At 36.6% G+C, this 57,671-nt stretch carries 60 protein-coding genes, 2 tRNA genes and 2 other annotated features (2 of these 64 cut by a window edge); of the genes, 12 read left to right on the forward strand and 50 right to left on the reverse strand.

What is annotated here, in order from left to right:
- On the reverse strand, window positions 1-463 hold the 5' portion of the coding sequence (locus AC6UD8_RS03655) for a TrmH family RNA methyltransferase (RefSeq protein WP_500696742.1). 305 nt of this gene lie to the left of the window's left edge; only the first 463 of its 768 coding nucleotides appear in the window; it begins with the start codon at window positions 461-463; its stop codon lies off the left edge, out of view.
- A gap of 86 nt (window positions 464-549) precedes the next feature.
- Between AC6UD8_RS03655 and AC6UD8_RS03660 the strand changes: the two genes are divergently transcribed.
- Entirely contained in the window at window positions 550-834 is a 285-nt protein-coding gene (locus tag AC6UD8_RS03660; RefSeq protein WP_500693673.1) for an acylphosphatase, read from the forward strand.
- Between the two features lie 70 nt (window positions 835-904).
- The gene (gene yidC / locus AC6UD8_RS03665) at window positions 905-1,876 is read left to right on the forward strand and encodes a membrane protein insertase YidC (RefSeq protein ID WP_500695709.1); all 972 of its coding nucleotides are present in this window, start codon (window positions 905-907) and stop codon (window positions 1,874-1,876) included.
- Window positions 1,877-1,963: 87 nt separating this feature from the next.
- Here yidC and rpmF read toward each other — a convergent pair whose 3' ends face one another.
- The 25 genes from rpmF to AC6UD8_RS03790 all read right to left on the reverse strand — a co-directional run bounded on the left by rpmF (window position 1,964) and on the right by AC6UD8_RS03790 (window position 24,313).
- On the reverse strand, window positions 1,964-2,143 hold the full coding sequence (gene rpmF, locus AC6UD8_RS03670; RefSeq protein WP_010021570.1) for a 50S ribosomal protein L32: 180 nt from the start codon (window positions 2,141-2,143) through the stop codon (window positions 1,964-1,966).
- A gap of 42 nt (window positions 2,144-2,185) precedes the next feature.
- Complete coding sequence (locus tag AC6UD8_RS03675; RefSeq protein WP_500696743.1) at window positions 2,186-2,740, reverse strand: YceD family protein; 555 nt, start codon at window positions 2,738-2,740, stop codon at window positions 2,186-2,188.
- An 82-nt stretch (window positions 2,741-2,822) separates the two neighbouring features.
- Window positions 2,823-3,941 carry a nucleotidyltransferase gene (locus AC6UD8_RS03680; RefSeq protein WP_500696744.1) on the reverse strand — a complete coding sequence of 373 codons (1,119 nt, stop codon included), beginning with the start codon at window positions 3,939-3,941 and terminating at the stop codon, window positions 2,823-2,825.
- Between the two features lie 5 nt (window positions 3,942-3,946).
- Window positions 3,947-4,684 carry a class I SAM-dependent DNA methyltransferase gene (locus tag AC6UD8_RS03685; RefSeq protein WP_500693959.1) on the reverse strand — a complete coding sequence of 246 codons (738 nt, stop codon included), beginning with the start codon at window positions 4,682-4,684 and terminating at the stop codon, window positions 3,947-3,949.
- A gap of 1 nt (window position 4,685) precedes the next feature.
- Window positions 4,686-5,045: a ribosome silencing factor gene (rsfS, locus tag AC6UD8_RS03690; protein ID WP_500693669.1), complete on the reverse strand. Its 360-nt coding sequence runs from the start codon at window positions 5,043-5,045 to the stop codon at window positions 4,686-4,688.
- An 8-nt stretch (window positions 5,046-5,053) separates the two neighbouring features.
- Window positions 5,054-5,656, reverse strand: a complete 603-nt coding sequence (gene yqeK / locus AC6UD8_RS03695) for a bis(5'-nucleosyl)-tetraphosphatase (symmetrical) YqeK (RefSeq protein ID WP_500699520.1) — start codon at window positions 5,654-5,656, stop codon at window positions 5,054-5,056.
- Window positions 5,649-6,218 (reverse strand): nicotinate-nucleotide adenylyltransferase, encoded by a 570-nt coding sequence (locus tag AC6UD8_RS03700; RefSeq protein ID WP_500695712.1) that lies wholly within the window; start codon window positions 6,216-6,218, stop codon window positions 5,649-5,651. The genes yqeK and AC6UD8_RS03700 overlap by 8 nt, the downstream gene beginning before the upstream one ends.
- A gap of 11 nt (window positions 6,219-6,229) precedes the next feature.
- The gene (yhbY, locus tag AC6UD8_RS03705) at window positions 6,230-6,541 is read right to left on the reverse strand and encodes a ribosome assembly RNA-binding protein YhbY (RefSeq protein WP_500695713.1); all 312 of its coding nucleotides are present in this window, start codon (window positions 6,539-6,541) and stop codon (window positions 6,230-6,232) included.
- 12 nt (window positions 6,542-6,553) lie between these two features.
- Window positions 6,554-7,672 (reverse strand): ribosome biogenesis GTPase YqeH, encoded by a 1,119-nt coding sequence (yqeH, locus tag AC6UD8_RS03710; protein ID WP_500699521.1) that lies wholly within the window; start codon window positions 7,670-7,672, stop codon window positions 6,554-6,556.
- Window positions 7,672-8,217, reverse strand: a complete 546-nt coding sequence (locus AC6UD8_RS03715; RefSeq protein WP_500695754.1) for a YqeG family HAD IIIA-type phosphatase — start codon at window positions 8,215-8,217, stop codon at window positions 7,672-7,674. The genes yqeH and AC6UD8_RS03715 overlap by 1 nt, the downstream gene beginning before the upstream one ends.
- A 103-nt stretch (window positions 8,218-8,320) precedes the next feature.
- A complete protein-coding gene (gene rplT / locus AC6UD8_RS03720; RefSeq protein WP_010021582.1) occupies window positions 8,321-8,677 on the reverse strand; it encodes a 50S ribosomal protein L20 in 357 nt (118 codons plus the stop codon).
- Window positions 8,678-8,711: 34 nt separating this feature from the next.
- On the reverse strand, window positions 8,712-8,906 hold the full coding sequence (rpmI, locus tag AC6UD8_RS03725; RefSeq protein WP_010021583.1) for a 50S ribosomal protein L35: 195 nt from the start codon (window positions 8,904-8,906) through the stop codon (window positions 8,712-8,714).
- Window positions 8,907-8,947: 41 nt separating this feature from the next.
- Window positions 8,948-9,454, reverse strand: coding sequence for a translation initiation factor IF-3 (infC, locus tag AC6UD8_RS03730; RefSeq protein WP_500693664.1), 507 nt, complete (start codon window positions 9,452-9,454; stop codon window positions 8,948-8,950).
- Between the two features lie 38 nt (window positions 9,455-9,492).
- Window positions 9,493-9,617 (reverse strand) — a sequence feature (ribosomal protein L20 leader region).
- 17 nt (window positions 9,618-9,634) lie between these two features.
- Window positions 9,635-11,608, reverse strand: a complete 1,974-nt coding sequence (gene thrS, locus AC6UD8_RS03735) for a threonine--tRNA ligase (protein WP_500699522.1) — start codon at window positions 11,606-11,608, stop codon at window positions 9,635-9,637.
- Window positions 11,609-11,869: 261 nt separating this feature from the next.
- Window positions 11,870-12,796, reverse strand: a complete 927-nt coding sequence (dnaI, locus tag AC6UD8_RS03740; protein WP_500699523.1) for a primosomal protein DnaI — start codon at window positions 12,794-12,796, stop codon at window positions 11,870-11,872.
- A gap of 2 nt (window positions 12,797-12,798) precedes the next feature.
- Window positions 12,799-14,142, reverse strand: a complete 1,344-nt coding sequence (locus tag AC6UD8_RS03745) for a DnaD domain protein (RefSeq protein WP_500699524.1) — start codon at window positions 14,140-14,142, stop codon at window positions 12,799-12,801.
- The gene (nrdR, locus tag AC6UD8_RS03750; RefSeq protein ID WP_500693661.1) at window positions 14,139-14,630 is read right to left on the reverse strand and encodes a transcriptional regulator NrdR; all 492 of its coding nucleotides are present in this window, start codon (window positions 14,628-14,630) and stop codon (window positions 14,139-14,141) included. Before nrdR ends, AC6UD8_RS03745 begins: the two co-directional genes overlap by 4 nt.
- A 17-nt stretch (window positions 14,631-14,647) precedes the next feature.
- On the reverse strand, window positions 14,648-15,241 hold the full coding sequence (gene coaE / locus AC6UD8_RS03755) for a dephospho-CoA kinase (RefSeq protein ID WP_500699525.1): 594 nt from the start codon (window positions 15,239-15,241) through the stop codon (window positions 14,648-14,650).
- Window positions 15,234-16,076 (reverse strand): DNA-formamidopyrimidine glycosylase, encoded by an 843-nt coding sequence (mutM, locus tag AC6UD8_RS03760; protein ID WP_500695718.1) that lies wholly within the window; start codon window positions 16,074-16,076, stop codon window positions 15,234-15,236. The genes coaE and mutM overlap by 8 nt, the downstream gene beginning before the upstream one ends.
- Window positions 16,077-16,088: 12 nt before the next feature.
- The gene (polA, locus tag AC6UD8_RS03765; protein WP_500699526.1) at window positions 16,089-18,752 is read right to left on the reverse strand and encodes a DNA polymerase I; all 2,664 of its coding nucleotides are present in this window, start codon (window positions 18,750-18,752) and stop codon (window positions 16,089-16,091) included.
- 93 nt (window positions 18,753-18,845) lie between these two features.
- Window positions 18,846-19,547 (reverse strand): Bax inhibitor-1/YccA family protein, encoded by a 702-nt coding sequence (locus tag AC6UD8_RS03770; RefSeq protein WP_500693657.1) that lies wholly within the window; start codon window positions 19,545-19,547, stop codon window positions 18,846-18,848.
- Between the two features lie 12 nt (window positions 19,548-19,559).
- A complete protein-coding gene (murC, locus tag AC6UD8_RS03775) occupies window positions 19,560-20,891 on the reverse strand; it encodes a UDP-N-acetylmuramate--L-alanine ligase (protein WP_500693956.1) in 1,332 nt (443 codons plus the stop codon).
- A 77-nt stretch (window positions 20,892-20,968) separates the two neighbouring features.
- Complete coding sequence (locus AC6UD8_RS03780; protein WP_500699527.1) at window positions 20,969-23,287, reverse strand: DNA translocase FtsK; 2,319 nt, start codon at window positions 23,285-23,287, stop codon at window positions 20,969-20,971.
- Window positions 23,288-23,331: 44 nt separating this feature from the next.
- The gene (gene ytpR, locus AC6UD8_RS03785; protein WP_500699528.1) at window positions 23,332-23,970 is read right to left on the reverse strand and encodes a YtpR family tRNA-binding protein; all 639 of its coding nucleotides are present in this window, start codon (window positions 23,968-23,970) and stop codon (window positions 23,332-23,334) included.
- A 19-nt stretch (window positions 23,971-23,989) separates the two neighbouring features.
- Window positions 23,990-24,313 (reverse strand): thioredoxin family protein, encoded by a 324-nt coding sequence (locus AC6UD8_RS03790; RefSeq protein WP_500699529.1) that lies wholly within the window; start codon window positions 24,311-24,313, stop codon window positions 23,990-23,992.
- An 82-nt stretch (window positions 24,314-24,395) separates the two neighbouring features.
- On the opposite strand from AC6UD8_RS03790, the gene AC6UD8_RS03795 reads away from it, so the two are divergent.
- Complete coding sequence (locus AC6UD8_RS03795; protein ID WP_500693653.1) at window positions 24,396-24,728, forward strand: hypothetical protein; 333 nt, start codon at window positions 24,396-24,398, stop codon at window positions 24,726-24,728.
- Here the strand turns inward: AC6UD8_RS03795 and trmB are convergent.
- From trmB to AC6UD8_RS03810, 3 genes are read right to left on the reverse strand one after another with little or no spacing between them, the layout of a single operon-like run.
- Window positions 24,725-25,366 carry a tRNA (guanosine(46)-N7)-methyltransferase TrmB gene (gene trmB, locus AC6UD8_RS03800; protein ID WP_500699530.1) on the reverse strand — a complete coding sequence of 214 codons (642 nt, stop codon included), beginning with the start codon at window positions 25,364-25,366 and terminating at the stop codon, window positions 24,725-24,727. The genes AC6UD8_RS03795 and trmB overlap by 4 nt on opposite strands.
- A 9-nt stretch (window positions 25,367-25,375) precedes the next feature.
- Window positions 25,376-26,590, reverse strand: coding sequence for an ABC transporter permease (locus AC6UD8_RS03805; protein ID WP_500699531.1), 1,215 nt, complete (start codon window positions 26,588-26,590; stop codon window positions 25,376-25,378).
- Window positions 26,583-27,320, reverse strand: coding sequence for an ABC transporter ATP-binding protein (locus tag AC6UD8_RS03810; RefSeq protein ID WP_500695725.1), 738 nt, complete (start codon window positions 27,318-27,320; stop codon window positions 26,583-26,585). The genes AC6UD8_RS03805 and AC6UD8_RS03810 overlap by 8 nt, the downstream gene beginning before the upstream one ends.
- A gap of 115 nt (window positions 27,321-27,435) precedes the next feature.
- Here AC6UD8_RS03810 and AC6UD8_RS03815 point away from each other — a divergent pair, with 115 nt between their 5' ends.
- The 3 genes from AC6UD8_RS03815 to AC6UD8_RS03825 all read left to right on the forward strand — a co-directional run bounded on the left by AC6UD8_RS03815 (window position 27,436) and on the right by AC6UD8_RS03825 (window position 29,172).
- Window positions 27,436-27,876 (forward strand): HIT family protein, encoded by a 441-nt coding sequence (locus AC6UD8_RS03815; RefSeq protein ID WP_500699532.1) that lies wholly within the window; start codon window positions 27,436-27,438, stop codon window positions 27,874-27,876.
- A 3-nt stretch (window positions 27,877-27,879) separates the two neighbouring features.
- Window positions 27,880-28,170, forward strand: a complete 291-nt coding sequence (locus AC6UD8_RS03820; protein ID WP_500699533.1) for a hypothetical protein — start codon at window positions 27,880-27,882, stop codon at window positions 28,168-28,170.
- Between the two features lie 120 nt (window positions 28,171-28,290).
- Window positions 28,291-29,172 carry a peptidylprolyl isomerase gene (locus tag AC6UD8_RS03825; protein WP_500699534.1) on the forward strand — a complete coding sequence of 294 codons (882 nt, stop codon included), beginning with the start codon at window positions 28,291-28,293 and terminating at the stop codon, window positions 29,170-29,172.
- A 36-nt stretch (window positions 29,173-29,208) separates the two neighbouring features.
- On the opposite strand, the gene AC6UD8_RS03830 is transcribed toward AC6UD8_RS03825, so the two are convergent.
- The 7 genes from AC6UD8_RS03830 to AC6UD8_RS03860 all read right to left on the reverse strand — a co-directional run bounded on the left by AC6UD8_RS03830 (window position 29,209) and on the right by AC6UD8_RS03860 (window position 38,604).
- Entirely contained in the window at window positions 29,209-30,168 is a 960-nt protein-coding gene (locus tag AC6UD8_RS03830; RefSeq protein WP_500695728.1) for a 3'-5' exoribonuclease YhaM family protein, read from the reverse strand.
- 15 nt (window positions 30,169-30,183) lie between these two features.
- A complete protein-coding gene (locus tag AC6UD8_RS03835; protein ID WP_500699535.1) occupies window positions 30,184-32,745 on the reverse strand; it encodes an AAA family ATPase in 2,562 nt (853 codons plus the stop codon).
- The gene (locus AC6UD8_RS03840) at window positions 32,735-33,946 is read right to left on the reverse strand and encodes a metallophosphoesterase family protein (protein WP_500699536.1); all 1,212 of its coding nucleotides are present in this window, start codon (window positions 33,944-33,946) and stop codon (window positions 32,735-32,737) included. The genes AC6UD8_RS03835 and AC6UD8_RS03840 overlap by 11 nt, the downstream gene beginning before the upstream one ends.
- Window positions 33,947-34,005: 59 nt before the next feature.
- On the reverse strand, window positions 34,006-34,353 hold the full coding sequence (locus AC6UD8_RS03845) for a YlbF family regulator (RefSeq protein ID WP_500693643.1): 348 nt from the start codon (window positions 34,351-34,353) through the stop codon (window positions 34,006-34,008).
- Between the two features lie 53 nt (window positions 34,354-34,406).
- A complete protein-coding gene (locus AC6UD8_RS03850) occupies window positions 34,407-36,521 on the reverse strand; it encodes a transglycosylase domain-containing protein (protein ID WP_500693642.1) in 2,115 nt (704 codons plus the stop codon).
- Between the two features lie 100 nt (window positions 36,522-36,621).
- Window positions 36,622-38,313, reverse strand: a complete 1,692-nt coding sequence (gene argS / locus AC6UD8_RS03855; RefSeq protein WP_500693641.1) for an arginine--tRNA ligase — start codon at window positions 38,311-38,313, stop codon at window positions 36,622-36,624.
- 220 nt (window positions 38,314-38,533) lie between these two features.
- Window positions 38,534-38,604: transfer RNA gene (locus AC6UD8_RS03860), tRNA-Gly, on the reverse strand.
- 91 nt (window positions 38,605-38,695) lie between these two features.
- Between AC6UD8_RS03860 and AC6UD8_RS03865 the strand changes: the two genes are divergently transcribed.
- Window positions 38,696-39,031, forward strand: coding sequence for a DUF1516 family protein (locus AC6UD8_RS03865; RefSeq protein ID WP_500693640.1), 336 nt, complete (start codon window positions 38,696-38,698; stop codon window positions 39,029-39,031).
- Window positions 39,032-39,053: 22 nt separating this feature from the next.
- Here AC6UD8_RS03865 and AC6UD8_RS03870 read toward each other — a convergent pair whose 3' ends face one another.
- The 4 genes from AC6UD8_RS03870 to AC6UD8_RS03885 form a co-directional block, all read right to left on the reverse strand.
- Entirely contained in the window at window positions 39,054-39,779 is a 726-nt protein-coding gene (locus AC6UD8_RS03870; RefSeq protein WP_500699537.1) for an aspartate/glutamate racemase family protein, read from the reverse strand.
- A gap of 4 nt (window positions 39,780-39,783) precedes the next feature.
- Window positions 39,784-41,040, reverse strand: coding sequence for a carboxylate--amine ligase (locus AC6UD8_RS03875; protein WP_500723567.1), 1,257 nt, complete (start codon window positions 41,038-41,040; stop codon window positions 39,784-39,786).
- A complete protein-coding gene (locus tag AC6UD8_RS03880) occupies window positions 41,030-42,577 on the reverse strand; it encodes a UDP-N-acetylmuramoyl-L-alanyl-D-glutamate--2,6-diaminopimelate ligase (protein WP_500699539.1) in 1,548 nt (515 codons plus the stop codon). Before AC6UD8_RS03880 ends, AC6UD8_RS03875 begins: the two co-directional genes overlap by 11 nt.
- Before the next feature lie 210 nt (window positions 42,578-42,787).
- On the reverse strand, window positions 42,788-43,246 hold the full coding sequence (locus AC6UD8_RS03885) for a MarR family winged helix-turn-helix transcriptional regulator (RefSeq protein WP_500693637.1): 459 nt from the start codon (window positions 43,244-43,246) through the stop codon (window positions 42,788-42,790).
- 131 nt (window positions 43,247-43,377) lie between these two features.
- Here AC6UD8_RS03885 and AC6UD8_RS03890 point away from each other — a divergent pair.
- Window positions 43,378-43,461 (forward strand) — tRNA-Leu (locus tag AC6UD8_RS03890).
- 111 nt (window positions 43,462-43,572) lie between these two features.
- On the opposite strand, the gene AC6UD8_RS03895 is transcribed toward AC6UD8_RS03890, so the two are convergent.
- From AC6UD8_RS03895 to AC6UD8_RS03905, 3 genes are all read right to left on the reverse strand, one after another.
- Window positions 43,573-44,418, reverse strand: a complete 846-nt coding sequence (locus tag AC6UD8_RS03895; protein WP_500699540.1) for a glycosyltransferase family 8 protein — start codon at window positions 44,416-44,418, stop codon at window positions 43,573-43,575.
- Between the two features lie 104 nt (window positions 44,419-44,522).
- The gene (locus tag AC6UD8_RS03900; protein WP_500699541.1) at window positions 44,523-45,794 is read right to left on the reverse strand and encodes a BspA family leucine-rich repeat surface protein; all 1,272 of its coding nucleotides are present in this window, start codon (window positions 45,792-45,794) and stop codon (window positions 44,523-44,525) included.
- A 297-nt stretch (window positions 45,795-46,091) separates the two neighbouring features.
- A complete protein-coding gene (locus tag AC6UD8_RS03905) occupies window positions 46,092-46,328 on the reverse strand; it encodes a hypothetical protein (protein WP_500699542.1) in 237 nt (78 codons plus the stop codon).
- A gap of 588 nt (window positions 46,329-46,916) precedes the next feature.
- Between AC6UD8_RS03905 and AC6UD8_RS03910 the strand changes: the two genes are divergently transcribed.
- Window positions 46,917-47,144, forward strand: coding sequence for an SH3 domain-containing protein (locus AC6UD8_RS03910; protein WP_500693633.1), 228 nt, complete (start codon window positions 46,917-46,919; stop codon window positions 47,142-47,144).
- A gap of 31 nt (window positions 47,145-47,175) precedes the next feature.
- On the opposite strand, the gene AC6UD8_RS03915 is transcribed toward AC6UD8_RS03910, so the two are convergent.
- The 3 genes from AC6UD8_RS03915 to AC6UD8_RS03925 are packed head-to-tail and all read right to left on the reverse strand — an operon-like array spanning window position 47,176 to window position 49,007.
- Window positions 47,176-47,676, reverse strand: a complete 501-nt coding sequence (locus AC6UD8_RS03915; RefSeq protein ID WP_500693632.1) for a phosphatidylglycerophosphatase A family protein — start codon at window positions 47,674-47,676, stop codon at window positions 47,176-47,178.
- 3 nt (window positions 47,677-47,679) lie between these two features.
- On the reverse strand, window positions 47,680-48,306 hold the full coding sequence (locus AC6UD8_RS03920; protein ID WP_500695736.1) for a hypothetical protein: 627 nt from the start codon (window positions 48,304-48,306) through the stop codon (window positions 47,680-47,682).
- Between the two features lie 14 nt (window positions 48,307-48,320).
- Window positions 48,321-49,007: a CPBP family glutamic-type intramembrane protease gene (locus AC6UD8_RS03925; protein WP_500699543.1), complete on the reverse strand. Its 687-nt coding sequence runs from the start codon at window positions 49,005-49,007 to the stop codon at window positions 48,321-48,323.
- A gap of 157 nt (window positions 49,008-49,164) precedes the next feature.
- On the opposite strand from AC6UD8_RS03925, the gene AC6UD8_RS03930 reads away from it, so the two are divergent.
- Entirely contained in the window at window positions 49,165-49,797 is a 633-nt protein-coding gene (locus tag AC6UD8_RS03930; protein ID WP_500699544.1) for a deoxynucleoside kinase, read from the forward strand.
- A 37-nt stretch (window positions 49,798-49,834) separates the two neighbouring features.
- Here the strand turns inward: AC6UD8_RS03930 and pepV are convergent, their stop codons facing one another.
- Window positions 49,835-51,238 (reverse strand): dipeptidase PepV, encoded by a 1,404-nt coding sequence (gene pepV / locus AC6UD8_RS03935; protein WP_500696766.1) that lies wholly within the window; start codon window positions 51,236-51,238, stop codon window positions 49,835-49,837.
- A 110-nt stretch (window positions 51,239-51,348) separates the two neighbouring features.
- Between pepV and AC6UD8_RS03940 the strand changes: the two genes are divergently transcribed.
- Window positions 51,349-52,173, forward strand: a complete 825-nt coding sequence (locus AC6UD8_RS03940) for an NAD(P)H-hydrate dehydratase (protein WP_500699545.1) — start codon at window positions 51,349-51,351, stop codon at window positions 52,171-52,173.
- A gap of 43 nt (window positions 52,174-52,216) precedes the next feature.
- On the opposite strand, the gene AC6UD8_RS03945 is transcribed toward AC6UD8_RS03940, so the two are convergent.
- Both AC6UD8_RS03945 and leuS read right to left on the reverse strand, forming a co-directional pair.
- Complete coding sequence (locus AC6UD8_RS03945) at window positions 52,217-53,899, reverse strand: putative polysaccharide biosynthesis protein (RefSeq protein ID WP_500693626.1); 1,683 nt, start codon at window positions 53,897-53,899, stop codon at window positions 52,217-52,219.
- A 73-nt stretch (window positions 53,900-53,972) separates the two neighbouring features.
- Window positions 53,973-56,390 (reverse strand): leucine--tRNA ligase, encoded by a 2,418-nt coding sequence (leuS, locus tag AC6UD8_RS03950; RefSeq protein WP_500699546.1) that lies wholly within the window; start codon window positions 56,388-56,390, stop codon window positions 53,973-53,975.
- Between the two features lie 62 nt (window positions 56,391-56,452).
- Window positions 56,453-56,646: a binding site (T-box leader), on the reverse strand.
- A gap of 87 nt (window positions 56,647-56,733) precedes the next feature.
- Between leuS and mnmM the strand changes: the two genes are divergently transcribed.
- On the forward strand, window positions 56,734-57,303 hold the full coding sequence (gene mnmM, locus AC6UD8_RS03955; protein ID WP_500699547.1) for a tRNA 5-(aminomethyl)-2-thiouridylate-methyltransferase MnmM: 570 nt from the start codon (window positions 56,734-56,736) through the stop codon (window positions 57,301-57,303).
- 2 nt (window positions 57,304-57,305) lie between these two features.
- Here the strand turns inward: mnmM and AC6UD8_RS03960 are convergent, their stop codons facing one another.
- Window positions 57,306-57,671, reverse strand: the final stretch of a protein-coding gene (locus tag AC6UD8_RS03960; RefSeq protein WP_500699548.1) for an MDR family MFS transporter. The gene runs 1,104 nt beyond the window's last position; the window shows 366 of its 1,470 coding nt (coding positions 1,105-1,470); the start codon falls outside the window, past its right edge; the stop codon is at window positions 57,306-57,308.

Here is a 57,671-nt window from a genome sequence, read left to right on the forward strand (position 1 = left end):
GTAAAACCTTCCCGTTATATTCACTAGAAGTTCCGTCACCAAAGATCACTCCAGAAAAACCTGCGGCATCCGCTGTCCTTACCATCGTTCCGATATTACCGGGATCTTGAACGTTATCAAGCAGAAGCCAAGCTCCGCTAACTTTAGCAACATCAATCTTTGGTTCTTCAATCTTACACACGGCAAAAATTCCTTGAGTTGTCGAAGTATCACTTAATTCAGTAGCAACTTCATCTGATATAACAATGATATTTTCACCAGAAAGGTCATCTCCATGAGCCAAATATTGATCTTCGGTTGCTAAGATGGTTACCAACTGATCTGCTTTAAGATAATTCATTGCCTCGGATACCAGATGCCAACTTTCAATTAAATATTCTCCACTCTTTTTTCTTCCTTTACTGGTATGTAACTTTTTAATATCTTTAATGGTTTGGTTTTGTTTAGAATTAATTCTTTCCATTTATATTCCCCTTAAAATGAATTAGAATTGATATTGTTGTTCTTATAATATCACAGTTACGGTAAACGCTTTTAAGGAGAATCATTTTGTCAAACAATCAGTCAGTCAAAATAATCGTTTCAGGACTTGTCCAAGGCGTTGGATTTCGATATAGTACTAAAAAAATCGCAGATCAATATTCGATTACTGGAAGTGTCCAAAACATGCCCAACGGAACCGTTTTAATCATCGCAAATGGGACTAAGTCGGAGTTAGACGATTTTATTCATTCAATTAAAACTGCACCCAATAGTTTTGCTAAGATCCAAAACATTAAAACACAGTCAATTAAACTTCCAAAAGTTCCAAATTCATTTTCAATTAAAATCTAACTTGAAATTGCTGAAATATTCTTATTAGGTTAGTATGTAACATGTTACTTAAAAGTTAGGAGTTAACTAAATGAAAAAAATTAAGAAACTAGGTTTATTCGGTTTTATTGCCATGGTTGGCATTTTTTTAACTGGATGTGTAAGAACCGATTCAAAGGGACGTCCCTTTGGATTCGTTTATCATTATTTAGCCGTTCCCGGGCAACACGTTATGGATTGGCTAGCACAATACGTTGGTGGCTATGGATGGGCCCTGATCGCAATTACCGTAATTGTTAGAACTTTGCTTTTACCAATGATGATTAGTCAGATGAAAAAATCTACTATTCAACAGGAAAAAATGAATTTGGTTAAACCACAAATGACCAAGATTCAACAACTCCTAAAAAAAGCAACGACCAAAGAACAGCAGGTTGCCTTAAATCAGCAGATGATGCAACTCTATAAAGACAACGGAATCAGTATGACAGGTGGAATTGGATGCTTGCCATTATTGATCCAGTTGCCAGTGTTTGCTGCTCTGTATGCAGCTATTCGTTACTCACCTGAAGTTTCTCATACCGTCTTTATGGGCATTAAACTAGGCCAATCCAGCATCTTATTAGCCGTCTTGTCGTTTCTGGCTTATGCACTTCAGGGATACCTTTCAACCGTTGGGATCCCTAAAGAACAGAAAAAGCAAATGGCGATTATGATGTTAATTAGTCCGATCATGATTCTATTTGTTACTCTTTCATCCCCAGCTGGATTAGGAATTTACTTCTTTATTGGCGGATTATTTGCCTGCGTTCAGACCTTTATCATCAATTTGTCCCGTCCACGAATTAGAAAACAAATTAATGAAAAAGCCCAAAAGAATCCTCCCAAAGTTGTCATTCCAAAGGAATTAGAAGAAGAGATTGAGACAGGGGCCGAACCAAGTTCAACAACCAGCTCCAAAAATACAGTTTCTAAATCTGGAGAATCCGAAACTGAGATTGAACACGAAAACAACCGAAAACGTAATGCGGGAAAACAACAGCATCATAATCATAACGAGTAAATAAAACCGACAATTAAATTGTCGGTTTTTTATTACAAAAAAAGAACTTCAAAAACCCATGGTGTTTTTGAAGTTCTTTATTTTAAATTAACCCTTTTTGGCAACTACTTCTTTACCGTCATAGTAACCACAGTTAGGACATACAAAATGTGACTTACGTAGTTCGCCACAGTTAGGACATGGACTCATGCCAGGAACTGATAAACTGTCATGCGAACGACGCATGTTTCTTCTTGCTTTAGAAGTTTTTCTCTTTGGTACAGCCATTATTCACAACCTCCTCTTAATTTGATTTCCACTAGTGAATTTTTAAGTCTTGTCATCGTCTGAAGGTTTGAAATCCTTTAATTTTGCAAGACGTGGATCAACATTTTTATCTTCTTCCACCTGTCGATTAAAATCATCTTCAGAAATAACTTCCCAGTCATTTCCTTCAGGCATTGCTTTGCCTTTTTGCTCTTCTGGTGAAAGAACTTGCATCGGAATGTTGACAATTATGTTATCAGCAACTGCTTTATCAAAATCAATCATCAAGTCATCACCAACAACTAACACTACTTCTTCATTATCATATCGATTTAGCGCAGTTTCAGTTAACACATAAATCTCACTAATGTTAAAATCCATGGGTAACTTAACTGGGGTTAACGATCGTGAAGAAGGAACTGTTACACTACCCTTGACGTGAGCATCTATAATCACATCTCCCTTGTCAGGAGTAGCAGATACATCAACGTCAAAGGAAGTGGCATCAAGAATACTTTTCGGATATCGATTCATTAAATCGTCTTTTAAATCCACTGTCTCATGGGTTGTAAACGGCTCTTTCTTATATCCTAGTAGTTTTTCAAATGACCACTTCATAATTTAACCTCCAATGCAACACGACTAATTATACATACCATAAAATTCATTGTCAAGGTCCTATCCTTGATAGCACGGTCTTCTATATAACAATGGGATAAGTAAATTTATCTTGCATTCGACCATTGATCATTCCATAAAGAATTCCAGAACGGCATTCTAGTTCCAACGTATTATTAAATTCTTCTTTTCCAATTCGATCAACGATCGGATATGGGATTGCTTTTTTAACTTGATTCAGATAACTTTTCCCGGTATCGTTCATTCCCAAAACTCGGACAACTGGATTATAACTAATCATTTGTGTTTTCTTTATTTTAAATAAAGTATAGACCAGCAGTCTTTGAATCCTAGTATAGGTATACCGTTTTGTCTTAACATCTTTAATAAATGCTTGATAGGTTGTGTCTTTGACCGCCATTTGCTTTAGACGATTCTCTAACCCCTCAGTCATCTGATAAATTTGATTTAAATCAGCTATCGAACTCTGAGTCAATTCATAACGTAAAAAAGGCCAAAAATCTGACCAGAAAACTGGTTTTTCGTTGTCTAGGACGACAGAAGAATTGGGAATAAACTTTTGGTAACGATGATCATGTGATTTAATTGAAGCGCGAATAGCTTTGCCACTCGCAATTTTTCCACTCAACTCTCCACTATTATGCTCACTACTGTACCGTTTAACCGGAACTAGCTTTAAAGGGGAACCCAACTTCTGATTGGCCTTTGCATACCAATACGCAAGTGTATCATTTGGCTTAATTAAATCAATTCCACTCTGTTCTTTAATTGTTCGTTGAAATAATTTTGGATAGGAAAAATTATAATTATGAAAATTATCAGACGGATGAACGTCAATAGATGCCAACTTCGTAAAATTCCAGTCACTGTGCTCACTACCAAACGATAAGTATGAACAGCCCAAAGCTTCTACAAGTTTCATCGACCGCTCTGCAAAAATACTGGCAGGTTGAACCGCATCCGATATTGGAAGTTCAATTACTAAATCAACTCCGTTATCTAAAGCCATCTGAGTGCGGATCCATTTATCATAGATAGCTGGCTCGCCTCTCTGAGTCCAATTACCACTCATAAATATTACCGTTACATCCGCTTCAGTTCGTCTTTTAGCTTCCTGTAATTGATAAAGATGACCATTATGGAAAGGATCATATTCGGTTATTATTCCAACAGCTTTCATTTGGATTATTCCTCACTACATACAAAGAACCAACGGGTAGTATCATCTTTAACCTTATCTTTTCCAAAGTTACTCGTCACCTTAACGTTATTAAATCCGACTTCATTCAGTGCCTGAGTGTATTTTACCAAGGGATAGGTTCGTTCTTTATGGGTTTCATTATATTCATCAAAACCGTTAATATTCCGATTGTAATCAAAAAAAGATAGATCATGTTCCACTGAATGAGGAAAATCACCAACAAAGGTATTCCACATAAAAGCATGGTCACCATCGTTGGTGTTAAACATATAGCCTGGATAAACAACATCGGTCTGATAAGGGGTGATCACATCAAATAAGAATTTACCATTCTTAACAAGATGTCCTTTAACCTGAGCAAACATTGTTTTAACTTGCTCAATATTTTCTAAATAACAAATCGAATCGTCAAAACACGTAATGGCACCATAATTGGGTACACCATCCAAGTCTAGCATATTGGCATTAATTAACGCCACGTCAAACACATGGCTTTCATTTAAATGATCATTTGCGATGGCCAGCATATCATCCGATAAATCAGCTCCAGATACGACATAACCTGCTTTTTTTAAAGTAACCAAAAGACGACCAGTCCCACAGGCTAAATCTAAAATATGTTTTTCTTTAGGGACGTTATCAGCTACAAACTCATACCACTTTCGATATAGATGATTGTCAAATAATTTATCATAAAATGACGCAAACTCAGAATAAATCATATCAGTCTTCACTGACCCAATCAGTTATATCAAGATCAGGAGCGTCAGACCAAAGCTTCTCTAAGTTGTAAAAGGACCGTTGTTCACTCTTAAAGACGTGAATAATAATATCACCGAGGTCAATTAATACCCAAGATCCTGTATTTAGCCCTTCGACCCGTAAAACTTCAACGTGCTCCTCACTCAATCGATCAATAATATCATTTGCAATTGCCTTCACCTGACGAACACTAGGAGCATCCATAATGACAAAATAACGACCGACCAACGACAATTCTTCAATGTCTAAAACCACAATATCGTGGGCGCGTTTACTATCAGCAGTTTCAACAATATTTTGTAAAATTTTATTATTATCCATATAATCCCCTACTTTTTACCAGCAACAATTACATTAAAAGCTGTAATCGCACCGGGATAAATTGCCTTTCCATTGCTTGCCAAATATGAAATGGTACTTTTAGTTTGATATTTAACACCATCCCATAAATTTTGATTGGTAATCTTACGAGCCTTTTCAACCCCATCAAAATCACGGGCCGGCTCAATGTAGTCAGCCATATAAGTAATCTGTGCAACCTTGTCCATGTCAGGCGATGCGATCGTATGATATTTAATCGCGTTTAGAATTCGATTATCATGAATCCCAAGTTCTGATTCCACAATCAGATAACCTACGTAGCCATGCCAAATAGCATTTCCATAATTAAGTAGTTCTGGATTCAAATGATGGGACTTAATAATGTCAATAAATTCCGAATCCGGCCGTTGTTTGGCATAATCATGAACCAGACCACTAAGTCCAGCTAAAGTTTCGTCCACATTAAACTCTCGTGCTAAGGTAATGGCGGTCTCTTCAACTCGCAAGCAATGTTGAAACCTTTTCTCTTTTAACGTCGCTTTTAGTTTGGCAACAATTTGATCACGATCATACTTAGAATATTTTTGATAATTAATTTTCTCTTTATCCATATAAATCATGCTCCTTAATGTACCGTAACACCGCATCTGGCAACAAATATCTGACACTTTCACCCTTTTCAAGATGTGATCTAATTAAAGACGATGAAATAGCTATCTCAGGTGAGTCAACAAAACTTACTGGGTACTTAGAAGACTCAGAATTACCCGGACGATTAACGCCAACAAATTTAACCATTTTAATAAGATCATCAATTCGATACCATTTTGGCAGATATTCGACCATATCGCCACCAATGATAAAGTAATAATCAACATCGGGATGAATTTTAGTTAATTCCTTAATCGTATCATAGCTATAACTTTTCCCCTTGCGATTTACTTCAATCATTTCAATTTTAAAATTAGCGTTATCCCTAATGGCTAAATTAATCATGTTAACCCGATCAGAAGCATCAATTGCGGACTTATGATCAACATGTGGTGGCAAATAATCGGGCATAAATAGAACTAAATCGAGGTTTAATTGGGTTAAAGCTTGTTCAGCCATAATTAAATGACCATAGTGAATGGGGTTAAAAGTTCCACCTAAAATTCCAACCTTTTTGCGCATCAATCAATCTCCTACAAATTTGCCACTTCAATCGATAATTTACGATAATTGTCCTTACTCGATTCCTTAAACAATAAAAGTGTCTTACCAATCGTTTGGACAACTTGGATGTCCGAGTTATTCTCAATAAATTGTTTAACGTCACTCACATCCACATCGGCAGACTGTTGAAGATTAATTTTAATTAATTCACGGTGATCAACAGCATTTTTAACTTCATTCATCCAAGTCTCATCTAACCCATTCTTTCCAACTGAGAAAATGGGCCGCATATGATTCGCTTTTGCTCTTAAAAATCGTTTTTGTTTTCCCTTTAAATTCATTATTAAATACTCCTAAAACATTGCTTTTCTAACTAACACTGACACACCTTTAGGAGCATATCCAGCAACCGTGGAGCCTTTCGGGACGGTAATCCATCCCAGTCCTTCAATCACTAAATCACTTCTGTCAGTAATTTTAAATTCATGTCGTTTTAACCCAACGACGTTGTCCTTACCAGTTGGTGGGGTCAATAATTCACCGGCATGCTTCTCAAAAAATTCATCAGCATTTGTTAATTTGGTTCGATGAATCATCAGATTATTGTCAGCATAAACGGTAAAGCCATGACGTTCCCCCGAGATAAAATCAAACCGGCCAATCGCACCTAAGAATAACGTCTGCCCTGGATCCAACTGATAAGTCCTGGGTTTAATCCGTTTTTGCGGTGAAACATACTTCAAGTCTTTAGAACTTAAATAGTGAGCCATCTGATCTTCATGAACGACACCAGGTGTATCGATCAATTCTTTTCCATCTTCCAACGGTATTTTGATCAAATCGAGGGTAGTACCAGGAAACTTAGAGGTCGTAATAACCTGCTTCTCACCAGTGCTTTGTTGGATAATTTGATTAATTAAGGTAGATTTGCCAACGTTAGTTACTCCAACCACATAGACATCTCGGCCCTTCTGATTTTTTGAAATGGCTTTTAACAGATCGTCGACTGATTGATTCGTCTTGGCAGATACTAATTCAATATCAATGGGTCTAATTCCATTCTTATTTGCCATTTGACGTAACCAATCTTTAACTTTGTTCTGGTTGAACGACGATGGCAACAAGTCTAATTTGTTACCAACTAAAATAATCGGATTGTTACCAACAAAGCGCTGAATCCCAGGAATCATACTTCCATCTACATCAAATACATCCACGACGTATACTACTAACGAATCAGTGTCGCTAATTTCACTCAATAACTTTACAAACTCGTCATTTGAGATGTTAATTGGTTCAATTTGATTATAATGACGAAGCTTAAAACAACGCTGACAGTATAATTTTCCAGAATCAATTCCCTTCTTGATTGCTGATTTAGGCGTGTAACCAGCCTGTTTCGGATCGGTATCTTGAATTTGTGCCCCACACCCAATGCAATATAAGGGCTCATTATTTTCATCATTATCCATTAATCAATATCATCCTTCCACTTTAAATCACTGTACTTTCGCATCAATTGTGCATATACAAACGTTTCAAAGAAACGATTAATCCGTGTGTTCCACGCATCTGAAGTAACCAATGGCTTTACCAAAATACTTCTAATTCGAGTATTGTTAGCGGCCCATATATCCGTTAAAATTTGATCTCCCACCATTACCACTTGGCTTCGTTTTAAACGATACGTTTTAAGAGCCCTTAAAATCCCAAAAGTAAGTGGTTTTAAAGCCCGGGCAATAAATGGTAACTCAAGACTAGTAAGAGCTTTCTCTAGTCTTTCCCGATTATTATTTGAAACCACAATCACCCTGATTCCATGATCTCGAACTCTTTTGAGCCAATCGCGCAGTTCTACGGTTCCCTCAGGATTATTCCACGGAATTAGGGTATTATCTAAATCGGTCAGAATTACATTAATCCCGTAACTTTCAAGTTTTTCTGGGGAAATTTGATAAATATTGTTAACCATCCAAGTCGGTTTGAATAATGATAGCATATAGACCTCTCTGTAAATAAGAATTGATGTTTCTATTTTAAATCATTTATGTATAGATTGGGAGCATCCCAATCCGATAAAAAAACTTCCACCAAACAAGAGCGGTGAAAGTTTTTTAGGCTTATTTTAATGCTGCTTTGGCTTTTTCCGCTAATGCAGAAAAGGCATCAGCATCGTTAACTGCTAAGTCAGCTAACATTTTTCTGTTCATATCGATGTTAGCAAGTTTCAAACCATGCATGAATTTACTGTAACTCAATCCATTATTTCTAGTGGCGGCGTTAATTCTTGCAATCCAAATCTTTCTGAAATTACCCTTATTGGCACGACGGTCACGAAAGGCATATTCCTGTGACTTCATTACTTGATCTTTAGCAGTTTTGAATAAACGATGCTTAGCACCGCGGTATCCCTTAGCTAATTTAAGAACACGCTTACGACGATTACGTGTGGTAGTTCCACCTTTTACTCGTGGCATATTAAAATCCCCCTATACAAACTATATTATTCGCTTATTTTTGTAGTAATTCTTTGTAAGTCTTCAAGTTTGACTTAGCCATCATACGTGTTCCACGTAAATGTCTACGTTGCTTCTTAGTTTTACCGTGAAAACGGTGACTAGTGTAGGCATGACCACTCTTTAAACCACCATTAGCAGTTTTTCTAAAACGCTTTGCGGCAGCACGATTTGATTTCAATTTTGGCATATTATATTCCTCCTCATCGATTCATAACCCAATTAAATGAGTTATTTCTTTTCATTCTTACTTGGTGCAAGCATTAAGAACATACTTCGGCCATCCATCTTTGCTCGTTGAGTTACATCGGCAACGTCAGAAGTAGCTTCCGCCATTTTATTTAAGACATCTCTTCCAATACTTTTATGGGTAATGGCACGTCCCTTAAATCTAATAGAAACTCGAACACGTTCACCCTTTGTCAAAAACTTCTTGGCATTTTTAAGTTTGGTGTTGAAGTCATTACTATCAATCGTAGGACTTAACCTAATTTCTTTAACACTAACAGTTTTTTGACGCTTTCGAGCTTCACGCTCTTTCTTTTGGCGATCAAACCGATATTTCCCGTAATCAATAATCTTGGCTACAGGTGGTTTTGCTTTGGGAGCAACAACAACTAAATCCAAATTAGCTTCTTCAGCAATTGACAAAGCTTCTTTAGTAGATTTGATTCCTAATTGATCTCCATTAGCACCGATTAATCTCAACTCGCGAGCATGGATACCCTCGTTAACCATCTTATCTCTTGCTATGGTAATTCACCTCCAGGTAATTTTAAGCAGAAAAATAGCGGATGCTACAGAGCACCCGCTACACCTAAAAACATTAGGACTTTCATTCGTAGATTGCCCAGCGATCAAAATCACTCAGGCGAGAAGCGGGAAGCTTCTGCTTTTGACTACATAATAGTACCAATTTTATTTAATTTTGTCAACTGACTTAGACTCTTCATCATCATTACGTGAGTAAGTAGCAATATCATGAAGAACTTCTGAAATAAAGTCATCAATTGACATATCTTTACTATCGTCTTCACCATACTTACGAACAGAAACCGTATTATTCTTAATCTCATCATCACCAACAACTAGTGTATATGGAATCTTCTTGGTTTGTGCGTCACGAATCAAGTATCCCATCTTTTCACCACGTTCGTCGACATTGGAACGTAAGTTTAACGCACGAAACTTTTCGTTTAATTTACGTGCGTAATCTCCGTGTTTTTCATCACTAACCGGGATGATTTGAATTTGATCGGGTGCAAGCCATGTCGGAAAAGCACCTTTATACATTTCAATTAAGTAAGCGGTAAATCGTTCCATGGTAGAAACAATTCCTCTATGAATCATAACCGGACGGTGTTCCTTACCATCTTCACCAACATAATGAAGATCAAATCGTTCCGGTAACATAAAGTCAAGTTGAATGGTAGATAACGTCTCTTCATTTCCTAGAGCCGTCTTAGTTTGAACATCAAGCTTAGGACCGTAAAATGCAGCTTCACCCTCGGCTTCAACGTAATCAAGGCCCAAGTCATCCATAGCGCCCTTTAACATCGTTTGCGCTTTGTTCCACATTTCATCATCGTCAAAGTACTTTTCGGTATTCTTGGGATCACGATAACTTAATCTGAACGTATAGTTATTAATGTCAAAATCATGATAAACTTCCATCATCAAATTCAAGATTTTTTTGAATTCTTCTTGAATTTGATCGGGTGCAACAAAAGTATGACCATCATTTAAAGTCATTTCACGAACTCGTTGAAGACCACTAAGTGCACCAGACTTTTCGTATCGATGCATCATTCCTAGTTCAGCAATTCGTAGAGGAAGCTCTTTATAAGAACGAATATGGTGATTGTAGATCTGAATATGAGATGGACAGTTCATTGGACGTAATTCCAACATTTCGTCATCATCCATCTTCATTGGTGGAAACATGTCGTCTCGATAGTGATCCCAGTGACCAGATTGCTTATACAAATCCAAATTAGCTAATACTGGGGTATAAACATGTTGGTAACCATGAGCAATCTCTTTATCAGTGATATAACGCTCAATTGTACGACGAATCGTTGCACCTTTTGGCATCCAGTAAGGAAGACCAGCCCCAACCTTTGGATCGACAAAGAATAAGTCGAGGTTATTCCCAATAACACGATGGTCACGCTCTTTAGCCTCTTTACGCTTCTTCAAATCTTCATCTAGGTCATCTGCTTTAAAGAAAGCCGTGCCATAAATTCTTTGAAGCATTGGATTGGATGACTTACCTTCCCAATAAGCACCAGCAACAGACAGGAGCTTAAAGTGTTTTAGATCTTTCAAACTTGGAGCTACTACCCCTTGAGCTAGCGTTTTAACACCATCGATACTGTAAAAAAGAATATTATCAGAATCAATGTTGGCAATTAGTTGTGCTTGATAAGGATCACCATCAACTTCTTTTAAAGCGTCATCTTTACTTAGATAAACCCTTTCGACCGTAGCATTATTTTTAATGATCTTTTTCATTTTATCAGCTAATTCATCAAGTTCATCTGAACTAACTTGACGATCTTCTTTGTCAGTATCAACAAAAAAACCATCTTCATCCGCGGCAATTTCACCAATGCGAATATCATGATACTTTTCTTTGACCGCCGTTTCCAGTAACTGAGCAGCACCCTGTCGTAGGATTTTAAGACTCTCATCAGAACCGGAAGTAATGATGTCAATCTTGCCACCATCTTTTAGTGGTTGCATCAAATCAACAACTTTTCCATCAATCTTAGCCGCAACTGCCTTTTTGGCTAGACTAACTGAAATTGACTTGGCAATATCTGCCGCAGTAACCCCCGAATCAAATTCTTTCTTGTTACCATCTGGAAACTCAAATGATAATTTAGCCATTTTACTCATTCCTTTCATAAAAAAAGTCCCTAGTAAGTAAATACTAGGGACGCCATTAGCGCGGTTCCACCCAAATTCGTCCATTTATTTGGACATCTCGTTTAAAACCTATTTATTAATGTCATTTAATAAAGGTGGTAAGTAAGTTACTCCAAACAGATAGTTTCCAGAAAACCTATCCTCTCTGTGAAATTCGTAATCACTTATGTCCTTAACAATTAACAGTCTAAACAACGACCTGTTACATGTCAAGAATAATCATTATTTATTCCTGCGATTCCTACCATCAAGTTCAATGGGCTTTGCTAAAAATTTAATTCGTTCCATCAATCGCTTAGCTTTAAGTGGTTCCACATCTCCCTGAGCATTAACCTTTAAATGCTCTTGTTCCAATTGATCCATGGAAAAGTTAGAACTAAAAAAGGTGGGAAGCTCATTTTGCATTCGATACTCTAAAATAACCCCAAGAATGTCGTCTCTGATCCAAGATGACATTGAGTCTGCTCCAATATCGTCAATCATCAAAATTGGAGCAGTTTTAATTTCATCCAGCTTACCGCCAACTTGATTGTTTCCAATTGCATTTTTAATTTCAACGGCAAAACTTGGAAAATGAATCAAAACCGAACTATAACCGTCAGAGGCCAAACGATTGGCAATTGCTCCAAGTAAATAAGTTTTACCTACGCCAAAGGGACCGTATAGGTACAACCCCTTCTGAAAATGCTGAGGATTATTTTCATATGAACCAATAAAATCAAGTGCTCCTTCCAAAGCTTGAGCTCGTTCAGCTGTCTGTTCATAGTCACTTAAATTTGCCGATTTAATTTCTTTGGGCATTGAAATGGACTTAATGCGTGACGCAAATTGTTCTCGCTTCTGCTTGTTTAACAACGCTTGCGTAGGTTCGTACGAAACGTCAATCAAATGGTCACTTAAAACCAAAGTTGGTTGGTATCCCTTAGCAAAGTTAGCGTTTCCCTCTTCCAACTTTTTCTTTTCATTGACAAATTCATACAGTTTTGATGCCGACCGTTTCACAACATCATCACTTAACTCACTCTCATTGTCACTTAAAAATTGTTTAACGTCTGGATCAGAATAAACCGAATTCATTAACTGTTGGTAATTATGATTCAAATTTTTCTTTTTCATCAATTGGCTCATCTCATCACTAACATTCTTCATGATTACTCATCCCCAGACTTTTTATTTAATGAATTTAATTTCTCAGCAATTCGTTTTCGCTGAGTAGTCGAAATTTTTTCATTACCCCGACTTTTATTTTCCTTAGCCCAGTCAGGTAATGTTTCTTTGACATTTGTACGTCTTCGGTATCTTCTTTGTCGATTGTTTTTACTTTCAGTAACCTGTTCCTGACGGTGCTTAATATCGTCAATCGCTTTCGATGCACTATTAATTTTTCTTTGCGCCCAATCATTTGCAATGGTGTCAATTAAATTTTTATTAATGGTAGGTTTACCCTCGTCAATCAAGATGTGATAAACAAGGATATTGATAACTCCATTACTTAAAGTGTTGCGATTAATAAGTTCAGATAGAATCCTTTCTTCAGCGGAAGTAGTAAAACCACCCTTTTCACTCTTTAAAGAATCAAGAAATTCTACTGGAGCGGAAGAATCAGCAATTTGGGCCAATTGTTGTTCCTTGGCCGTTAGCTTACTTTGTAACTTGTCTGCCTCATGGACATGGTTTTGATTGGATTGATTTCCTGCTGGAGCCTTTATTTGATTTCGTCTAGAAATTAATATCTTAAACTTTTTAGGGTCAAAACGATTGTTAACCAAGTTACTGGCCTTCTCAATGTATTGTGCCATCTCAAGTTCACCAATTCCATATAATCGGTTGGTGTTACTAAAGAGTGTCTCATACTTTTTAACACTTTCATTTTCAACAAAGGACTTATCCAAAATATTCATCAATAGCTTAAAGTCAAACTGATCGTTTGAAAGCTTATCATCAAAGGAATCTTTTTTTACATTAGTCTTGTGTCGAACTGCCTTGATTACACTTGGTTGGTCATTTACTTTCTCATTATTAACTGAAAATACTTGCAGGAAATTACGAGTTTGATCATCTAACCCACTAAAATCAAAATGTTCTGGTAAGAGTTCATCTGAAAGTTGTAAATAGCGATCTTCACCAACCATTTCAAGTAATAACAGACTCAAAAGACTATCACTAAAGAATTGGTCAGGATTAAGTGGCAGTAAAAGTTGATACTCATACAAGTCGCTTTCAAAAGAATGATCAACATACGTCTTAAGCAAACCGGATCCTTCAAGTTTCATAAGTGAATCATCTAGTTCTTTGGCATCAATGCTAAGATCAGACATTAATTCAAAATTAACGTGCTTCTCATCATCAATTAACCATAAACAATTGTATAAGGCATATGCATTTTTACCAATGACGGGCATGTACAACAAATCGACATAATGACGTTCAACATCACTAATGGGCTGTGATCGATAAACTTTAAAATCAGTTTTAGGATTAATTCCGTTGATCATTCTTTATTCTTATCCTCATTATTTTCGTCTTCATCATCCATTAATTCTTTGAGTTTATTATAAAAGACTGACATATCCTTAAATTGGCGGTAAACACTTGCAAACCGAATGTAAGCAATTTCGTCAACTTCTTTTAGTCCTTTCATAACACCCTCACCAATAGTTTGGCTAGCCACTTCATGGCTACCGTCATCAGCGTCATAAGCTATTTTTTCAACCTTATCAACAATATGGTTCATCTGTTCCATCGAAACTGGACGCTTTTCAGATGATCTGACAATTCCACGCAAAATCTTAGAACGATTGAATTCTTCTCGATCACCGTTCTTTTTTACAACTAACAAGGGGCTTGATTCAATCACTTCAAACGTCGTAAACCGAAATCCACATTCTTCACATTCCCGTCTTCGACGAATACTTTCACCATCTTTGACCCGACGACTTTCTAAAACCTTTGAACCGATATGATGACATCGTGGACATTGCATTTTTTCACCTTCACTAATTACATAACACTTACTAAATCATACCAATCTTTAACCGACGACTTCAATTGATCGAAAGTGCCAGAGTTATCAATACACCAATCAGACAGTCGTGCTTTTATTGGTTGTGCCCATTGAGCACCAATCATTTTACTAGCTCGACTTATTGAAATATCATTTCTTCTAACTAACCGTTGCAGTTGAACAACTGGATCACACGTAACCATCAGATTGGCATCAGTTAAAATCTGAAATCCATTTTCAAAAAGGGTGGGAGCATTTAAAATCACTAAACGTTGATCGTGTAACTTGTTTAGCCGAGTATTAACTTCACGAAAAAGGTATGGGTTAACAATTTGGACTAACTTTTTCATACCATCACGATTTGAAAAAACAATCTTACCCAAAACACCTCGATCAATTTGACCGTTACTTTTAATCACTAAACTGCCAAACTGCTCACTAATTTGATGAATTAACTCTTGATTATCTTGTTCCAATTCATGTGTGATGGAATCTAGGTCTAATGTAGAAACCCCTAAAGTAACTAAATAATCACTTGCAGCCGATTTGCCGGTTGCAATTCCACCGGTTAATCCAATAACTTTACTCACTTAGATCACCATGAACTTTTTGACAATGAGGACAGAAACTAGTACCTCTTTGTGCAACCTTGATTTTTTCAATAGTAGTTCCACAACGCTCACACGGTTGTCCCTTTTTACCATAAACATGAAGATGATTTTGAAAGCTGCCCTCTTCACCAAAGGCATTTTTATAAGTAAACACCGTTGTTCCATGACCCTTGATAGCTAACTGAATTTCTTTAATGATGTTTTCCCTTAAAGTTTCAATTTCCTGATCACTTAAATAGTTAGTAGCCTGTTCCGGATGAATCTTAGATAACCACAAACTTTCATCAGCATAAATATTCCCAATCCCAGCAATGTTAGATTGATCTAATAAAAATGCTTTAATTTTTCGGTGAGACTTATGCAGTTGCTTCTTTAAATAATCAAACGTTAAATCCTTCTCAGTTGGCTCCGGTCCAATTTTATTCAATCCTGACAAATCATAAACCTGAGAATCCTTAACTAAATTCATCTTTCCAAATTTTCTTGTGTCATTGTAACGAAGCTTTCGGCCATCGCTTAAATGAAAAACAACGTAAGTATGTTTTTGATTCTCAGTACCCTCAGGTACCACATCATATTTACCTTCCATTCGTAAGTGAGAAACTAAAGTATAATCGTCACTTAGCCGGATTAAGAGGTATTTACCCCTCCGATCAATTTGTAAAATATCCTTACCAGCTAACAAATCTTCAAATTCTTTTACTGGTAAATTCAACATTTTTGGATACAAAGCATCCACGGAAACAATCTTTTTACCCTGTACAAGATTGGTTAACCCTCTTCTTATCGTTTCAACTTCAGGTAACTCAGGCATTCCTACACCCCATTATTTTTTTATATCATACCAATTTGGTCCGTAATGACTTTCAACTTTTAGCGGTACATCCAGATCAACCGCAGAATCCATAACACTTGGAACTAATTTTTCTAAAATTGGAATCTCTTCTTTTGGTGCTTCAAAGATTAGTTCATCATGAATTTGCAGTAACATTGTGGCCTTTAAACCGTGTTTCTTAAGTTCTTTTTGCATTCTGATCATTGCAACTTTAACAATATCGGCAGCACTCCCCTGAATGGGTGAGTTCATTGCCGTTCTTTCGGCAAACGAACGTTTCTGAAATTGCTTAGAATTAATATCCGGCAGGTAGCGTCGACGTTTCATGATGGTTTCAGCATACCCATGATCTTCGGCGAACTTAACGCTATCTTGGGTGTATTTTTTGACCCCTGGATATTCCTTAAAATATTTATCAATAAATGCTTGAGCCCGTTTTCGTGATATGCCAGTATTTTTAGCAAGTCCATAAGCACTAATTCCATAGACAATCCCAAAATTGACAGCTTTTGCTTGTCTTCTCAACTCGGGAGTAACATCCTCGTTGCTTGGAAGTTCAAATATCCGTCGTGCGGTCGCTGCATGAATATCTTCCCCATTTTTAAAAGCTTCCTGCATGTTCTTATCTCCAGAAATGGCAGCTAAGACACGTAATTCAACTTGAGAATAATCCGATGAAAATAGTTGCCATCCCTTATGACGAGGAACAAACGCTTCACGAATTTTGCGACCTTCTTCAGTTCGAACTGGAATATTTTGAAGGTTTGGGTCAACCGAGGACAATCTTCCAGTTTGAGTTAAGGTCTGCAGATAACGGGTATGAACTTTATGATCACGAGAATAAATGTCTTTTTTGATTCCATCAATATAAGTTGAAATCAATTTTGACAGTTGCCTGTACGCCAGGACATTATCGACAATCGGATTCAGACCCGCAATTTTTTCTAACACATCAACCGACGTAGAGTACCCTGTTTTGGTTTTTTTCACAACTGGTAATTTCAACTTATCAAACAGGATTTCACCTAACTGCTTTGGTGACCCGATGTTGAATTCTTCTCCAGCCTCCTGATAAATCGACTGCTCAATTTCTGATAAATGCTCAGTAAATTTACTCTTCAATGCTTTGAGGGTATCTACGTCCACCGTAATTCCTTCAATCTCCATTGCACTTAGCACATAAGACAATGGAACTTCTATGTTACGGTACAAATCTAATTGATTGTGTTTCTTTAAATCATCAATCATTTTATCTTTTAAATCATTAATTGCCAATGCTTTCCTGACAATGTGATCAAAAAAAGTCTCATCATTTTCTGGCAGCTGTTTTTTCTTTCCAGTTCCATAAACCTCACTATCCGGTTTAACCCCATAATATCCGTGCCGATTAGCCACTTTAGCCAAATCATTACTATTATCAAGGGTATTCAGTAAATATGAAGCTAATAACATGTCAAAATCAACGTTATTTAACTGAATATGTTCGCGATTGGCAGCCACAATTTGCGCTTTAGCATCGAAAACATTTTTTTTAATATCGTGATTTTCTAAAATGCCTTTTATTTTCGGATCATCTAAAAGATCAATATCCTTACTTACAAACCAATGATCCTTATCCCCAATAACAAAACCAACAAATGGAGCAGTATGGTAATTTTCATCCAACATTTCAATGTTAAAGACAACATCTTCTGACAAGTGATCTAACTCGGCTAAATTGTCTTTATTTAAAATCGTATATTTAACATCTGGAAGTTTCTCAGTCGACTGACTCTCTGATCCTTCCATTTCCTTTAAAAAGGATTTCATGTTCATTTTCTTATAAAAATCAACTAACTTATCATTATCGGGACCATCATACTTTAAATCCGATAATGAAATTGTGAGGGGAACATTGCAGTCAATGGTGGCTAATTTTTTAGACAAAAATGCCTGGTCTTTATCCTTAATCAAATGCTCTTTCAATTTTTTACCAGAAACTTCATCGATATGATTATAAAGATTATCAATACTATCAAATTTTTGAATTAACTTGATAGCGGTCTTTGGACCAACTTTTTCAACACCCGGATAGTTATCCGAGTTGTCTCCCTGAAGACCCTTTACGTCAATAATCTGTCTAGGAGTAATCCCCATCGTCTCTTTTACAAAGTCTGGCGTGTATTTCTCAATTTCACTCACACCCTTCTTTGAAATCGCAACGGTAACTTTATCCGAACAAAGTTGGGTAAGATCACGGTCTCCCGTTATGATAGTAACTTGATAGCCGTCATCAGCCGCTTTCTTTGAAAGCGTCCCAATAATATCGTCAGCTTCATAGTTTTTTAATTCATAGGTTTTAATTCCCCGATCATGGAGCAAATCCATTACAAACGGGAATTGTTCACGTAATTCGTTGGGCATTTTTGCCCGTCCGGCTTTATAATCTTCGTACATTTTGGTTCTAAAGGTTGTTTTACCTGCATCAAAAGCGGCAAGAGCTGACGTTGGCTGAACATCCTTTAAAATGTCATCTAGCATTCGATTAAAACCATAGATCGCACTGGTGTGCAATCCGTCTTCATTGGTAAAACGTTCCAAAGAAGTAAATAACGCAAAGAATGCTTTATACGTTAAAGAATTTCCGTCAATTAATAATAATTTCTTGTCTGCCATAAAATTCTCCTTTAGAATTAATTACTATTATTTTAACACTTATAATCAGTTCAATTGCGAAAAAAAACATGGTCAATCGACCATGTTTTTTTATTAATCTCGATTATTTCCAAAAATACCAAAGACCTCAAGAAGAAATGTAAATAGGTTTAGAAAATCAAGATACAACTGAAGTGCACCAGAAATTGCAAGTCCGTTTACATTAATGTTACCAGAGTACTGCATGTACATTTTCTTTAAGTTTTGTGTATCAGTAGCACTCAACGCAGTAAAAATAATGATCCCAACGGCTGAAATAAATAACTCAATCCATGGATTTCTCAAGAATAAGTTAATTACCATCGCAATAATTAAAGCAATTAATGCTGCAAACAATTGCGTGCTTAACTTGGTTAAATCTCTGTGAGTAGTGAAACCAATTGCACTCATTACCAAGAAAATACTAGCACTGGATACTAACGCTGCTCCAATGGTACCAAGATTAAAGGCAATGAAAATGTAACTAAGTGAAAGCCCTGTTAAAACCGAGAAAACCAATAATCCGATAAAGCTTAACGTCGGATTACTTTGTGCAAATCCCGAAATCACAAAGGAAATTATGAACCAAACGATTAAAATTACTAATCCTGAGGCTCCACTACTGATGTTTGGCATAAAAACACTACTTAAATACGCAGAAATAGCAGAAATTAAAACCGCAATTCCCATAATCCCATATACTTTGGTAAAAAACGCGTTGAGTCCAGCATTATCGCCAACTACCCGACGACCACTTTCTCCATCAAAATTATTCATTTTTATTCTCCTTTAATTAACCTTCTTACTTAAATGACTTAACAATTCCTCATAGGCTCTTTCGTACTTTTGAATATCTCCAGCACCCATAAATATTACCACGGCATCGTGATATTGCAACAGTGGAGACATGTTTTCTTCCTCAATTAATCCACCATCTTTGGTAATTTTATTAACCAAATCCTCGCTCTTAACGTGTCCCGACTTTTCTCTTGGAGAACTATAAATTTTAGTAACGTATACCTTATCTGCTTTGCTTAACGTTTTAGCAAAGTCATCAAGATAGGCAATCGTTCGACTAAAAGTATGGGGCTGAAAAACAGCAATGATCTCCTTATTGGGATATTCTTGTCTAGCGGCATCTAAAGTGGCCTTAATCTCAGAGGGATGATGTGCGTAATCATCAATAATTGTCATATCGCCAACTTTAACTTGAGAAAAACGACGCTTAACCCCCTTGAAAGTTTGAAGTTCACGTCTGATTTCGTCCAAATTAACGTCTTCAAAATATGCAACGGCAATTACCGCCAAAGAATTTAAGACATTGTGTTCTCCATACAAAGGAATACTGAATTCCCCTAGATCCTTTCCGTCATATTTAACGTGAAAAGTCGATCCAGCAGTTGTTCGCTTAATATCCACCGCCTGAAAATCGTCATCATCACTAGTTCCATAGTAATAAATTGGAACTGAAGCTTTTAACTTCCGTAAATTCTGATCATCGCCCCAAGCAAAAATAGCCTTTTTAACCTGGTTTGCAAAGGTTTGAAAAGCGTCAAAAACGTCCTCAATTCCGGTATAGTAGTCCGGATGATCAAAATCAATGTTAGTCATAATGGCATAATCCGGATAAGTTGCCAGAAAATGGCGGCGATACTCGTCGGCCTCATAGACAAAGAAACGCGCATCAGTGGTTCCTTTCCCAGATCCATCACCAATCAGATAATCAGTTGGTGCGATCCCGCCTAATACGTGAGAAAGTAGTCCAGTGGTACTGGTTTTTCCGTGAGCACCACATACTCCGATGCTCGTGTACCCCTCAATTAATTCTTCCAAGAAATCAGGATAACTATAAATTTTTAGTCCTAACTCTTCGGCTCTTTCAATCTCCGGATGCGTATCAGGGAAAGAATTTCCTTTAATAATCGTCATTCCCTTTTTAATATTATCAGGATTGAATGGTTCAATCTTAATTCCAGCATTTTCTAATCCTTGCTGAGTAAAGGTATATTTTTCAATGTCAGAACCCATGACCTTACAACCGCGATCATGGAGGATGAGTGCCATCGCACTCATCCCAGTACCCTTAATTCCTACAAAAAAATAAGTAGTGTCTTTATTTATGTTAGTCATTTAGTTGGAATTCCCCTTTTTATTGTCTGGTTTAATAATACCAATTAAAGTAATGAAAATCTAAAAATTTAAATATTCAATTTAGCAAGTTCATTTTTCGTCAAATAAACATCTCGCGGTTTAGATCCATGCTCACCTGAAATAAAATTATTTTGCTCCAAATCATCAATAATACTTGCAGCACGATTGTATCCAATGGAAAACACTCGTTGCAATTTTGAAGTTGAAATTCCATCTTCGTCTGCGATATAACTCAAAACTGATTTCCACAAGTCATCATGTTGTTGAGCTTGTTCTGCACTTTTAAGCAATGATTTGGGCTGAAACTCGTACTTTGGTGTTTCCTGACTTCGAACTTGATCACAAACTCGCTCAACTTCTTGGTTAGTAACAAAAGCACTCTGAAGTCGCACTGGTTGACTGGCACCACTACCCAGATAAAGCATATCTCCCTTACCAAGTAGTCGTTCAGCTCCGCTTTGATCAATGATTGTTCTTGAATCAATCTGGCTTGAAACCATAAAGGCAATTCGTGTTGGAATATTATTCTTAATTGTCCCAGTTACAATATCAACGCTCGGTCTTTGAGTGGCAACAATCAAGTGAATCCCAGCTGCCCGAGCCTTTTGTGTAATCCTAACAATATAATCTTGGACTTCAGTTGATGCAACCATCATCAAATCAGCAAGTTCATCAATCACAACTAGGATTTGTGGCAACTTATCCGCATCACGACCATTTTTATGTGCTTCTTGATTATACTGAGTTAAATTTCTGACCCCAGCAACAGCTAGCCGCTCATAACGGTTGTCCATTTCCTCAGTGACCCATTTTAAAGCAGCAGAAGCCTCTTTCGGATCTGAAACAACCGGTGTTAATAAATGTGGAATCCCATTATATGGCGCTAATTCAACCGCCTTAGGATCAATTAAAATCATCCTTAAATCACGGGGTGAATTGCGATACAACAATGAAACAAGCAAACTATTTATGAACACACTCTTTCCAGATCCCGTTGCACCAGCAATCAAAGCATGTGGCATTTTTTGAATATCGGCAGTCTTAGAAGCGCCACCAATACTCATCCCTAATGCTACTTCTAACGGTGAATGACTAGATTCAAATTCATTTGAATCTAGAATCTCTGAAAGCATCACTGGTCTAGGCTTTGGATTAGGAATCTCGATTCCAACCGTCGACTTACCAGGAATTGGAGCCTCGATTCTAATATCTTTGGCTGCTAGGGCCATCTTTAAATCATCAGTTAGGTTAGTGATTTTGCTTACTTTAACACCAAGTTCCAACTTAACTTGAAACTGAGTAACGGTCGGTCCATCGGTCCAATCAACTACGTGACCATGAACCCCAAACGCCCTTAATGTATCATCAAGTGTTTGAACTTGCTTTTCAATCCATTCATTCAAACCATCATCAGAAGTCGAAATTGGTGGATTAAGTAGGTCACGACGAGGAAATTGATAATTAGTCTGATCCTCCTGATTGCTTGAAGTGTCGGCCAAATGCCTATGATTCGTTGTGGTTTCACTTTTTGAATCAGTAAGTTCATTAGCAGGTTGAAGAAGTGCTTTTTCCTCATCTTGACGCTTATCAGTACTATCAATTGGAGAAAACGTCTTCTCGTTATCGCTTCTTTCATCAGGTTCTTTTAACTTATCTTGTGGATCCGATTCACTTAAAGTGGGATTACTTGATACCGTACCTGATGCGTTTTGATCATCATTATCTCTTCTATCATCACTAAACAAAGCTAGATTAGCCGCTAAGCCACTCTCCTCTTTAAAGATATCTGCGAGCGAGTGGCCTAATTCACGTTTACTGGCTGAAGATTCTTTATCATCTTCAAAGTTATCCACAGGCTTAGAGTTATCCACAATGTTTTCATTCTTATTTACATTTTCTTTAACAATTGGTTGAACGTCATTTTCCCATAAATCTAGATCATCAGCTGGAACGGCAGTTGGATCTTTAGGATTTAGATAAAGAACAAAATCATCATCATTCTTCTCCAATTCAACGGCTGCATCTTGATATGGTTTTCCGACTGACTGATGAACGGAATAGAAATTACTATTTTGGTTACGGGAACGCGGAGTAAATTCTTTTGTTCTTTCCACTAAGGAATTTCGGGACTCAACATAGTGCTTTTTATCATCTTTAAATCGCAATTGAAATCCGCTCTGATACTTTGGTTGATAACGAGACTGATAGGCTGATTGTTTAACATTAGAATCGTCACTACGGATAATTTCTTGATTTGATTTTTTTGTTGTTCTATGAAAATCATTGATTTTTTTATCGCTACTCTTAAAGGGAACTTTCCCATTAAAGTATTTACGATAAAATGCCGGTCCATCATAATGTTCCAATTTAATCACCCTTAAAGAATTATGTATAAAAAAACGAATAGAAACTATTCGTCAAAAAGATTTTTTGCTTTATCAAAATCAAATGGTTGCCCAACTTCATAAGAATCGGGTAAAACTAAAGCTCCTGGTTTATCGGGTGCATTAGGAATGTCTAATTCTCTTCCAGAACAAATCATTCCATCACTTTTTACCCCACGAAGCTCTCCTGGCCAAATAATTTGTCCATTTGGCATCATGGCTCCAACTTCCGCTACGACAACTTTGATTCCCGGTCTCATATTGGGAGACCCACTAACAAGTTGCAGCATTTCCCCATTCTGGACTTTTGTTTGAGTTATGTGAAGATGATCAGACTTCGGATGATCTTCCATTTTTTCAACGTAGCCAACCACAAACTTTGGTTCGGTACTAGTAGGTAAGAAAGTTTTAAACCCAGCCTCTTTCAACGCATCATTTAAAACTTCAACATCGTTACTTGAAAGATCAACTTTTCCATTCTCTGATTTTAAGTTCCCTAAAATCTCACTGGCATTGAAAAAATTATAGCCAACTACGTGTCCCTTCTTATCTTTAATCTGAACAATATCATTTGATTTTGATATTTTCTGTGGTTCCGATCCTTCTCCAAGAATGACAACCAAAACATCACCTATTTGGCTTGGATTATAACTTGCGATCATCAAATTTAGCTCACCTCCGAATTTATTGTGGAAGAGATTTAATAAAATCTTCTACTTGTTCCTTGGTTTTTCGATCTTTATTAACCAAACGACCAGTCTCAATCCCATTATCAAAGGCAACGAAGCTTGGAATTCCAAAAATGTTCATTTCCTTAGCTAAATCGATATTTTCATCCCGATCAACTGCAATAAAGTCATAGTTTGGAAAATCTTTTACAATTTCTGGCATAACAGGCTTGATAAACGCACAATCTGGACACCATGTGGCAGAGAAAAATAGGATGTACTTTCCATGCTTAATTTTTTGCTTTAATTCGTTAAGATTCATTACTGGTAATTGTTCCATCGTATCCCTCCTAAACATTAATATTATAACCCACTCGTATTAAAAATGTTATATAATAAATTCAACAAATTCAATCGAAGGGATGCTTTTTATTATCATAAAACACAAACTAGCTTTTATTACTGGATCCGTAATTGCGGGAGTTTCGCTGTATTCACTTATTAAATTCAAGCAAGAACGCGACCAAGATCGGGTTAGACGTCACTTGTCCGATACATTAAGCAAAAAGTTTGATAATAGTGAGTTGTATGGTTACTGGATCGACTTTAACCAAAACGAAGATGGCCAGTTCCTTGGCGGAATCAACATTTTAGACGATGATAACCATGACATTAAATCATATGGATTTACATTCGATTTGACCACAAATAACCTCGATAACGTTCAACTTTTAAACACAAAGTCGATTAGTTAATCAACAAATTGGGCTACAATCTTATAGATTGGGCCCTTTTCTTTAAATTTCTCTTCATATTCAGTTTCTACATTATCTTTAGCAGCATCGCTAGCATGCAAGTCAAGATTAACGGATTCAAACTTCATCCCAAAATTATTCAAACTAACCAACGAATACTCAAATAATCCACGATTATCAGTTTTAAACTCCAGTTTAGCTTGGTCAGGTAACACGTCTTGATAACTCTTAAGAAAACGCGGCGAGGTAAGTCGCCGTTTTGTATGTCGTTTCTTTGGCCAGGGATCAGAAAAGTTTAGAAAAATTTTTGAAACCTCACCCTTTTTAAAAATGGTGTTCACAAGACCGCCATCAGTATGAATCAATTGAACGTTATCTAAACGACTATTTACGACTTTTTTTAGTGCCATTGCAATTACTGACTTTTGAATTTCAATCCCAATAAAATTAATATTGGGATTTTTTTCTGCCATTTCAGTAATAAATTTTCCTTTACCACAACCAATTTCGACATAAATTGGGGCGTCTCTAGAAAAACGTGTTTCCCACTTTCCCATGTATTTTTCTGGATCATCAACAATTAATTCAGGATGATCTAAAATAAATTGATTTGCCCAGGGCTTATTTCTAACTCTCATCATTTAACCTCAGTTTCTAATTTGTTTAACTTTTTTATTTAAATAGGGAATCGTTAAGACATATCCCTCAACAATCCAAATTACCACCGTTATTAAGATTACAGGAACCGACATCCGGGCGATTAACATTGCAATCAGGAGGATAAAGCATTCAAACAAAAGTAAAATTTGAACGATCTGTCGAAAATCCGTCAGCTGGATCTTCTGACTAACCGGATAAATATGGGTAAACACATTACTTTCAAAATGCTCATAAAATGGGATTAACTGAAATCCGACTAAATAAACAAAAATAATTGTCATTAACGAAACAATAATTTGATTAGGAATAATCAATACCAAAATAACGGCAATAATTATTAAGCGAAAGTAAAGAGACCCTGGTCCACTGTCTCTTAATAATGATCGAAGATACAAATTCGAATAGACGTGACCTTGATCTTTTTTTAACAACTTAAAAATTGGATCCAAGTATTTTCTGCGGTGAATCCGACCTGAAAGTTCAGGGACTTCGGTGAATAAACTATAAAAGTGATAAATCCGATTCATACGAGAATCTTCATGTTCAATTGCATAGTTCCAGTTTAAGATCTTATTTTTGGTTAGAATAGCGACATACATTAACAATGCAGCCACAACTAATGCTAATAGTGCAGCTATAAAAACATTAAAGTACAATGCTAATACCAGAATAATAAGGGGGATAACCCACTCAGTTACACCGGCTAATACTACATGTCGATTTAACTGAAAATAGAGTTTGATTACTTGATATGACATCCAACCGGTTTTCAAAAGCAAAATTACGATTAACAACCCGATTAACTCTGAAATTGTCCAACCAATTGAAACACTTAAAAATGGCATTAGTACAAACCACGTTACTAAATCAATCAGCAATGCCATAAACAAACTATAGAGAAATGCTCCCTTAAAGTAACCAGCAAATTGGTATTCCCTAGGGGCCATAAAAACCTTATCAGCGGACTTGATTAAAGTTGCCAGTCCACCAAGTTGAAGCACCACTAGTAAAATCAAAATCGCAATCGGGCGCTCCCACCATAAATTGCCTGATAATTGCTTTAAAAATCCAGAGTAAGCGTAGCCCAGACCACCCACAAAGAACATAATCGCAATCACAAAAAAATCGTTAAAAACATATTTAAGGTATTTAGTCATTTCGATTAAATGATTGCTTAACCTTTTTTGGAAAATCCTATTCATTTTTATCATCCCTTGCTAAAGACAGATAAATATCTGAAAGTGACTTCCCATCATTGGGATACTCTTTTCTAATCTGTTCCATCGTTCCTTCCGTTTGAATCTCACCTTTGTTAATTAACACAAAACGATCACAATACTTTTCTGCGGTATCAAGAACATGAGTCGACATTAAAATACTGGCACCCTTACTCTTCTTTTCTTCAATCAACTGCAAAAGATCATCGACCGCGAGCGGATCGAGACCTAAAAATGGTTCATCAATTACATAAAGCGACGCATTAGTAATGAACGCACAAACAATCATCACTTTCTGACGCATTCCTTTTGAAAAGTTGGCAGGAAACCAATCAAGTCGTTTATCCAACCGAAAAGTCTTAAGTAACTGATTAGCTTTCTCCCACGCTACTTGTTTATCCAAATTATAAGCCATGATAGTAGTATCAATGTGTTCTTTTAAAGTTAATTCTTTGTATAATACTGGCATTTCCGGAATATATGCAATTTGTTGTTTGTATTTTTCAATGTTTTGACCAATCTGCAAACCATTGACTTTAACGGTTCCAGTAAATGGCTTCATGAGTCCAATAATATGATTAATGGTAGTTGACTTCCCAGCACCATTTAAACCAATTAAAGAAACTAATTCGCCGTCATTAACATCAAAAGTCTCATTTTTTAAGACTGGCACACTAGAGTAGCCACCAGTCAAGTCTTCTACTTGCAAACTCATATTTACCCTTCATTTCTTTTCATTATTGTAATCAGTATACCATAATTGCTTGCTATCACTTATTATGCAGGTAATGTTAGTGTATAATTGGATTAACTTGAAGGGAGAGATTTATATGACTGATTACGATCCAAATTGCGTTTTTTGTAAAATTGTCAAGGGTGAAATCCCTAGTTATAAAGTTTATGAAGATGACGAAATTCTTGCATTTTTAGATATTTCCCAAACAACTCCTGGCCACACTCTGGTGATTCCTAAAAAACATATTCAAGATATTTTTCATTTTGACTCCGCTACAGCGGGTAAAGTATTTGCGAAAGTGCCAGAAATTGCACGTGCGGTCAAAAATTCTAACCCAAACATCAAAGGAATGAATATCGTTAATGATAACGGGAAAATTGCCTATCAATCTGTTCCGCATGCTCACTTTCACTTAATTCCCCGTTATGGTAAAGATGATACTTTTTCAATTAACTTTTCTGATAATTCTAAAGAATATGATGAAACTAAATACCAAGAAGTTGCTGATTCAATTACCAAACAATTGGAGGATTAACTCATGAAAAAAAAGACCGCTTGCTTAATTGGTGCCGGAATAATAGTTGGTGTGTCACTTACTGGTTTATTGCTTTTAAAAAAGAAGTCTAATCCCACAGATAACGTAACCACTGCCGACCTTAAAAACATTTTTCATTCAGTTAGTTCAGTTAAACAAAATTTAAACCAATTCACAAAAGCTTTAAATGATGCAAAACCAATAATAGATGGTCTTAATCGTGACGTACAGGAAGCCCAATTTCAGCTAAAGCCTAGAATTGATCTTTTATCTAACGAAATAAATAACATTTAATTTCAATTAAATTATTCGACCAAATATTAATTTGCATCAAATATATGTTATATTAAAAATAAATGGAGTACTGAATGTCTTGAGTACTTTAATATTTTGAAGAAATGGATGTGCTAATATATGAAGAAAAAATGGCTCGTTGGAGTTGCAGGATTACTTTTAAGTGTTTCACTGGTTGCCTGTGGTAGTAAAACAGTTGCTACTACTAGTGGTGGTAAAATTACAGAAAGTCAATATTACAATAGTATGAAAAAGACCCCACAGGGTAAAACAGTTCTCCAAACTATGATTTTGAACAAAGTTCTTAACAAAGAATATGGTAATAAAGTCAAATCATCTCAAGTTGATGACCAATTTAACCAATACAAGTCACAATATGGTTCTCAATTTAAAACCCTTCTCAGTCAACAAGGTTTAACTGAGAAAAGTTTAAAAGAACAAATCAAAGATAATCTTCTGTTAAAGCAAGCTGTGATTGCTAACACAAGTTTCTCTGACAAAGATTTGCAAAACCAATTCAAGAAATATCAACCTAAAGTAACCGTTAATGAGATTACCACCAAAAATCAAGGTGACGCTGAAAAAGTAATTTCTGGCTTAGAAAACGGTCAAAAATTCTCTGACTTAGCCAAGAAGTACTCAACTGATGCTAACAAGAAAGACGGCGGCAAGATGACTCCATTCGATAATATGGATCCAAGTCTTGACAATAACTTCAAAAATGCTGCCTTTAAACTCAAAAATGGTGAATACACCAAAGAACCTGTCAAAACTAAAGCTGGGTACCAAGTAATCCAAATGGTCAACCACCCTTCCAAGGGTAAATATCAGGATCACAAAGCTGAATTAAAAGACCAGTTGGCAACTGAACGCATGAGCGATAGTAATGTCTTACACGCTGTCGTTTCAAAAGTTCTTAAAGATGGAGATGTAAAGATCCAAGACAAAGACTTACAAAACATCTTGGCTGATTACACATCAACTCCAAAACCAATGAAATAATCAATCACAAAAAGAAAATGGTCAGTAACTTTTAAGTTACTGACCATTTTCTTTTTTATCAGGTTTATAAAACTTATTTCGATCCATTCCAAAAATTCGTTTACTAAATGATCCTGCTTCCGTATCATTTAAAGCCCCAGTAATCATGTTAATTGAAGCATCAAGTTCATCTAAATCATGGAGAATCTGCGCTTCCAGCAATTCAGGCGTAACCGGGGATCCATACTCCTTAATCCCATGATGTGAGAGCACCATATGTCTTAGAAGTAATAAATCTTCAGAATGCTGATCGATTTTTAGTTGGTCAGCAGCTTCAACAATTTCCCCATCAATAATACTGATATGTCCTAACAGATCACCTTCACTAGTATAAGATGTCGAAACAGGTCCTGACAGCTCAGTAGTCTTGCCTAAATCATGAAGGATGGCACCTGCATACAGAAGTGAAGAATTAACTTGTGGATAGAGCTTAGCGACTTCCTTGGCCAGCTTCAAAATCGAAATGGTGTGAAATGCTAATCCGCCTGCATAAGCATGATGATTCGATTTAGCTGCCGGAAAAGTAAAGAATTCATCCTGGTGCTTTTTAAGAAGTACCCGAACAATTCGATTCCACGTTGGATTAATAATTTCGAAAATTGTCTGACCAATATATTCTTCCATCTCGGAACGAGTCATTTGAGCATGTTGCATAAACTTAGATGGATCACTGGGTTCACCAGATTCTGTTTGTCGAAGATGATTAATCTTAATTTGTGGACTTCCTTGGTAAGCTTCCCGTTTGCCATTAATGTGAACGACCTGACCAGCTTTAAAAGTCTTTACATCCTCATTACTGGCACCCCAAAGTTTTCCACCGATCTCTCCGGAATTATCTTCAAAAACAAACGAAATGAATTGTTTTCCGTTCTTAGCAATTCTAGTATCAGCCGACTTAACCAATACAAACGCATCGATTTCTTCATCCATTTGATATTCTTTCAATTTTTTGCTCATTTGACTCCACCTCCACTACTTTAATTCAATTAAATGATCGCCACTTACATCGTGTCTAATTCGATCATCAGCCGTAAAATAAATCACCTGCGTGCTTTTAGCCAAAGCTTTCATTAATTCAATTGCCTTATCAGTTCTAAAGTGATCAAAGTCAGCAAAACCATCATCAATCATAATTGGCATTGGATATTCATCACTAAAAGCCAACGTTAACGCAAAAACCAACGATAAATATAACTGCTGCATGGTTCCTTTTGAAAGTTCCTCAACCTTGAACTTAACCCCATCAGAGTTAACAACCGTAATACTTCTCTTATTATAATCAATTTTACTATAATGACCGTCCGTTAGTGTTTCAAAGAATTTAGCTGCGTCCTTTCTAACTTTAGGAATTCTTCCACTACTAGCGGCATCGAGTACTTTTTCAATCCACTGATTAGTTAACTGGTAAACCAACCATTTTTGAACCAATTCGTTAACTTTAGTATCCATACTGGCCAATTCCTGGGTCAATGAATCAAGCGTCCCATCTTTTTCCATGTTATTAATTTGCACGTTAAGTTGCGCCAACCGATCAGATTGATCGGAAAAATCCGCGTCCAACTGTCCAATTTGTTTCTGAAGGTCATTAATCACGTTTTTTAACTGATTAACATTATCGTATTTTTGTAATCTTTCAACAATTGTTTGATCAAGTGAGTTTTCTAACTCCATTTTACGTTTGTTTTTATCCGTAGCGATCCGCTGCTCATCGTATAATTTTTTAAAATCACTACTACTTGCAACGTTTCGTTCCCTTAGGAAATGGTCAAGCCGATCACTTACTTCTTTCAACTGCTCACGATGGCGATCAACCATTGAAGTTAAACTACTCAATTCATGGCTCACCTGTTCTGCATTTCGCTTTTGATCATTTACATTTGAGATGAACTGTTTAATTTTACTTAACGCTACCATTTCATTATCGGAATCACTTAAACCAATTTTACTGGAAGCAAAATTCCAACGATCGAGGTAACTCTCAACCTTCTCATTCATTGTCTTTTGGTTTCCAATGAAATTCTGTAAACTATCACGATCTAAGTCACGTCGTTTAATGGAGTTTTGTAAAGCACTTGTCCATTGGTTAAATGGAATACTCTGGATGTGATGCTCGTTTCCCATTTGACCCAACTCTTGCTCAATCTGAGTCAATTTTCGCTTTAAATGGTCAGTATCATTCTCCTCTTTAACTGGTTGGTTCGATTTTTGCACATAACGATAAATGCCAAAACCAATACACAATAACCCAATGACCACCAAAATAGGAAGAGTTACTCCACCCATAAAAATTCCAATTCCAATAATTATTAGACCAACCGCATCAGCAATTAATGATAACGAATTATCTCCGCTCTCATTTGTGGGCATCGCATGAACCTGATAGTTTATTTGTGCTTTTACATTTTGATACTCATCTATTAGGGTCGATATTTTGTCAATCTCATCATCATTAAACGGAATACTTTCACTTCCACCAGCATCAAATTCATCATTAGCCAAACGAGTCTGATATGTTTTGATATCATGATCAAGCTGTTCAATCCGTCTGACCTGTTGGATTTGGCCGTCCAGTTCTAAATATAAATTACGAATTAAATCAGCATTATCATTGTAAAATTTCAAATCAGAATTGGATTCCTGATGCGTATTCTTAAAATCAATAATGTTTTGTTCATCATTCTTAACATCTAATTGAATATTACTAATCTTATTTTGGATGTCTTGAAATGTTTCAAAGTCATGCTCAGAAAAGCCGTGTTTAACCGCTAATTTATCGTCTTGTAATTGTCTTAATTGAGCATATTTATCCCAGTTCGCTAAATCTTGATTAACCTGATTTAATCGCTCAGAAAATTTATTTCTTTTATTGCGATTCTGAGTCTTTTTTTCTTGTTCTTTTTTAGCTTGAATGGTCAATTCATGGTACTTGGGATATTCATTACTGGCTTCATGTACTTTCGCGTTTAATCTTTCTCGATCAACTAAAAGTCGGTTTAACTCAGGCTTTTTACCAGTCGGCTTATAGATCTTACCACCATTTTCCTGATTTTCGTCCTCTAGTTCAATCCAGTTATCAATCCCTACGACCCCAACACGCTGGATTCGTTTTGACAATTCTTCACGATTTAATCTCGAAATATCATTTAAATCAACGTTGCCAAAATAAAACAGGTTATCATATGATTCCCGATTGATTGGACCTAAAATTTTATCCAAAATTCCAGCAGGTAATTCATTTTTATTTTGATCAAAAACGGTTAATAACCCACCATTTTTACCTTCATTTCTTTGAACAAGATAAGTAGTTCCATTTTGTTCAACCGTTAAACGACCACCCATTTTATAGTCATCTTTGGGAGTGAAGTCTCGCTTACTCCGACTGTCCCGAAAGCCAAATAAAACATCTTTAATGAAATTTAAGAGGGTTGTTTTTCCAGCCTCGTTTCTTCCATAAATAACCTGGAACCCACTAAAGTTCAGTGTTAAATTATGAAGTTTTCCAAAGCCGAATACTTCAACTTTTTTAATCCTCATCCTTCACGTTCCCTTTCGTTTTACTAGTAATTAAATTCATACTTTCATCAAGTAATTTAGAGATGGCTTCATCACTTAAAAAGTTGTCACGAATGTAAGAGTGCTTAAAAAGCTTCTTCGCCAAATTTTTAAGGTTTTCTTCATTATAAACTTCATGCTTAGTGTCATCCCAGAATTTCTGATCTAGATCATTAAATTTCATCCCAGAATTATCAACAACGTCAATTTCATAAACCCAAGCATTAAATCGTTCAAAATCATATTGTAACTTTTCCTTAACCCGGTCGAGCAATTCTTCTGACGAAAAATTGGCTTCTTCGCTCATATTTAATTTCACACTCAATAAATTAAGTTTGGAAAAATCACTCGACTCAATTTTCTCCATAATTTGATTAACGACCGCTTCTTCTGAGTCAGTTCCCCGTAAATTCATTGAAAGATTTGACCAAATGAGCGGACAGGTGGGTTCAAACTGAACGTTTAAACCTCCATTAGTCTCATCACTGACTAATAAGTACCCCTTTTCACCCATTTCATTTTTATGACGGCCCTGGATATTTCCCGGATATTCAATTAAAGGATGATGACCTAACTGCTGACGCTTATGAATATGCCCTAATGCCCAATAATCATATCCCAAATTTTCCATTTCGTTAATGGTAAACGGTGCATACTGTGAGTCTTTGCCACCCTTAATAGCACCGTGAACCATCCCAATTTGGTAGTCAGCGTTTGAACGTTCTGGAAATCCAGAGATAATATCATCTGAAATATTCCTAGTAGCGTAACTAAAACCTGTAATAGCAACTGTTCTTCCGTCTTTAAGAGTCAATGTGTGCGTCGTCACTTCTTTGGGAAATACGTAAACATTAGCCGGAAAATTGAAATTTTTGGCACCTTCACTTTGATAATCATGATTACCAAACGAAAGAAGTACAGGAATATCATGTTCATCCAATCGTTCTAACTGTTTAATCAAAAAACTAATGGCTTTGACACTTTGGTGACTACTGTCAAACAAATCTCCCACTAGCAAAACAAAATCAACATCATCTAAAATGGCATCATCAATAATCTTCTTTAATGAATCGAATGGAGCCTCGTGCAAAATGTCCCACAGCTTACTCGGAGTGGTAGCATCCTCTCTGATTCCTAAAAACGGACTATCCAAATGTAAATCTGCCGCATGAATAAACTTCATTATAATTTCTCCCATACAAAAAAATCGGAGCACCAATGGGCGCTCCGATTAACGATCAATTAAGCTTCATACATATCACGTAAAGGCTTAGTAATTAACATATTAGCATCATCAATGACTTTGCCCATTGCTTTTTCTTTACCCATCAATTTTTTGATGATATCAAGACTGTTCATTTTATTGGCAAGATCTTGAGCTTTTTTCATATCATCTTGCGAAATTTGTTGACCAGCCATTTGCTTTTGTCTTAATTCATTTTGATTAGTTTGAAAGTCCTTAAATGTCTTAAAAGCATCTTTGTCCTTCTTTAACTCATCGTATGTGGCTTGGAGTTCTTTAAATTCATCAGTCTTTACTAGTGCATCCTGTAAAGTTTGTGCGTCTTTCATTACATCATTTTCTGCCATAATTATTTCCCTCCTTAAATATTGTTACAGTGTATATTTTAACATACGTGAAGCTATCGGCCTAGTAAAGCTTTCGCACCGCTAATAACTTCTGAGGCACCCTTTTTAATTCCACTGGCACCTTCTTTAACGATTCCCTTAACGACTTTACCAGTATCATTAGTAATACCCTTAAATAGTTTAGAATTCTGCGTATCATTATCTTCATCACCATCACGTGCCACCGTTTGTGCGTCTTGGACACCAAATTGGGTTCCCTTGGTGTACGGAAGAATTTGTTGCATTTGTGTCTTGTACAACGGACCAACGTCGGTCCCAGTCAAATTCTCTAAATGATGCGTAGAGTTGGTACTATCAAAGCCTTCCCAAGTTGCTACCACAACGTTAGGAGTGTATCCGATGATCCATTTATCTTTGGTAGCATCGGAATCTGGAGTATTATCAGCCTCAGTACTTCCAGTTTTTCCGGCAACTTGATACCCGCTCGGTTTAGCATCAACACCAGTTCCATTATCAAAGACACCAAGCATCATACTTGTCATCTGTCGTGCCGTTGAAGGAGACATGATTTGTTTTGAACTTGGATGTTCATTATCAACGACCGTCTTCCCTGTCGAATCAACGATCTTAGTAATATAGAACGGCTGTGAAATTTTCCCCTTATTAGCAAAAGCAGTATAGGCACCAGCCATTTGTTGTGGGGAAACTCCGTTGGACAAGCCCCCAAGGGCCAATGCTAGATTCTTATCCTTATCCGTGACCGGTAAGTTGAATTTTTTAACCGAATCGTATCCCTTGTTTACTCCGATCTTATTTAATAACCAAACTGCGGGCGCGTTCATACTCTGTGCCAGAGCTTGGTACATCGGAACTTTTCCTGTATAAACATCATTGTAATTATGCGGAGTATAGTGATTTGATCCATACGATTTCTTCTGATTTTCAAGTTCAGAATCATAATAATACCCGTTTTCAAGAGCTGGCGTATAGACCGCAAGTGGTTTCATCGTCGAACCAGGCTGACGTTTAATATCGGTCGCACGATTATAACCACGGAAAACCGTCTTACCACGTCCACCAACAACCGCTTGAACCCCACCATTTTTTGGATTCAAAGCAACCGATGCAGCTTGGACCTTGGTCCCATCCGAAGCATCATTAGGAAACAAATTAGGATTTTTAAAATCAGTCTGAAAGCTTTGCTGCTGTTGCTGATTTAGATTCGTATAAATTTTATACCCGTGATTCATGATGTCAGATTCAGTTAATCCATATTTTGAGATAGCCTCATTAATAACAGCATCAAAATAATAGGGATATTTATACCCATTAGTAGAACGATAGGAATTTTTAGTGTTCAACGGCATGGCTTGGTATTTTTTTGCCTCTGAATTAGTGATCTTATGGTTCTTTGCCATTAAATCAAGAACCACATTTCTCCTCTGACGTGCCGCCTCCGGATGATCAATCGGATTATTACTAGGATTCGATAGCATCCCTGCTAACACAGCTGCATCCTGGACCGGTAAATCTTCCGCAGACTGCCCAAAGTATCGCTTCGAGGCATCTTCGACCCCATACACGCCATTACCAAAGTAAGCGTTGTTCATATACATCGTCAAAATTTGGTTCTTTGAATAAACGTTCTCAATCTCAATTGAAATGAATAATTCTTTAAGTTTTCTGGTTAAAGTTTGTTGCTGGGAAAGAAAAGTGTTCTTGGCTAACTGCTGCGAAATTGTACTTCCTCCACCACTAATGTAGTCACGACCCAGTACCCTATTCTTAATTGCAAGTAAAATGGCTCTCCCGTAACCACTAACCGAATAGCCATGTTCCTTATAGAAATTACGATCTTCCGTCGAAAGAATCGCATTAGGAATATTTTTTGAAATCTTATTCATCTGAACGTAAGTACCCTTTTGTGCGTACAATTTGCCAGCTTCTTGGTGATGTGAATCATAAATCACAGTCGATTTTGATAAATTAGACTGAAGATCACGAACGTGCGAAGTCTTTGCCACAATCGTCAAATAACTACTTAAAACCAAGATAACGAATAAAACAACTACAATAATCCATCTCGTAATTTGAAATCTACGCCAGAATTTTCTGAAGTAACCCCAAATTCTTTTAAATATTGACTTACTTTTGCTGTTGTTATCCATAAAAGTCCAAATCTCCTTTTATCATTAAATGCTATTGTAACACATGGACATTAATGGATTTTAAAAGATAAAGTGGATGTCAATTGACATCCACTTTATTCTACATTTGATCGGGTGCTTTAATTCCCAACAATCTTAACGACTCTTTTAATACAATCGCAACACTTTTGACAAGGTCGAGACGGGCGTCTTGCTCATCATCGTCCGCTAAAATCTTAGAATGAGCATAATATTTGTTGAATGACTTAGCTAGTCTTAGCGAATATTTAGCAATATCGGAAGGCTCAAATTCATTTCGAGCTTGTTTTACAACTTCTGGAAAGGCCTGAAGTAACTTAATGACTTCAAAAGCACCTGCATCAGTCAATTCATTTGCTGATTCATCAAATTCTTTTTTACCAGACTTCCGCAAAATACTCTCAGCACGAGCATGGGCATACTGAACGTATGGGCCAGTCTCACCTTCAAATTTTAATTGGTCTTTAAGTACGAAATCAATGCTATTGATTCGCTCACTCTTAAGATCACCAAAGATAATTGCACCAACCCCAACTTGTGTAGCCACTTCATCTTTATTTGGTAAATCAGGATTCTTCTCAGCAATTTGTTGTTTTGCCATGGTAATTGAATCATCTAAAACCTTGTTTAATAAGATAATATTCCCACGTCTAGTTGAAAGCTTTTTTCCATTAACCGTAATTAAGCCAAACGGGATATGATGAACACCGTCCGCATTCTTTATGCCCATCTTTTTTAAGACAGCTTTTAGTTGATGGAAATAATTAGTTTGTTCGGATCCTACCACGTAGAGATTCATGACCGGATGATACGTCCGTTCACGGTATAACGCCGTTGCAATGTCTCTAGTAATGTAAAGAGAAGCCCCATCGCTCTTTAAGATAAGTGCTGGATTTAGGTTAGCGTTACTTAAATCGACCACTTGAGCTCCTTGAGATTCCTGAAGCAATCCATCTTTTTTTAGGATGTCAACCACTTCATCCATTTTGTCATTGTAAAATGACTCACCATTATAGGTATCAAATTTAACGCCCAGTTTTTTATAGGTATTATTAAAAGCCTCTAACGACACATCCCTAAACCACTTCCATAGTTTGGTAGCTTCGGGATCACCATCTTCGAGTTTTTTAAACCATTCGCGTGCTTCTTCGTCTAGTTCAGGATTTTTCTGATCTTCCTTATGAAATTTAACGTAATACTGAACTAAGTAATGAATTGGATGACGCTTTACGTCCTCTTCATTTCCCCACTTTAAGTAAGCCGTAATTAACTTACCAAATTGGGTTCCCCAATCACCTAAATGATTATCTTTAATTGTTTTATATCCATTTTTTCTTAAAATTTCGGAAATTGAATTTCCAATCACAGTGGAACGAAGGTGTCCCATTGACATTGGCTTAGCAATATTTGGAGAAGACATATCAATGGTCACGGTCTGATCCTTGCCATCGTAATTATCACCATAGTGCTCTTTATCCGTCAAAACCTCTGACATGACTTGCTTACTAACTTTTCCTTTATCCAAGAAGAAGTTAACGTAAGGACCAACGGCAACGACTTTATCAAACTGACTTCCATCAACATTATTGACGATATCCTTTGCGATCTGTTGAGGAGCTTTATGTAACTCCTTAGCTAGAATGAAAGTTGGAAATGCTAAGTCCCCGTTATCTGAAGTTTTCGGTTTCTCAATTTTTCCGTAAATATCACTCGTTGAAATTTGGTTGTTAGTTGCATCAGCAACTACGTCTGCAACTTGTTGTCTGTAATCCATAATATCCTCCTCATAAATAAAAAGCCTCTTACATTAATTAAATCAATGCAAGAGACGAGATTACCCGCGGTACCACTCTATTTGGAAATACCCACTCATTATTAAATTTGTATACCTAGAAAGGACGCCTTCCCAATCACAATTTATCTAACTCACATCAACTTAGATTTGCTTTGAAATTATAATTAGTACTACACTCTCATCGTTGGTAGCTTCCCAAAGCGGGTGACGGGAATCGAACCCGCGACGTAAGCTTGGGAAGCTTAAATTTTACCACTAAACTACACCCGCAATACGTGTATAATTATATCATGAATTATACCCCTTGTCATCAAGACTTCTACAGAGCCGTATGATAAAATTCAAGTGGAGGCTAAACATCATGTTAATCTACATAATTACTTTACTATGGATTCTTTTATTAATCTCACTAACAATCGGAATCACGCGTAAACAAGACAAAAAGATTATTAAGGGTGTCGTCTATACGCGCGCGTTTTACATTCTTTTGTTGATTAGTGAAGTGGTTTTTACCCTGAATCACTTTAACGAGCATCGTTATTTGGTCTCTTTAAGTTTTATAATGACAATCGTCGCGATTTCTTTCATTGATATTTGTTACCAGAGAAAAATCCAAGGTAATTTAAAACCCTACGTAATTTTATTGACACTGATTTCGATTTTAATCTCAATTGGGCTTTTGTTTTTCATTCAATAACTACTACTAAAAAATCATCCAATCACTTGGATGATTTATTTTTTTGCATTTTTTCAGCTAATCGAATTGATTCATCAACTAGCTCCGCTTGCGCATCAATCACAGGGTAATCATGATTACCAGCTCGTTCTTCTGCTACCGAAATCTCAGTACAACCTAAAATCACCACATCGCTATCCAATTCATTAACCATTTGATTTAAAATATGATGATATAATTTTGGATCGACATAATCCTGCTCCTTAACACCTTTATAAATTAAATCCATCGTTTCATCCGCAATTTCAGTGGTAGGGTGCACAACTTCATATCCAGCTTTAGTAATTTCTTTATCATATACTTTGTCCTTTAGAGTTCCCTTAGTGGCAATTAGCCCCACTCTTTTAGCGTGTGGAAACTTCTTGGCAATTGCGGCTACCGCTAACCTAGGCATATGCAAAATTGGAACACCCGTCATACTCTGTAACTGATCATAAAAATAATGGGCAGTATTACATGGTAACGCAAAAAATTCTGGTCCCAGTTTGCTCTGTTGTTTAATATCTTCTTCAAGTGGAACTAGTGGACTCGGATTATTTTCTGGATCAGTAATATAATCCGTCCGGTCTGGAACTGTCGCATGATTAACTAATATATAATTTAAATAATCCTGATCACAGTGAGCTGGGGTCCGTTGATTTAGTAAATGAACATAACTCTCAGTCGCTTGGGTCCCCATCCCACCAATAATTGTGAAAAACTTTTTCATTATCTTATTCCTTATTCATATGAAAATATTTTTTGAAGTTTTTTGCGTAATTATGGTCCATCCATTTCATAAGTAGCCAACGCATGAAGTTTTCATCTTTTTTATACCAAAAAGTCGTTCCCCACTGACCTTTTTTGATCAGCTCTTCTGCCTTCTTTTTATCTTCATTATCTTTGGCATACTTACGAAAAACACGATTGGGCACCCCTAACCATAAATAATATTTCTTAGGATCTTGATTGGCATACACTGTCTTTTGGTCCGCTAGGTCATCTTGAACGTAATCACGAACCACCCATTGAGCAAGGTTATATCCATTTAGGGTGACAAAGAAACTGCTGCGTCCCTGTCTCAAATTGATTTCAAACAACTTGTACGTATCGTCTCTAACATCATACTTCATGTCAAAATTAGCATACCCAGTAAATTCAATCGACTCTAAAAACTGTTGAATCTGATCATAAATCCGTTGATCAAAGTCAGGAATAATCGTGACGTAGTTACCAATTGCAGACGGTGCCGGATCTTCCAAAAGTGGATGGCCTAAACACATCATCTTCACGTGATGATTCTTGTCAACATAAGCATTTAAGACGCGCATGTTGCTGTCATCACCTGGGATGAAATCTTGGACGATCAAGTAGGAAGTATAACCATTATTATAAATTTTTGAAACAATGTCACGATACTCGGCATCGCTTTTAATAGTAAAAGCTTTCTTTCTTCCCTTAAAACGGATATCCAACCATTCCACACTATTGGTGGGTTTAAGTGCAATTGGATAATCAAATGGTTGATCGAAGTCGTTATCTTCAAAATTGCTTTTGGAAATAATTTTGGTGCCAGGATATGGCATTCCATACTTATCACACATTTTATAAAAATTTTCTTTACTATTAAGTTGTTTTATTAACGAATAATCAACGTATGGACAGACAAAGACATCTTCTAAATCTTTCTTATGTTTAGAAATTAACTCAGCATAACCATCCCCACATCCAATTAAAATGACCGGTTCTTTGTGGTTGGCATACTTCTTTTTTAACTTTTTCATCTCTTCAAACCATACTGGATCCTCACTAAAGCCGGGAATAAACGTCAGATCCACAATTTTGGTAAATCTTGTGGGGGCTAATCGTTCCTGGGCATAAGCCTTGACACGCTTACCATACAACTCGTAGAAAGAACGCGCCATCCCGTACACATTAAAGTCACTTCCAAGTAAGATCGGAGTGAAATCTGGAACTTTCTCATTTATCATTACCATTTAAACCCTCCAAGTAATCTTCCACGATAACCGAATCGGTTGGATAAGGTGTATCAACACCATTAATCTTTTGATAAGGATCGCGTCCTTTACCCGCTACTACAATAATATCTCCACGTTTACCAAAATTAATGGCCTTTTTAATGGCTTTTTCACGATCCATTTCGAAATGAACGTCAACCTTATCATGATCGATATGACTATCAATTTCCTTTGCAATCTTCATGGGATCTTCATAAGCGGGGTCGTCAGTAGTTAAAAACGCTACATCGGCATTTTGAGTCAACGCCTTGCCAAATCCCTCTCGACGGTCAATTCCCTTATTGCCCGGGCTTCCAACCACTACAATAACTTTTCCACTAGGGTCTTGTCGTTTTAAAAATCCTAGTAATGCATTCATACTAGCATAATTATGAGCATAATCCACATGAACGTTCCCATGGTTTTTAGACTTAAAGATTTCCATTCTTCCAGGAATTTTTGCTCCTGCCAAACCATCTAACATATCACCACGTTTAAAGCCAGCAAGTCCAGCCGATATGATCGAAGCGGTTGCATTGGATTCATTGTAATCACCTGGAATACCAATGCGATAATTTCCGTCTAAGCCTAACTTTTTAGCTTTACCAGAAATGGAACTTAATTGAATATCGTTATCAGTCAAGCTATCTGAAACTGGCTCGTACGTGAAATCAAGGTCGATTTCAAGTTGTGGAGTCGTCCCCTTTTTACCAAACAAATAAATATTTTGGGGATCAGTTGTGGTTTTGGCAGCATAATAAATATCAATCAGGTGGTCTGAATCGGCATTCAAAATGCACTTATTTGAATTAACCAAGAGTTGTTCTTTACAGTGCAAATAGTTTGCAAAAGTCGGATGCTCGTTTTCCCCAATGTGATCGGGAGAAATATTTAAAAAATTACCTACGTTATACTTTAATCCAAAAACCCGATTTTTTAAGTATGCCTGAGACGAAACTTCCATAATGAGATATTTCATCCCATTATCGACAGCGGATCTCATATTCTTAAAAATATCTAGTGATTCTGGAGTAGTTAGATGTGACTTAAATGTTTGATTTGGTTCATTACCAACCACGGTATTGATAGTTGAAAATAAGGCGGTTTTATTCCCACTCGCCTTCCTAATTGCATCCCGAGTGAAATATGAAGAGGTCGTTTTCCCCTTAGTACCCGTAAAGGCAATGATGAACAAATCGTCTTGTGGATAATTGAAAAATGCAGCAGAGATCAAAGACATTGCTTTTTGAATGTTAGTAACCAAAATCTCATTCATTCCGTTACTTTCAGATAAATGATCTTCACACACGATTCCAGTTGCTCCAGCCTTTTTTGCTAACGTAACAAATTCAGGCTTAAAGTTTCCCTTTCCAAAGAATAAGGTTTTCGGTTTTATGTCTCGTGAATCATAACTAACATAGTTAAAATCATTATCATTAGTCTGATTAACTGATTTTAATAAGTCATGTTCACGAAGAATATTTTTAATTTCTTGAATGCTTAGTGACAAAAAATTCAGCTCCATTCCGCTAATTTTTGTAATGGAAATCCAAATAAATCATTCGGACTTTAATTTTGTTTTTAATTTACTCCTAGACAATTCTACCAAAAGAAAGAGATAATGACTAACTCAAAACCAATAATGAAAACATAAATTAATATAATAAAAAACATTCTGCGTAAACTAAATTAATTCCAGTTCACACAGAATGTCTTTTTACTACTTAACATCTTTTAATTTTTGCTCACTAACATTATCCAATCGGTCACCAACTGCATTCACCATCTTCAAACATTTTTCAATATCATCCTGGCTCATATCCAAAACAGAAAAACATTGATTAACGTGTTCATATACTTTATCACGACGTTCCTTAGCGTATTCTGTAGTGTCAACGATGACAACTCGTTCATCTTTATGACTACGTGTTCTTGTCACCCATCCCTGCTTTTCAAGCCGTTTCAACAACGGAGTTAAAGTCCCACTATCTAAGTCTAAGTAAGATCCAAGCTCACGAACGGTCATTGGGGCATGTTCCCATAACACCAACATGGTAATGTATTGTGGATAAGTTAAATTAAATGGAGATAAAACGATTTGGTAGTACCGACTAAACTTTTTACTTGTATTATAGATTCCAAAACACAACTGGCTTTCAATCTTACGTGGTTCAACCATTATAATCTCTTCTTTCTAAACACTCTTGTACTATCTTATATTTTACACAATTAAATAATAAATACAAGGATACCACAAAATTGAGTGTTTATTTTACGACATTTTTATTGTATGATTGAAAGGTAGTAATTGCCCGAGTGGCGGAATTGGCAGACGCGCAGCGTTCAGGTCGCTGTTCAGTTTACTGAGTATGAGTTCGAATCTCATCTCGGGCATTCGTTACTAACAAGACGTTATCAAGCTTATTGATATCGTCTTTTTTCATTAATAGTAATTAAATTATGTAAACAAAAAGAGTGGACAATTGTCCACTCTCTCACTACTTTTTATCTAATATAATCGCCTAGATCGTAAATTAATTGGTTCTTAGCTTGGTAATAATAATTGCGTAATGGATGAAGATGGTTATTTTTAACGATCCATGGCTTATCAAAATTAGTGTAATGAATAATCACAGGGTGCTTAAGTGCATTTGCCTCAGCTGCTCGACGCTCTGGGATAGGATTTAATCCACTCTCACCCTTAACTAGATGACTTTGCAAATTATACTTAGGGTCAAGTTTTTTCCAGTGTCCATTAAAAATGGCGTTTAGAGCATCTTGGTCTTGATACTTCAGCATATCAGGTTTATCAATTGCTAACTTTCTAACCTTTTCAGAAGTATCATTATCATTCCAAGCTTTCGTATCAATCAGCAATAGACCAGCGTTAAAATATTGACCCGGCTCATCACTAATATGCATCCTTTTTAACCGATCAACGTAGCCAGAATCCTCAACGGCACCGACAATATTGCCATCAAGATCGGTATTAAAAAGATTCGAAATATCACCCACACATACCATGTCAGCATCCAAATAAAGGATTTTAGGTTCATGAACTTCTTCAGGAATCTCAATTCGATAGTAAGTGTTTTCCTTAATTGCACTATCCGGAGATTTTACATTAGCATCCTTATATGCAGCGGTGTTGGGTTGCAAAAAGTTAATTGCCTTACAGTTGTCGTAGACTTTTTCCAGGGCCTTTAACAAATCAGCACTGTTGGAACTTAAATGATCATTAACAACGTAAAACGTGAAAATTGAATTCTTATTATGGTTCAATATTGACGAATAGTTGACTGCCAGCGGTATCGCCATATTGTTATCAGTAGTAGATGCAATTGTAATCATACACATTATCCCCTTCAAAAATATTTGAAACTATTTGGCCACTTGTAAAAATAAGTATCACTAATTTTCGTAGCGATATTTATAAAAGTGGACCACTTTATGACCTATCTATTTCGAACAACAACAACGTTTACCGTCGCATTTTTACTTCCAATGGTAATGGTAGCGTTATTATTCTCAAATCGATATCCAGTTGGAGCAATTAAAGTTTGCTTTTCACCTGGGATACCAGTAACTGAAGTTGCATTCACGTACTGCCCCTTTTTATTTACAAAATTAACTTGTTCAGTTATGGAAATCGAAGGGACATTGTAGTTGGTTGCCCAAATCCAATTACCGGGATGTGATTGTCCATCTGCAAGACTTAAATTATTCTGCAATTGATTGTTATTATCAATGTTCATCCAATTGGGTGATTTAACAGTGTAATCTTTTCCGTCAAATACAAACTGGGTACCTACTACCGGTTCTGGAATAATTGGACCTGCACCAGGTGCATCAGGAGCCTTTAAGATTGTCTTATCACCTAACTTAATTTGGTGAAGATTATTATCACCCTTCATGAAAGCGGACAATCCATTATATTTACCCTTAGAAGCTGCCTGAGTATCGAAGCTAGTTAAATCTAGGCTTTGTAACTGATGGTCATCCTGAAACATATTACTCAAACTACGATTATTAGGATTAATTTTAAAACTCGTTAAACCGGCAATGTTTTTAACAGCATAGTCATAAACAAACATTGAACTCATATCAATAACTTTAGAAGTGTCAAAATGACTGACGTCGATGTCTTTAAGAAGAATATCGGCACCAAACATCAGTCTCATACGATTAACATTTGAGGTGTCAAAGTGAGTGACATCAATACTTTTTAGTGCTGTATCACCATTAAACATATAATCCATACCAGATACTTTTGATGTATCCAATTTATCGAGACCATTAATAGTTTGCAGGTTTTTTAAACCTTGATTGCCCTGGTGGAGTGGGTCATCATCTGCCGATTGAGAAAAAAGATAATCAGAATTTGATGGGGCATACATCTTATCTTGGATATTAATAACTTGCGCATCATTTAAAGCCTGACGTAAATCTCCAAGTTGTGAATATGCATAGGTTCCCAAGGTTTTATCTTTACCGCTCAACGTTAAAGTCCGATTGATCTCATTATAGTTCCAGTTGACCTGTCCCCACGTACCACTATCATATCTTAATTTAGAAATCCTAGGTCTAGCTTGTGAGGTCATTTCCTTAGTATCCGTTGCTGCTGCATATGTAGTTTCAGTGTGATTTGCTGAACTATTCATCTGCAAGCCAAAGAATAAACCAACGGTCACACCTGCGATTAATGCTCCCTTAATTACCTTTTTCATTAGATCATCTCACTCTCTTATATTTCCTTACACTTCTAAAGTAGGCCATAAATGCCGTCATGTCAACATTTATGCTTTATCATGTGAAAAAAATACCATAATAATTACATTAATTATGTAAAAAGAGAATAATAATGTGCGTTATTATTCCCTCTTTTAGTTTCTATAAATCTATATCATTGGATTTATATAGTTATAATCTATCCATAAAAACATTGATTAAACTATCACCATGCCAATAAAAATCATTGGAGTCTATGTAAGAACCAGAAGTATTAGCTTCTGGCTCTACAATAACTAGTCGTTTAGACGAATAGTAGCGTGATAAGAACTACCATCTGTGGCCTTGCCAAAATAATCGTCTGTAATCGAGCGAAAAACCATTTTCCCGTTCGGTAAGTTCAAATATTCGGCATCATATGGAAAAACAACGGAGTAATTGTTTTTATTTCCAATACTGTAATAGTAAATAGTTCTACCACTAAGCCAAACGCTTCGATCTGTACTTGGAACTACTAGTTTAAACTCCTTCATTATGACTCACCTCCTTTCCCATCAAAAAAGGTCATACTACGAAGTAGCATGACCTAAATGGTATTTCAGAGTATTCATCATATTGAAATACGAATAAATTCGCATAGTTGTTTTAATTTCAAATCTTATAACAAGACATAGGCTATCATTAAATGATTTTTCACGTACTCAATAACACTTATCTTCCACCAACTTATCATTTATGACAGTATTAATTACGGTGTTAAAAGCTTCTCACACTTTCTAACACCACGTGAACACTATTTCCTACATTAGCATTCACAAAATTGTCTAGTTATTTTTAATCTCAACATTCAATATTTCATTATGAATCTCTTACTGCTTACTTCACAATTTAGATTATAAACTTTATTAAAAACAACGACAATAGAGTCTTAAATTTCACAAAACATAATTATAATACCTTGACATCAGTATTTATCCTAATTATTAATTCACTTTTGTCTCATAATATAATAATTATTATTATATAATATAACCAATCAGTCGCTTTATTGACAAAAATTTACTGCATAATTTTAGCGATTAAAACATAATTTGATATAATTAACCAATGGAGGAAATAATATGAAAACAAAAGCTTATGAAACTTATAATTTAGTTGAATACGATAAAAATCTTCCTTACGAAGTTGGCGATTTAGTCGAAGTTACATTTGTTAACCCAACTGGCTTAGGTGATAACCAAGACGATTGGTTAAAAGTCGTGAGACATGACGTTGGTGAATCAACCAGTATTCATGATGAATTCAGGTTTAATTCAAAATGCATCAAAGCAGTAAAGAAGTCAAACTAAAAAAAGGTCCTCACTTTTGTGAGGACCTTTTTTAAGCATTATCATGTGCAATTTTAGCGGCAGTAGCGCCAGCAATAGCTCCAACAATATCATCAATAAAAGTATTGACAATTTGACCGTTTGTATCGAGTTCTTTTACAATTCCATTTTTATTAGTGTCAATTTCACCATAATTAGTAACCCCAATCGTCCCATAGATTGAAGCAATTCCAAGTGCCAACGTTTCATCAACGCCAAACACCCCTAAATCATGAGAGACAATGCTTTCAAGTGGCTCTTCTAACTCGCCATCTTGTGCTAAACGATCCAGTTCAAGCCCTACCATTGCGTTATTCAATACTTCCCTTTTATGCAAAATATCATTAACAATCCCACAAACATAGTCTAAATCAGGAACATTTGAATATTTTTTCTGTAAATCAATTGCAATCTGTGCAATATCTTTAATCGTTACTCCATGTTCATTCAGTCGCTTAAGCACAAAATTATACGCCTGAGTGTCAGGATATTTATAGTCTCCTCGATCTACCATTAGTTAATCTTCCTCCATATCTTTCATCAGGGTCATATCATATTCGTTTGGATAATTATCTTGAGTAATCATCATTGTCATTACACTTTTATCCTTAAGATGACCCTTTATAATTGCATCAACGTACATCTCTTTATGAAAATCTCTTTGAAATTCGGCAAAACTCGATAAAAATCTAAAGTTCAAAACCACGTCACTACTATTTCTAGAACTTAAAACGCCAATAACCTCTATTATTTTACTCTTCTTCATCTCGTTAACTATCGGAATAACGACATTCTTATAAAATATTTCAACTTCATGTAATTTTTGAGTTAAATTATGAATTCGTTGATTAATTACGTTACACTTCTGAAAGTCAGTATTATTCAACTCTTTCATCCCATTCAACAAATAATCCTTATCATTATTGAGTAGGGCATTTTTTAAATCCGCTGACTTTTGATCGTCATCCCCATCGTTTAAAACACTAGCTAATTCATCAATTGTGTTCACGTCATAATCATTTTTGAGTTGATCAAGATTCATGATCCAGTGTAAATACTGCTTTTTAAGCTGCTCCAACTCTTCATCAGCCACCATTAATTGATTCTTTAATTGATTAAAATAATTAAATTCAACTACGTCCATTTTTCACTCCACCACTATAAGACTGCCATTAGCATAAATCCGGTTGCAATTAGGTTATTTAAAAAGTGTACCCCAATCGAAACTTCAATTTTCCCCGTTTTCTTGTATACATACGCTAAAATCATTCCCAAAATAGCATAAATCATAAAACTAATCACGTTAGAACTCATATGACCACAAGAAAAAAGTAACCCACTAAAAACAATTGGCAGCCAAAATGCATTTTGATTAAAAAAGGCATTAATAAAAAATCCCCTAAACACCAATTCCTCTAACACTGGAGATAAAAAAACTGCCGAAAAGCTCATCAAAACCAACACCGTCATGTTACTTTGAAAAAGACTTAAAATGGCATTATTATTCTTTGTTCCCAGTTGGTTAAAAATCAATTTATTTAAAACTTGAAGCACAATCTCAATAACAAAAAAGCTAAAGATTGACAATAAAATAATCTTTAAATCGTGACCAGTAAGCCGATGACTTCGTTGTCTGTACACACTTCGATAGGCCCATAGCGCTAAACTAATTACGACAAGAAAAATAACAATGTAAGAGGTTCCATAAAGAAAAGCCTTGAATCCATGATAATCGTGAATTCCAATCATTTGAACTGGTACTTGAACCGCAAAAATCAAAAAAATTAGTCCAATAAATACAACGGCTCTTTTCAAAAATTTAATTAAACTCATTTCCCACTTCATTAATCCAATTCATCTCCAAATTTTTCCACTAACATAGAATACCATAATAATAACGTCTGAAACAAAGAAGGAAAATTAGTGTTCAAATCCATCGTTAACCTAACTGATTCGAAATGATATACTAAAAGACGTTATTAAACTAAAAGAGGAGCTAAGCATGGTGATTATTACAGCTGGAATGATTGGTGTCGGTAAAACAACCTTAACGGGAAAAATTGCCGCACATTATGGAACAGAGCCCTTCTACGAGCCAGTGGGAGACAATCCTGTTTTGCCACTTTATTATAAAGATCCAAAACAGTATGGCTTCTTACTCCAAATATACTTTTTAAATAAACGTTTTTCGATGATTAAAAAGGCGTTAAAACAAGACAACAACGTGTTGGATCGATCTATTTACGAAGACGCTCTTTTCACCAAAGAAAATAATGCTGAGGGAAATATTTCTGACGTTGAATTAGAAGTTTATTTAAAGTTGCTTGACAATATGATGGATGAACTTAAAGAGCTTCCAAAAACAAGTCCTGACCTTTTAGTCTATGCCTACAGCGATTTCGACACCATCTTATACCGAATCCAAAAGCGTGGTCGTGATTATGAACAATGGGACAACGATCCAGGACTGGAAGAATATTATTACAAAATGTGGAAAGCTTACCAAAAATGGTATGACGAATACAACGTCAGTCCTAAGATGAAAATTAATCTTCAAAAGTACGATCTAGAAGATCCCCAAAACGTTTCTAAGGTATTGGCCAAAATTGATGAAAAATTAAAAACGATCCGATAAAAAAACTTTGAACACGATGTTCAAAGTTTTTTTATCTCTACTTAGACAATTCATAAATTGACTGACCGTAAATCGACATTGCCAAAATCAAATCATTAACAGGTGTGTATTCGTTAGCTTGGTGCATCGTGTCCTCTGTTCCTGGGAAAAGTGCTCCAAAGGCAACCCCACGTTTCATCATTCGCGCATACGTACCACCACCAACAACTTCTGGTTGAGCGTCATCCTGATCAGTTTGATCGCGATAAACACCCATTAAGGTTTTTACAATGGGATCGTCTGCATCAACAAAGTGGGGCACCATTTGCGAAATTTGTTTGGTTGACCCGTTAAACCGATCAGCGGCATCTTGAACTTTAGCTAAAATTTTATCAGTCGTAATCCCCTTTGGATACCTAAAGTTAGTGTTAACCATCCCACCATTTTCATGATCAAAATTCATTAGACCGACGTTCATGGTTAGTTCTCCCATCACATCATCAGTAAAATTAAGCCCCAATTTATGAGCACGAGAATCATCATGCAGTTTTTCGTCGATGAAGTTCAGGATATTAGCACCACTAGTATCAAAACTATAATCAACCAAAAAGTCAGCTAAATAGGTTCCAGCATTGATACCGTTCTTAGGTTCCATTCCATGGGCTGCTTTCCCGACTACACTGATTTTAATATTGTTCCCTTCGATTTCATAGCTTCCAGTTACGGGAACCCTATCTAAATATTTTTCAAATTCATCGGCCATTTTGGAGACATCCGCAGCAACAACGTCAGCTTCTGCATCACGTGGTACCATATTTTCACGCAATCCGGCATTAAAATGCATCAGGGTGTTCTCACCATCACTTTTATTGGAAGCAAAATGCGTTTCAAGCGTCACATTACCCTTTTCCCCATTGATCAAGGGAAATTCGGCGTCTGGCGAAAATCCAAATGAAGGATCTGGTTCAACCTCAAAATAGCGTTTCATTCCAGTCCAGTCACACTCTTCGTCCGTTCCAATTATCAAGCGAATTTTGACCTTCGGCTGAATCCCTGCATCTTTAAGCATTCTTAATCCATAATAGGCCGCAAGTCCTGGTCCTTTGTCATCAGAAACTCCCCGACCAATTGCATTGTCACCCTCAAGCTTTAGTTCGAATGGATTAGAATCCCACCCTGCGCCACCAGGCATCTCATCAGCGTGTGACAAAATTGCCATGGTTTCATCGCCTGAACCATACTCAATGTATCCCACTACGTTATCAATGTTTTTCGTGGTGAACCCATCACGATCACCAAAAGAGAGAAACTGTTGTAATGCATGAGCTGGACCTGGGCCCAATGGGTATTCGTCCGTTGCGTGCTCCAAGTCCCTCGAACTATCAATTGAAATCAATTTTTTTAAGTCATTTAAGTAATCATCTTTGTAATTTTGTGCTTTATCTTTCCAGTCAATTGCCATGTTATACCCTCCTACTTAGTTATTCCTTATTCTAACATAATCAAGAAAGTAACAACTCATTTGGACAACATTCAACCAACGCATGATATAATGCATTCGAGGTGAACAAAATGAAGAAAATTGATAAATCAATTCTAACTAAAACCATCCGCATTCGACCCAAAAATAGTTTTAAAGGAACTTATGGTAAAATCGCTTTAGTTGGTGGAAACGAAAACTTTGGTGGTGCAATCATAATGAGTTCGCTTGGAGCAGTTTACTCTGGCGTTGGACTCACAACTACTATCACGGATCCAACGAATCAAAGTGCACTCCACTCTTGGCTACCCGAAGCAATGTTTGCAGACTATAACGACACTGATCAAATGGTTCAACTCATTAAAGCTATGAAAGTTATTACCATTGGCTCTGGGCTTGGGACCGATGATCATAGTTGTGAAATTATGGAAACCGTATTTGATAATGTCACCCCTGATCAAATCCTCTTAATTGATGGTTCAGCCATCACGATGATCGCTGAACGTGGGTTAAAATTACCACAAGCCAAATTAATTTTTACTCCACATCAAATGGAGTGGCAACGTTTATCCGGAATTAAAATGGCCGATCAAACTGAGGCACGTAACAGAGAAGCCCGCGACAAAATTGGTGGGATTGTCGTTCTTAAATCTGATCGTACTCAGGTGTATACCCCAGATGAAGTATACCAAAACACGACTGGGACGCCTGCTCAAGCAACTGGAGGGATGGGTGATACTCTTGCTGGAATTATCGGTGGATTCGTTGCCCAATTTGACGACGAGGTTGATGCTGTTTTAGCAGCCGTTTATTCCCACAGTGCAATTGCCGATGAACTAGCAGCCACTCAATATGTAGTTCTCCCTCATCAAATCTCACAACGGCTTCCATGCTTCATGCATGAACACGAAGCATGAATTTAACTGATAAAAAAGAAGATCCTGACTGGATCTTCTTTTTTTATCGAATGTGTAAAAACTTCCTTACACTTTGCATCTTATTTCCTAAGACCTTATCAGCTACCCGACTTTTAAGTACCAAGAATAGGTACACAAATCCACCAGCTAACGTAGCCAAAATCGAAACAAACAAACTGATTAGTGAACTATTATAATTAACTACCATCCCAAACAAGAAGTTAGCTCCATAAACTACAATTAAGGCCACAAAGTATGTGATCAAAGCAAACGCTAAAATTTTAACAGAATTAGATTTAATACTACTCATTTCCAATCCAAACTCATGTCTTAAGGAATGCACAATCAGATAGTTAGCAACTGTAAATCCAACTGCGGTTGCCATTAAGGCTCCAAAAGCTCCAAAGAAGTAAACTAAAGGAACTTGCGCAACTAACTTAATTACAATTCCAACCACAAAGTATTTAACTGCTCGTCTATTTTCAGAGATTCCTTGCATTAATGCGGTAACCACCGTAAACAAGCCTAGACTAATTGAAATGATAGCAGAAAACGTTAAAATGTCCGCTCCTAAATCCATATTGGCGGTTCCATAAAAGGTTCGGTTGATCGGACCAGCAATAGCTGCCATCCCTAAAGCTGCAGGAAGCATGACAAATTCAAATAAAATTAACGCATTACTAAGTTGCTTACTAATTGAATGAATGTCACCTTTGGTTCGGGCTTCAGAAAGCAACGGAACTACGGTAATTGCCAAGGCGGAAGCTAACGAAACCACAATCATAATCAATTTATTCGCATTAGCCGCAAAAATAGCATAAATATACTGTAAATTAGTATTAGTATAATTAGTTGCCCAACGCATAATACTAAAAAAGGAATATTGGTCAATTAATTGAAAAATGGTAATGCCAGAACCAAGAATAATAAACGGAACCGCTTGACTAATAATTTCTTTATAAAGATCGTTAGTCTTAACGTTAATAGCGTTATCACTTGAAGCAATAAGCCCCTGAAAATGATCACGTCGTCGCCAGTAATACCATCCTAGTGCTAAAAAACCAAAAATAGCACCGATGAAGGCGGCAAAAGTTGACTGGGTAACGGCGGTTACCCAACTTCCGTGGATCACGATCATAATGAAGAAGGCTGAAGCCAACATGTAAATGACACGCGCGAGTTGCTCAACAAATTGTGACATTGCTGACGGAGCCATCTGTTGGAAGCCTTGAAAATATCCACGAGTTAAACTCATCGCAGGAATAATTAGGACGGCCCATGCTAACGAACGAATCACCGGAACCGCATTTTTACCCCCACTACCAGCTAAGATTGGAGCAAAAAAATAGATTAAAAGTGCACAAACGACTCCGGTAATAACCGAAAGGGTAATTCCCTTCTTATAAAGTCGCGCACTTACCCCATACTCATTTAACGCATTATAATGGGCCACTTCTTTTGCAACCGCCGACGGAATCCCCGCAATGGCAATTGTCAAAAACTCACTATAAATGTTGTAACCCATGGTATACAACGTGTTGGCAAGCGGAAACAATGACGCTCCAAAAATCAATCGCCAAGGAATGATGTAAATGGCACCAAGAATTCGTGAGAGGATGCTTCCAATGGTCATCCAGGCTGATCCTTTAACCATCTTACCTTGTGATCTTTCACTATCTTCAATTTCTTCTTTTTCTAATTCATCTTGTTCGAAATCGTTGTTCACAAATTTCCCCTACTTTCACGTTACAAATATAAATTTTAACCATTTCGAAAAATAATTTCAAATTTATTCAAGCTTAATTTGCAACAATATTAACAATTTTCTTTGGAACGACGATTACCTTTCTAACAGTCTTTCCATCAAGGAATGATTTAACATTTTCATCATTTAAAGCAACTTTTTCAGACTCGTCCTTCCCAGCATCCACGCTAACTTTAATGTGACCTCTTACTTTTCCATTAACCTGAACCACCAGTTCAACTTGGTCTTCTTTTAACTTACTTTCGTCAGCTTCTGGCCACTTGGCAAGTTCAATGGAATGATCATGACCCAACTTTTGCCACAATTCTTCAGCAACATGTGGCGTAATTGGTGAAAGAAGTTTAATGAACCCTTCCGCGTACTTTTTAGGTAACCTTTGTGCTTTATATGCATCATTGATGAAAACCATCATTTGAGAAATGGCAACGTTAAAACGCATATTTTCAAAGTCATCAGTCACCTTTTTAACGGTTTGGTTATAAATCTTATCAAGCTTTCCGTCATTATCATCAACGATCACATCACTTACCGTGTCATCATCATTCATGTACAAGCGCCAAACTCGTTTAATCCAGCGGTTGGCACCAACAATTCCATCGGTATTCCACGGTTTAGATTCAGAAAGTGGTCCCATAAACATCTCGTACAAGCGCAACGTATCAGCACCGTACTGTTTAACAATGTCATCGGGATTAACTACATTTCCCTTGGACTTTGACATTTTTTCATGATTAGTACCAAGAATCATACCTTGATTAACTAATTTTTGGAACGGTTCTTTTGTCGGAACCACCCCTAAATCATAGAGCACCTTATGCCAAAACCGCGCATACAACAAATGAAGAACAGCGTGTTCAGCACCACCGACGTACAAATCAATTGGAAGCCAGTACTTCAATTTTTCTGGATCAGCAATCATTTTATCATTATGAGGATCAACGTATCTCAAGTAGTACCATGAACTGCCGGCCCACTGTGGCATCGTATTAGTCTCGCGCTTACCATGACGACCGTTCTTATCTGTCACGTTCACCCAGTCAGTAAGATTGGCTAACGGACTCTCTCCGGTTCCAGACGGTTGAATGTCAGCCGCTTTAGGAAGTCGTAATGGTAACTGGTCTTCTGGAACTAAGGAAGTTGTGCCATCATCCCAGTGAATTACTGGAATGGGCTCACCCCAATAACGTTGGCGACTAAAAATCCAATCACGTAATCGATAATTAACCTTTTTATTACCAGCATGATGATCCTTTAACCATTCGATAATTTTATCGATAGCTTGTTTCTTATTCAATCCATCAAGAAAACCGGAATTAATGTGAACCCCATCGCCTGTGTAAGGTGCATCATCAACATCACCACCCTCAATCACTGGAATGATAGGCAGATTGAATTTTTTAGCAAAATCAAAATCCCGTTGGTCATGAGCGGGGACGGCCATGACTGCACCAGTTCCGTAACTTGGCAGAACGTAATCACCAATCCAAATTGGAATTCTTTTTTGGGTAACAGGATTAATTGCGTAAGCTCCGGTAAATACTCCCGATTTATCTTTGTTTAAATCAGTTCTTTCAAGATCTGATTTAGAGGCAATTTTAGCCCGGTAGTTTTCTACATCGGCCTTTTGTTCTGGTGTCATAATTTTATCTACAATCGGACTTTCTGGTGAAAGCACCAGGTAAGACACCCCATAAATAGTATCAGGACGAGTAGTAAAGACTTCGATCTTTTCATCTTCTTCATTTACATCAAATGAGATACTAGCCCCAACGGAACGGCCAATCCAATTTCGTTGCATTTGTTTAATGCTTTCAGGCCAGTCTAAATCGTCAAGATCATCTAACAAACGGTCAGCGTAGGCAGTGATTTTCAAAACCCACTGTTTCATAGGTTTTCTGTAAACGTCATAACCACCACGTTCAGTTTTTCCATTAACAACCTCTTCGTTTGAAACAACGGTTCCACCCATGAAATCAGGAGCCCAATTAACCTCAATCTCATCTTCATAGGCTAATCCCATTTTGTACAACTTTTCAAAAATCCATTGAGTCCATTTATAGTAATTAGGATCCGAAGTATTGACTTCACGATCCCAATCATAAGAAAATCCAAGCGATTTAATCTGACGTCTAAAATTGTCAATGTTTTTCTTCGTAAAATCACGTGGGTTGTGACCGGTCTTTAACGCATATTGTTCTGCCGGCAGCCCAAAGGCATCCCATCCAATTGGATGAAGGACATTTTTACCCTGCATCCGTTTAAAGCGCGCCATGATATCAGTGGCAGTGTAACCTTCTGGATGACCGACATGAAGCCCCTGACCTGATGGATAAGGAAACATGTCTAGCACGTAATATTTATCTTTCTCTTGTTTATCACTGGTTTTAAAAGTTTGGTGATCATCCCAATACTTCTGCCATTTCTTTTCAATTTTTGAATGATCGTAAGCCATCAAATTCACTCCTTATTAGTTCGTTAAAAATCACCATAAAAAAAGCCTATAGAAAAACAATTCTATAGGACGAGGTTCCGCGGTACCACCTAAATTTCTCATAAGAGACCCTTGATTCCATAACGCGGAAAAACGTTTAACTTTTAATTCGGTTAAAACTTCGATGATAAGTTCAATCATTCTATTTCCAAGTTTGCATCACCCACTTGGTTTCTGAAAAATAAAACAATCTAATACTTCACCTAAATGATATATTATATGATTAAATAAACTCTACCAAATTTTATTCAAAAAAACAAGTTAATCACAAACAACTGATATAATAATTAGTGAGGTGTTTCAAATGAAACTACAATCAGCATTAAATTTTAGCCACACTCTACTAAAACAAATTGTTAAACCAGGTGAAACCGTAATCGATGGAACGGCCGGACTAGGCCACGATACCCTTTATTTAGCTCAACTTGTTGGTAAAAACGGCCATGTTTTTAGCTTTGATATTCAACCGAATGCCGTTTTAGCCACCAAACAACGCTTAACGAAATACGGTGAGCAAAAACAATGTCAAGTTATTCTTGATGGACATGAAAACGTTAAGAAATACGTTCAGAACAGTCCAATTGCGGCCGCAATTTTCAACTTAGGATACCTTCCCACTGGTGACAAAAAAATCATAACAAAACCCAAAACCACCATTAAAGCCGTCAGTGATATTCTTAAATGTTTAACTCCTAACGGAATCATCATTTTAGTACTGTACTATGGTCACGCTGGCGGCAAAGAAGAAAAGGAGCAGGTTTTAAAATTTGCTAGTAGCCTCGATCAACACAGTTACCACGTTTTAAAATACCAATTTATCAATCAAATCAATGATCCGCCAATCCTAGTAGCAATTCAAAAACGAACTAAGTAATGTTAGTTCGTTTTCTTTTGCATATTCTTATGGTCGAACCAGTTCACAACATACGATAAAATTACTAATAATAAAGCCAAAATAAAGATATGATGAATGGCACTGTAAAGAATCTCATGCAGCACGGGCAAAACCTGCTTGGATAAATTAACCGCCGTCTGGGGATTAATCAGTGTATTCATCATTTTTAAGTTAGTCCCTGGATGTTCACTAACCCCTTTTGCCATCGAAGTGTTCATCACAATTCCAAAGATGGAAATCATAATTGTTTGACCAAGGGTCCGACTCAGGGTATTAAACGAAGAAGCCACCCCAACGTGTTCTGGTGAAACCTCGTTTTGAACCGTAACGGTGGAAGTAGTAATGGT

It is taken from the genome of Fructilactobacillus sp. X1R3C1, assembly GCF_059901545.1.

What these genes read in the sequence shown, in the direction of transcription:
- AC6UD8_RS03830 (WP_500695728.1), bottom strand. Translation starts at nt 30,168, where the DNA reads ATGAGCAAAAAATTGAAAGAATATCAAATGGATGAAGAAATCGATGCG.
- mnmM (WP_500699547.1), top strand. Translation starts at nt 56,734, where the DNA reads ATGAAACTACAATCAGCATTAAATTTTAGCCACACTCTACTAAAACAA.
- yqeK (WP_500699520.1), bottom strand. Translation starts at nt 5,656, where the DNA reads ATGGATAAAGAGAAAATTAATTATCAAAAATATTCTAAGTATGATCGT.
- AC6UD8_RS03845 (WP_500693643.1), bottom strand. Translation starts at nt 34,353, where the DNA reads ATGGCAGAAAATGATGTAATGAAAGACGCACAAACTTTACAGGATGCA.
- AC6UD8_RS03885 (WP_500693637.1), bottom strand. Translation starts at nt 43,246, where the DNA reads ATGGTTGAACCACGTAAGATTGAAAGCCAGTTGTGTTTTGGAATCTAT.
- mutM (WP_500695718.1), bottom strand. Translation starts at nt 16,076, where the DNA reads ATGCCTGAGTTACCTGAAGTTGAAACGATAAGAAGAGGGTTAACCAAT.
- AC6UD8_RS03870 (WP_500699537.1), bottom strand. Translation starts at nt 39,779, where the DNA reads ATGAAAAAGTTTTTCACAATTATTGGTGGGATGGGGACCCAAGCGACT.
- AC6UD8_RS03900 (WP_500699541.1), bottom strand. Translation starts at nt 45,794, where the DNA reads ATGAAAAAGGTAATTAAGGGAGCATTAATCGCAGGTGTGACCGTTGGT.
- AC6UD8_RS03905 (WP_500699542.1), bottom strand. Translation starts at nt 46,328, where the DNA reads ATGAAGGAGTTTAAACTAGTAGTTCCAAGTACAGATCGAAGCGTTTGG.
- yqeH (WP_500699521.1), bottom strand. Translation starts at nt 7,672, where the DNA reads ATGGATAATGATGAAAATAATGAGCCCTTATATTGCATTGGGTGTGGG.
- AC6UD8_RS03920 (WP_500695736.1), bottom strand. Translation starts at nt 48,306, where the DNA reads ATGGACGTAGTTGAATTTAATTATTTTAATCAATTAAAGAATCAATTA.
- AC6UD8_RS03930 (WP_500699544.1), top strand. Translation starts at nt 49,165, where the DNA reads ATGGTGATTATTACAGCTGGAATGATTGGTGTCGGTAAAACAACCTTA.
- AC6UD8_RS03820 (WP_500699533.1), top strand. Translation starts at nt 27,880, where the DNA reads ATGAAAAAAAAGACCGCTTGCTTAATTGGTGCCGGAATAATAGTTGGT.
- leuS (WP_500699546.1), bottom strand. Translation starts at nt 56,390, where the DNA reads ATGGCTTACGATCATTCAAAAATTGAAAAGAAATGGCAGAAGTATTGG.
- AC6UD8_RS03850 (WP_500693642.1), bottom strand. Translation starts at nt 36,521, where the DNA reads ATGGATAACAACAGCAAAAGTAAGTCAATATTTAAAAGAATTTGGGGT.
- AC6UD8_RS03910 (WP_500693633.1), top strand. Translation starts at nt 46,917, where the DNA reads ATGAAAACAAAAGCTTATGAAACTTATAATTTAGTTGAATACGATAAA.
- AC6UD8_RS03790 (WP_500699529.1), bottom strand. Translation starts at nt 24,313, where the DNA reads ATGGAACAATTACCAGTAATGAATCTTAACGAATTAAAGCAAAAAATT.
- polA (WP_500699526.1), bottom strand. Translation starts at nt 18,752, where the DNA reads ATGGCAGACAAGAAATTATTATTAATTGACGGAAATTCTTTAACGTAT.
- yidC (WP_500695709.1), top strand. Translation starts at nt 905, where the DNA reads ATGAAAAAAATTAAGAAACTAGGTTTATTCGGTTTTATTGCCATGGTT.
- AC6UD8_RS03700 (WP_500695712.1), bottom strand. Translation starts at nt 6,218, where the DNA reads ATGCGCAAAAAGGTTGGAATTTTAGGTGGAACTTTTAACCCCATTCAC.
- AC6UD8_RS03745 (WP_500699524.1), bottom strand. Translation starts at nt 14,142, where the DNA reads ATGATCAACGGAATTAATCCTAAAACTGATTTTAAAGTTTATCGATCA.
- AC6UD8_RS03835 (WP_500699535.1), bottom strand. Translation starts at nt 32,745, where the DNA reads ATGAGGATTAAAAAAGTTGAAGTATTCGGCTTTGGAAAACTTCATAAT.
- AC6UD8_RS03940 (WP_500699545.1), top strand. Translation starts at nt 51,349, where the DNA reads ATGAAGAAAATTGATAAATCAATTCTAACTAAAACCATCCGCATTCGA.
- nrdR (WP_500693661.1), bottom strand. Translation starts at nt 14,630, where the DNA reads ATGCAATGTCCACGATGTCATCATATCGGTTCAAAGGTTTTAGAAAGT.
- argS (WP_500693641.1), bottom strand. Translation starts at nt 38,313, where the DNA reads ATGGATTACAGACAACAAGTTGCAGACGTAGTTGCTGATGCAACTAAC.
- AC6UD8_RS03865 (WP_500693640.1), top strand. Translation starts at nt 38,696, where the DNA reads ATGTTAATCTACATAATTACTTTACTATGGATTCTTTTATTAATCTCA.
- infC (WP_500693664.1), bottom strand. Translation starts at nt 9,454, where the DNA reads ATGGTTAACGAGGGTATCCATGCTCGCGAGTTGAGATTAATCGGTGCT.
- AC6UD8_RS03875 (WP_500723567.1), bottom strand. Translation starts at nt 41,040, where the DNA reads ATGATAAATGAGAAAGTTCCAGATTTCACTCCGATCTTACTTGGAAGT.
- AC6UD8_RS03685 (WP_500693959.1), bottom strand. Translation starts at nt 4,684, where the DNA reads ATGATTTATTCTGAGTTTGCGTCATTTTATGATAAATTATTTGACAAT.
- pepV (WP_500696766.1), bottom strand. Translation starts at nt 51,238, where the DNA reads ATGGCAATTGACTGGAAAGATAAAGCACAAAATTACAAAGATGATTAC.
- rsfS (WP_500693669.1), bottom strand. Translation starts at nt 5,045, where the DNA reads ATGGATAATAATAAAATTTTACAAAATATTGTTGAAACTGCTGATAGT.
- AC6UD8_RS03895 (WP_500699540.1), bottom strand. Translation starts at nt 44,418, where the DNA reads ATGATTACAATTGCATCTACTACTGATAACAATATGGCGATACCGCTG.
- AC6UD8_RS03680 (WP_500696744.1), bottom strand. Translation starts at nt 3,941, where the DNA reads ATGAAAGCTGTTGGAATAATAACCGAATATGATCCTTTCCATAATGGT.
- AC6UD8_RS03795 (WP_500693653.1), top strand. Translation starts at nt 24,396, where the DNA reads ATGCTTTTTATTATCATAAAACACAAACTAGCTTTTATTACTGGATCC.
- AC6UD8_RS03925 (WP_500699543.1), bottom strand. Translation starts at nt 49,007, where the DNA reads ATGAAGTGGGAAATGAGTTTAATTAAATTTTTGAAAAGAGCCGTTGTA.
- AC6UD8_RS03805 (WP_500699531.1), bottom strand. Translation starts at nt 26,590, where the DNA reads ATGAATAGGATTTTCCAAAAAAGGTTAAGCAATCATTTAATCGAAATG.
- AC6UD8_RS03770 (WP_500693657.1), bottom strand. Translation starts at nt 19,547, where the DNA reads ATGAATAATTTTGATGGAGAAAGTGGTCGTCGGGTAGTTGGCGATAAT.
- yhbY (WP_500695713.1), bottom strand. Translation starts at nt 6,541, where the DNA reads ATGAATTTAAAGGGAAAACAAAAACGATTTTTAAGAGCAAAAGCGAAT.
- AC6UD8_RS03825 (WP_500699534.1), top strand. Translation starts at nt 28,291, where the DNA reads ATGAAGAAAAAATGGCTCGTTGGAGTTGCAGGATTACTTTTAAGTGTT.
- thrS (WP_500699522.1), bottom strand. Translation starts at nt 11,608, where the DNA reads ATGGCTAAATTATCATTTGAGTTTCCAGATGGTAACAAGAAAGAATTT.
- dnaI (WP_500699523.1), bottom strand. Translation starts at nt 12,796, where the DNA reads ATGAAGAATGTTAGTGATGAGATGAGCCAATTGATGAAAAAGAAAAAT.
- rplT (WP_010021582.1), bottom strand. Translation starts at nt 8,677, where the DNA reads ATGCCACGAGTAAAAGGTGGAACTACCACACGTAATCGTCGTAAGCGT.
- AC6UD8_RS03810 (WP_500695725.1), bottom strand. Translation starts at nt 27,320, where the DNA reads ATGAGTTTGCAAGTAGAAGACTTGACTGGTGGCTACTCTAGTGTGCCA.
- AC6UD8_RS03915 (WP_500693632.1), bottom strand. Translation starts at nt 47,676, where the DNA reads ATGGTAGATCGAGGAGACTATAAATATCCTGACACTCAGGCGTATAAT.
- rpmF (WP_010021570.1), bottom strand. Translation starts at nt 2,143, where the DNA reads ATGGCTGTACCAAAGAGAAAAACTTCTAAAGCAAGAAGAAACATGCGT.
- rpmI (WP_010021583.1), bottom strand. Translation starts at nt 8,906, where the DNA reads ATGCCAAAATTGAAATCAAATCGTGCTGCCGCAAAGCGTTTTAGAAAA.
- AC6UD8_RS03815 (WP_500699532.1), top strand. Translation starts at nt 27,436, where the DNA reads ATGACTGATTACGATCCAAATTGCGTTTTTTGTAAAATTGTCAAGGGT.
- trmB (WP_500699530.1), bottom strand. Translation starts at nt 25,366, where the DNA reads ATGAGAGTTAGAAATAAGCCCTGGGCAAATCAATTTATTTTAGATCAT.
- AC6UD8_RS03675 (WP_500696743.1), bottom strand. Translation starts at nt 2,740, where the DNA reads ATGAAGTGGTCATTTGAAAAACTACTAGGATATAAGAAAGAGCCGTTT.
- AC6UD8_RS03840 (WP_500699536.1), bottom strand. Translation starts at nt 33,946, where the DNA reads ATGAAGTTTATTCATGCGGCAGATTTACATTTGGATAGTCCGTTTTTA.